General features: G+C 75.0%; 60 protein-coding genes (1 of these 60 only partly in view). 21 read left to right on the plus strand and 39 right to left on the minus strand.

What is annotated here, in order from left to right; all coding sequences use genetic code 11:
• Positions 1-1,483, minus strand: a 1,483-nt coding sequence (locus PATMI_RS37350; RefSeq protein WP_051471245.1) for an Ig-like domain-containing protein, incomplete at its 3' end; no start/stop codon positions are given.
• Between the two features lie 186 nt (positions 1,484-1,669).
• Here PATMI_RS37350 and PATMI_RS28630 point away from each other — a divergent pair.
• Together PATMI_RS28630 and purE are read left to right on the plus strand one after the other, a co-directional pair.
• A complete protein-coding gene (locus tag PATMI_RS28630) occupies positions 1,670-2,842 on the plus strand; it encodes a 5-(carboxyamino)imidazole ribonucleotide synthase (RefSeq protein WP_051471246.1) in 1,173 nt (390 codons plus the stop codon).
• 34 nt (positions 2,843-2,876) lie between these two features.
• Entirely contained in the window at positions 2,877-3,383 is a 507-nt protein-coding gene (gene purE / locus PATMI_RS0108940) for a 5-(carboxyamino)imidazole ribonucleotide mutase (protein ID WP_026910643.1), read from the plus strand.
• 35 nt (positions 3,384-3,418) lie between these two features.
• Here purE and PATMI_RS37355 read toward each other — a convergent pair whose 3' ends face one another.
• The 5 genes from PATMI_RS37355 to PATMI_RS0108965 form a co-directional block, all read right to left on the minus strand.
• On the minus strand, positions 3,419-3,889 hold the full coding sequence (locus tag PATMI_RS37355) for a YidH family protein (RefSeq protein ID WP_051471247.1): 471 nt from the start codon (positions 3,887-3,889) through the stop codon (positions 3,419-3,421).
• A 64-nt stretch (positions 3,890-3,953) separates the two neighbouring features.
• On the minus strand, positions 3,954-4,937 hold the full coding sequence (locus PATMI_RS0108950; RefSeq protein ID WP_026910644.1) for a VWA domain-containing protein: 984 nt from the start codon (positions 4,935-4,937) through the stop codon (positions 3,954-3,956).
• Positions 4,934-5,845, minus strand: coding sequence for a DUF58 domain-containing protein (locus PATMI_RS28640; protein ID WP_051471248.1), 912 nt, complete (start codon positions 5,843-5,845; stop codon positions 4,934-4,936). Before PATMI_RS28640 ends, PATMI_RS0108950 begins: the two co-directional genes overlap by 4 nt.
• Positions 5,846-5,852: 7 nt before the next feature.
• Positions 5,853-6,989, minus strand: coding sequence for an AAA family ATPase (locus tag PATMI_RS35835; RefSeq protein ID WP_245604140.1), 1,137 nt, complete (start codon positions 6,987-6,989; stop codon positions 5,853-5,855).
• Positions 6,990-7,475: 486 nt separating this feature from the next.
• A complete protein-coding gene (locus tag PATMI_RS0108965; RefSeq protein ID WP_026910645.1) occupies positions 7,476-8,972 on the minus strand; it encodes a PP2C family protein-serine/threonine phosphatase in 1,497 nt (498 codons plus the stop codon).
• A gap of 210 nt (positions 8,973-9,182) precedes the next feature.
• On the opposite strand from PATMI_RS0108965, the gene PATMI_RS0108970 reads away from it, so the two are divergent.
• The gene (locus tag PATMI_RS0108970) at positions 9,183-9,575 is read left to right on the plus strand and encodes a Na-translocating system protein MpsC family protein (RefSeq protein ID WP_084269811.1); all 393 of its coding nucleotides are present in this window, start codon (positions 9,183-9,185) and stop codon (positions 9,573-9,575) included.
• Positions 9,576-9,600: 25 nt separating this feature from the next.
• On the opposite strand, the gene PATMI_RS0108975 is transcribed toward PATMI_RS0108970, so the two are convergent.
• From PATMI_RS0108975 to PATMI_RS28650, 5 genes are all read right to left on the minus strand, one after another.
• Entirely contained in the window at positions 9,601-10,665 is a 1,065-nt protein-coding gene (locus PATMI_RS0108975) for a sensor histidine kinase (RefSeq protein WP_169738342.1), read from the minus strand.
• A gap of 5 nt (positions 10,666-10,670) precedes the next feature.
• The gene (locus PATMI_RS0108980; protein WP_026910648.1) at positions 10,671-11,324 is read right to left on the minus strand and encodes a response regulator transcription factor; all 654 of its coding nucleotides are present in this window, start codon (positions 11,322-11,324) and stop codon (positions 10,671-10,673) included.
• 1 nt (position 11,325) lies between these two features.
• Complete coding sequence (locus tag PATMI_RS0108985; protein ID WP_157260687.1) at positions 11,326-11,625, minus strand: hypothetical protein; 300 nt, start codon at positions 11,623-11,625, stop codon at positions 11,326-11,328.
• A 90-nt stretch (positions 11,626-11,715) separates the two neighbouring features.
• The gene (locus tag PATMI_RS0108990; RefSeq protein ID WP_026910650.1) at positions 11,716-12,672 is read right to left on the minus strand and encodes a VWA domain-containing protein; all 957 of its coding nucleotides are present in this window, start codon (positions 12,670-12,672) and stop codon (positions 11,716-11,718) included.
• Positions 12,669-14,027, minus strand: a complete 1,359-nt coding sequence (locus PATMI_RS28650) for a S1C family serine protease (protein WP_051471249.1) — start codon at positions 14,025-14,027, stop codon at positions 12,669-12,671. Before PATMI_RS28650 ends, PATMI_RS0108990 begins: the two co-directional genes overlap by 4 nt.
• 203 nt (positions 14,028-14,230) lie before the next feature.
• Between PATMI_RS28650 and PATMI_RS0109000 the strand changes: the two genes are divergently transcribed.
• Positions 14,231-15,250: an MBL fold metallo-hydrolase gene (locus PATMI_RS0109000; RefSeq protein WP_026910651.1), complete on the plus strand. Its 1,020-nt coding sequence runs from the start codon at positions 14,231-14,233 to the stop codon at positions 15,248-15,250.
• A gap of 24 nt (positions 15,251-15,274) precedes the next feature.
• Here PATMI_RS0109000 and PATMI_RS0109005 read toward each other — a convergent pair whose 3' ends face one another.
• Positions 15,275-15,826, minus strand: coding sequence for a hypothetical protein (locus tag PATMI_RS0109005; RefSeq protein WP_026910652.1), 552 nt, complete (start codon positions 15,824-15,826; stop codon positions 15,275-15,277).
• A gap of 166 nt (positions 15,827-15,992) precedes the next feature.
• On the opposite strand from PATMI_RS0109005, the gene PATMI_RS0109010 reads away from it, so the two are divergent.
• Entirely contained in the window at positions 15,993-17,207 is a 1,215-nt protein-coding gene (locus PATMI_RS0109010; RefSeq protein ID WP_026910653.1) for an acyl-CoA dehydrogenase family protein, read from the plus strand.
• Between the two features lie 46 nt (positions 17,208-17,253).
• Here PATMI_RS0109010 and PATMI_RS0109015 read toward each other — a convergent pair whose 3' ends face one another.
• Positions 17,254-18,075: a crotonase/enoyl-CoA hydratase family protein gene (locus PATMI_RS0109015; protein ID WP_026910654.1), complete on the minus strand. Its 822-nt coding sequence runs from the start codon at positions 18,073-18,075 to the stop codon at positions 17,254-17,256.
• 139 nt (positions 18,076-18,214) lie between these two features.
• Here PATMI_RS0109015 and PATMI_RS0109020 point away from each other — a divergent pair, with 139 nt between their 5' ends.
• Together PATMI_RS0109020 and PATMI_RS0109025 are read left to right on the plus strand one after the other, a co-directional pair.
• Positions 18,215-19,066, plus strand: a complete 852-nt coding sequence (locus tag PATMI_RS0109020; RefSeq protein WP_026910655.1) for a hypothetical protein — start codon at positions 18,215-18,217, stop codon at positions 19,064-19,066.
• A 79-nt stretch (positions 19,067-19,145) separates the two neighbouring features.
• Positions 19,146-19,685, plus strand: a complete 540-nt coding sequence (locus PATMI_RS0109025; RefSeq protein ID WP_026910656.1) for a hypothetical protein — start codon at positions 19,146-19,148, stop codon at positions 19,683-19,685.
• On the opposite strand, the gene PATMI_RS0109030 is transcribed toward PATMI_RS0109025, so the two are convergent.
• Complete coding sequence (locus tag PATMI_RS0109030; protein WP_026910657.1) at positions 19,672-20,151, minus strand: hypothetical protein; 480 nt, start codon at positions 20,149-20,151, stop codon at positions 19,672-19,674. The two genes, PATMI_RS0109025 and PATMI_RS0109030, sit on opposite strands and share 14 nt — an antisense overlap.
• Before the next feature lie 46 nt (positions 20,152-20,197).
• Entirely contained in the window at positions 20,198-20,638 is a 441-nt protein-coding gene (locus tag PATMI_RS28655; protein ID WP_036725561.1) for a hypothetical protein, read from the minus strand.
• 89 nt (positions 20,639-20,727) lie between these two features.
• Here PATMI_RS28655 and PATMI_RS34195 point away from each other — a divergent pair, with 89 nt between their 5' ends.
• Positions 20,728-21,531: a DUF6882 domain-containing protein gene (locus PATMI_RS34195; protein ID WP_157260688.1), complete on the plus strand. Its 804-nt coding sequence runs from the start codon at positions 20,728-20,730 to the stop codon at positions 21,529-21,531.
• A gap of 93 nt (positions 21,532-21,624) precedes the next feature.
• On the opposite strand, the gene PATMI_RS0109045 is transcribed toward PATMI_RS34195, so the two are convergent.
• The 5 genes from PATMI_RS0109045 to PATMI_RS0109070 form a co-directional block, all read right to left on the minus strand.
• The gene (locus PATMI_RS0109045) at positions 21,625-22,755 is read right to left on the minus strand and encodes an acyl-CoA dehydrogenase family protein (RefSeq protein ID WP_026910658.1); all 1,131 of its coding nucleotides are present in this window, start codon (positions 22,753-22,755) and stop codon (positions 21,625-21,627) included.
• A 1-nt stretch (position 22,756) separates the two neighbouring features.
• Entirely contained in the window at positions 22,757-23,971 is a 1,215-nt protein-coding gene (locus PATMI_RS0109050) for an acyl-CoA dehydrogenase family protein (RefSeq protein WP_026910659.1), read from the minus strand.
• A gap of 560 nt (positions 23,972-24,531) precedes the next feature.
• Positions 24,532-25,122 carry a MarR family winged helix-turn-helix transcriptional regulator gene (locus tag PATMI_RS34200; RefSeq protein ID WP_051471251.1) on the minus strand — a complete coding sequence of 197 codons (591 nt, stop codon included), beginning with the start codon at positions 25,120-25,122 and terminating at the stop codon, positions 24,532-24,534.
• On the minus strand, positions 25,119-26,657 hold the full coding sequence (locus tag PATMI_RS28675) for a DHA2 family efflux MFS transporter permease subunit (RefSeq protein WP_084269813.1): 1,539 nt from the start codon (positions 26,655-26,657) through the stop codon (positions 25,119-25,121). The genes PATMI_RS34200 and PATMI_RS28675 overlap by 4 nt, the downstream gene beginning before the upstream one ends.
• An 88-nt stretch (positions 26,658-26,745) precedes the next feature.
• Entirely contained in the window at positions 26,746-27,366 is a 621-nt protein-coding gene (locus tag PATMI_RS0109070; protein ID WP_026910660.1) for a TetR/AcrR family transcriptional regulator, read from the minus strand.
• Positions 27,367-27,514: 148 nt separating this feature from the next.
• Here PATMI_RS0109070 and PATMI_RS28680 point away from each other — a divergent pair, with 148 nt between their 5' ends.
• Positions 27,515-28,084 (plus strand): hypothetical protein, encoded by a 570-nt coding sequence (locus PATMI_RS28680; RefSeq protein ID WP_051471252.1) that lies wholly within the window; start codon positions 27,515-27,517, stop codon positions 28,082-28,084.
• A gap of 30 nt (positions 28,085-28,114) precedes the next feature.
• Here the strand turns inward: PATMI_RS28680 and PATMI_RS0109080 are convergent, their stop codons facing one another.
• Both PATMI_RS0109080 and PATMI_RS36600 read right to left on the minus strand, forming a co-directional pair.
• Positions 28,115-29,902 carry a bifunctional lysylphosphatidylglycerol flippase/synthetase MprF gene (locus PATMI_RS0109080; protein ID WP_026910661.1) on the minus strand — a complete coding sequence of 596 codons (1,788 nt, stop codon included), beginning with the start codon at positions 29,900-29,902 and terminating at the stop codon, positions 28,115-28,117.
• 268 nt (positions 29,903-30,170) lie between these two features.
• On the minus strand, positions 30,171-30,308 hold the full coding sequence (locus tag PATMI_RS36600) for a hypothetical protein (protein WP_157260689.1): 138 nt from the start codon (positions 30,306-30,308) through the stop codon (positions 30,171-30,173).
• 59 nt (positions 30,309-30,367) lie between these two features.
• On the opposite strand from PATMI_RS36600, the gene PATMI_RS0109090 reads away from it, so the two are divergent.
• On the plus strand, positions 30,368-30,706 hold the full coding sequence (locus PATMI_RS0109090; protein ID WP_026910662.1) for a hypothetical protein: 339 nt from the start codon (positions 30,368-30,370) through the stop codon (positions 30,704-30,706).
• 186 nt (positions 30,707-30,892) lie between these two features.
• Here PATMI_RS0109090 and PATMI_RS0109095 read toward each other — a convergent pair whose 3' ends face one another.
• The 4 genes from PATMI_RS0109095 to PATMI_RS34205 all read right to left on the minus strand — a co-directional run bounded on the left by PATMI_RS0109095 (position 30,893) and on the right by PATMI_RS34205 (position 34,565).
• Positions 30,893-31,414, minus strand: a complete 522-nt coding sequence (locus PATMI_RS0109095; protein WP_026910663.1) for an acyl-CoA thioesterase — start codon at positions 31,412-31,414, stop codon at positions 30,893-30,895.
• Positions 31,411-32,433, minus strand: a complete 1,023-nt coding sequence (gene lipA, locus PATMI_RS0109100; protein WP_026910664.1) for a lipoyl synthase — start codon at positions 32,431-32,433, stop codon at positions 31,411-31,413. The genes PATMI_RS0109095 and lipA overlap by 4 nt, the downstream gene beginning before the upstream one ends.
• A 75-nt stretch (positions 32,434-32,508) precedes the next feature.
• Positions 32,509-33,258, minus strand: coding sequence for a lipoyl(octanoyl) transferase LipB (gene lipB, locus PATMI_RS37360; RefSeq protein WP_051471253.1), 750 nt, complete (start codon positions 33,256-33,258; stop codon positions 32,509-32,511).
• Positions 33,255-34,565 (minus strand): polysaccharide deacetylase family protein, encoded by a 1,311-nt coding sequence (locus tag PATMI_RS34205; RefSeq protein WP_051471254.1) that lies wholly within the window; start codon positions 34,563-34,565, stop codon positions 33,255-33,257. Before PATMI_RS34205 ends, lipB begins: the two co-directional genes overlap by 4 nt.
• A 44-nt stretch (positions 34,566-34,609) precedes the next feature.
• On the opposite strand from PATMI_RS34205, the gene PATMI_RS0109115 reads away from it, so the two are divergent.
• Positions 34,610-35,239, plus strand: a complete 630-nt coding sequence (locus PATMI_RS0109115) for a hypothetical protein (RefSeq protein ID WP_026910665.1) — start codon at positions 34,610-34,612, stop codon at positions 35,237-35,239.
• Between the two features lie 15 nt (positions 35,240-35,254).
• Here PATMI_RS0109115 and PATMI_RS0109120 read toward each other — a convergent pair whose 3' ends face one another.
• The 3 genes from PATMI_RS0109120 to PATMI_RS0109130 all read right to left on the minus strand — a co-directional run bounded on the left by PATMI_RS0109120 (position 35,255) and on the right by PATMI_RS0109130 (position 37,846).
• Complete coding sequence (locus PATMI_RS0109120) at positions 35,255-35,986, minus strand: 2-oxo acid dehydrogenase subunit E2 (RefSeq protein WP_026910666.1); 732 nt, start codon at positions 35,984-35,986, stop codon at positions 35,255-35,257.
• Between the two features lie 54 nt (positions 35,987-36,040).
• Positions 36,041-37,201, minus strand: a complete 1,161-nt coding sequence (locus tag PATMI_RS34210; RefSeq protein ID WP_051471255.1) for a dihydrolipoamide acetyltransferase family protein — start codon at positions 37,199-37,201, stop codon at positions 36,041-36,043.
• Between the two features lie 102 nt (positions 37,202-37,303).
• Positions 37,304-37,846 carry a metallophosphoesterase family protein gene (locus tag PATMI_RS0109130; RefSeq protein WP_211241720.1) on the minus strand — a complete coding sequence of 181 codons (543 nt, stop codon included), beginning with the start codon at positions 37,844-37,846 and terminating at the stop codon, positions 37,304-37,306.
• A 191-nt stretch (positions 37,847-38,037) separates the two neighbouring features.
• Between PATMI_RS0109130 and PATMI_RS0109135 the strand changes: the two genes are divergently transcribed.
• The gene (locus PATMI_RS0109135) at positions 38,038-38,295 is read left to right on the plus strand and encodes a hypothetical protein (protein WP_026910668.1); all 258 of its coding nucleotides are present in this window, start codon (positions 38,038-38,040) and stop codon (positions 38,293-38,295) included.
• Between the two features lie 90 nt (positions 38,296-38,385).
• On the opposite strand, the gene PATMI_RS0109140 is transcribed toward PATMI_RS0109135, so the two are convergent.
• The 5 genes from PATMI_RS0109140 to PATMI_RS0109160 form a co-directional block, all read right to left on the minus strand.
• On the minus strand, positions 38,386-39,150 hold the full coding sequence (locus tag PATMI_RS0109140; RefSeq protein ID WP_026910669.1) for a DsbA family protein: 765 nt from the start codon (positions 39,148-39,150) through the stop codon (positions 38,386-38,388).
• A gap of 7 nt (positions 39,151-39,157) precedes the next feature.
• Complete coding sequence (gene lpdA, locus PATMI_RS0109145) at positions 39,158-40,537, minus strand: dihydrolipoyl dehydrogenase (protein ID WP_026910670.1); 1,380 nt, start codon at positions 40,535-40,537, stop codon at positions 39,158-39,160.
• A gap of 127 nt (positions 40,538-40,664) precedes the next feature.
• Positions 40,665-41,288, minus strand: coding sequence for a hypothetical protein (locus PATMI_RS0109150; RefSeq protein ID WP_026910671.1), 624 nt, complete (start codon positions 41,286-41,288; stop codon positions 40,665-40,667).
• A 138-nt stretch (positions 41,289-41,426) separates the two neighbouring features.
• Complete coding sequence (gene thiE, locus PATMI_RS0109155) at positions 41,427-42,095, minus strand: thiamine phosphate synthase (protein ID WP_026910672.1); 669 nt, start codon at positions 42,093-42,095, stop codon at positions 41,427-41,429.
• 111 nt (positions 42,096-42,206) lie between these two features.
• Positions 42,207-42,566, minus strand: coding sequence for a hypothetical protein (locus tag PATMI_RS0109160; protein WP_157260691.1), 360 nt, complete (start codon positions 42,564-42,566; stop codon positions 42,207-42,209).
• Between the two features lie 218 nt (positions 42,567-42,784).
• Between PATMI_RS0109160 and thiO the strand changes: the two genes are divergently transcribed.
• Together thiO and thiS are read left to right on the plus strand one after the other, a co-directional pair.
• Complete coding sequence (gene thiO / locus PATMI_RS28700; protein WP_036725569.1) at positions 42,785-44,083, plus strand: glycine oxidase ThiO; 1,299 nt, start codon at positions 42,785-42,787, stop codon at positions 44,081-44,083.
• Positions 44,076-44,285 (plus strand): sulfur carrier protein ThiS, encoded by a 210-nt coding sequence (gene thiS / locus PATMI_RS0109170; protein ID WP_026910674.1) that lies wholly within the window; start codon positions 44,076-44,078, stop codon positions 44,283-44,285. The genes thiO and thiS overlap by 8 nt, the downstream gene beginning before the upstream one ends.
• A gap of 13 nt (positions 44,286-44,298) precedes the next feature.
• Here thiS and PATMI_RS0109175 read toward each other — a convergent pair whose 3' ends face one another.
• Positions 44,299-45,078, minus strand: coding sequence for a hypothetical protein (locus PATMI_RS0109175; RefSeq protein WP_026910675.1), 780 nt, complete (start codon positions 45,076-45,078; stop codon positions 44,299-44,301).
• A 250-nt stretch (positions 45,079-45,328) separates the two neighbouring features.
• Here PATMI_RS0109175 and PATMI_RS0109180 point away from each other — a divergent pair, with 250 nt between their 5' ends.
• Complete coding sequence (locus PATMI_RS0109180) at positions 45,329-46,201, plus strand: glycoside hydrolase family 113 (protein WP_026910676.1); 873 nt, start codon at positions 45,329-45,331, stop codon at positions 46,199-46,201.
• A gap of 17 nt (positions 46,202-46,218) precedes the next feature.
• Here PATMI_RS0109180 and PATMI_RS28705 read toward each other — a convergent pair whose 3' ends face one another.
• Both PATMI_RS28705 and PATMI_RS28710 read right to left on the minus strand, forming a co-directional pair.
• Positions 46,219-47,229, minus strand: a complete 1,011-nt coding sequence (locus PATMI_RS28705) for a M48 family metallopeptidase (protein WP_051471256.1) — start codon at positions 47,227-47,229, stop codon at positions 46,219-46,221.
• Positions 47,230-47,455: 226 nt separating this feature from the next.
• Complete coding sequence (locus PATMI_RS28710) at positions 47,456-48,961, minus strand: aminotransferase class I/II-fold pyridoxal phosphate-dependent enzyme (RefSeq protein ID WP_036725571.1); 1,506 nt, start codon at positions 48,959-48,961, stop codon at positions 47,456-47,458.
• A 289-nt stretch (positions 48,962-49,250) separates the two neighbouring features.
• On the opposite strand from PATMI_RS28710, the gene PATMI_RS34215 reads away from it, so the two are divergent.
• The 4 genes from PATMI_RS34215 to PATMI_RS0109210 all read left to right on the plus strand — a co-directional run bounded on the left by PATMI_RS34215 (position 49,251) and on the right by PATMI_RS0109210 (position 52,294).
• Positions 49,251-49,904, plus strand: a complete 654-nt coding sequence (locus tag PATMI_RS34215; RefSeq protein WP_051471257.1) for an HAD-IA family hydrolase — start codon at positions 49,251-49,253, stop codon at positions 49,902-49,904.
• A gap of 214 nt (positions 49,905-50,118) precedes the next feature.
• The gene (locus tag PATMI_RS0109200; RefSeq protein ID WP_026910677.1) at positions 50,119-50,949 is read left to right on the plus strand and encodes a thiazole synthase; all 831 of its coding nucleotides are present in this window, start codon (positions 50,119-50,121) and stop codon (positions 50,947-50,949) included.
• A gap of 15 nt (positions 50,950-50,964) precedes the next feature.
• Entirely contained in the window at positions 50,965-51,702 is a 738-nt protein-coding gene (locus PATMI_RS28720) for a trimeric intracellular cation channel family protein (RefSeq protein ID WP_051471258.1), read from the plus strand.
• A 100-nt stretch (positions 51,703-51,802) separates the two neighbouring features.
• On the plus strand, positions 51,803-52,294 hold the full coding sequence (locus tag PATMI_RS0109210) for an ester cyclase (RefSeq protein ID WP_026910678.1): 492 nt from the start codon (positions 51,803-51,805) through the stop codon (positions 52,292-52,294).
• Positions 52,295-52,399: 105 nt separating this feature from the next.
• On the opposite strand, the gene PATMI_RS34220 is transcribed toward PATMI_RS0109210, so the two are convergent.
• Positions 52,400-52,840: a cupredoxin domain-containing protein gene (locus tag PATMI_RS34220; RefSeq protein ID WP_051471259.1), complete on the minus strand. Its 441-nt coding sequence runs from the start codon at positions 52,838-52,840 to the stop codon at positions 52,400-52,402.
• Positions 52,841-52,871: 31 nt separating this feature from the next.
• Positions 52,872-53,708, minus strand: a complete 837-nt coding sequence (locus PATMI_RS0109220) for an endonuclease/exonuclease/phosphatase family protein (protein WP_026910679.1) — start codon at positions 53,706-53,708, stop codon at positions 52,872-52,874.
• Between the two features lie 159 nt (positions 53,709-53,867).
• Between PATMI_RS0109220 and argF the strand changes: the two genes are divergently transcribed.
• Both argF and PATMI_RS0109230 read left to right on the plus strand, forming a co-directional pair.
• Positions 53,868-54,815, plus strand: coding sequence for an ornithine carbamoyltransferase (argF, locus tag PATMI_RS0109225; protein WP_026910680.1), 948 nt, complete (start codon positions 53,868-53,870; stop codon positions 54,813-54,815).
• Positions 54,816-54,865: 50 nt separating this feature from the next.
• A protein-coding gene (locus PATMI_RS0109230) for a hypothetical protein (RefSeq protein ID WP_026910681.1) crosses the window boundary here: on the plus strand, positions 54,866-55,261 show its 5' portion. It continues 147 nt past the right edge of the window; only the first 396 of its 543 coding nucleotides appear in the window; the start codon lies at positions 54,866-54,868; its stop codon lies off the right edge, out of view.

Here is a 55,261-nt window from a genome sequence, read left to right on the forward strand (position 1 = left end):
CGCCGGCCGTGCCGCCCCCGGTTCCCGCGCCGCTGCCGCCGCCCGGACCGGTGCCCGTCCCGCCGGCGCCGGTCCCGTCGGAGGCGCAGGTCGTCCGGCCCGCGTCGGCGGACGCGGTGCCGGTCGTGCCGGACGTCGCCGCGCCGGCCGACGTCGCCGTGGCCGCGGTGCCGCTCGCGCGGGCGAGGACGACGCCCGTCGCGGTCTGCCCGCACGCGTCGGTGACCGTGTAGCCGAAGCTGTCCAGGCCGTAGGCGCCGGAGGGCGCGGTGTAGCGGACCTTCCCGTCCGCGACCCGGGCGGTCCCGCCGGCCTTCGTGGTCGCGTCGACCGCGGTCAGGGTCAGGGCCTGCGCGTTGGCGTCGTGGTCGTTGGCCAGGACGTCGACCGTCGTCGTCGTGCCCGGGGCGACGTCGTCGGCGAGGTCCAGCGCGGCGTACGGCGGCAGGCCGGTGCTCGCCCAGCGGCCGAGGTCGTCGAGCACGTCCACGCGGGCCTTCCGCGACGTCAGCATCGTCTGCAGCTCCGGCCCCGAGAACCGGGCGTACCCGTTGCCGTTCATGATCGTCGCGCCCTCGGCGTTCTCGGACTCGTTGTCGCCGACGTTCCAGTTGTGGCCGATCTCGTGGCGCGTGACGACGTCGAACGGCCCGTCGTCGTCCGAGCCCGACCGGGCGTACGCGTAGTCGGGGCCGAAGGCGACCCTGTACGCCACGCCGCCCCCGCCGGCGTCGACGACCAGCGCCTCGTCGCGGACCGCGTCGGTCTGGTTCGCCCGCCACTCGTCGCGGAACGCGCCGAGGCCGGCGGTCGTCCCGCCGGGCGCGAACGGGTCGCGGGCGGCGACCGCGCGCACCACGACGCGACCGAGCCGCGGCATCGTCTCCGCATCGCGCATGTAGATCGCCCGGACGTTGGAGAGCGAGTACTCGACCTGCTCGAGCGTCTTCGCGGCACTCGATCCGCCGCGACCGGCGTTCAGGTAGTACCCGGAGGTGACGTCCACGCCGAGGTCCCAGGCCCGCATCCGGCCGTCGGCGAGTCCGGGGGAGAGCGTCGTCGTGCTCGGCCACTTCAAGGTCGGCGCGTCGAGGCCGCGGGTCCCGGTGACGGTGGTCCCGTCGGTGAACCACGTCGCGCCGCGGTCGAACGCGATCTGGCCGCGGAGGTCGCCGTCGTCGGCCACGATGCCCGAGGCGACCGCGCCGGGCCGGCCGTCGACCGTCCCGAGGTACGCGCGGTCCGGGCCTGTGGGCGCGTACGCGTCGTAGCCGCCGAGGAGGTTCTGGACCCGCACCTCGAAGTGCGGGCCCCGGAGCGGCACCTTGTGGAGCCGCATCGTGAGGGTCTCGCCGTTCCGCGTGACGGTCTGGACGAGATCGGTGGCGTTCGGGTCCTGCGCCGAGGCGCTCGCGGGGACGGCCAGGAGACCGCAGGCGGCGAGCACGGCGACGCGGACCCGGGGGGACGGGCGCGACGACATGCGCGCGAGCCTCCGCCCAGGTGGAGGCGGACGTCAAGTGCGGTGGCCGGACGTCGGACGGTGCGGCGTCGGCGCGCCCGCTCCCCGGAGGGACCGCCGCGTCGACCGCGCCGGGGCGACCGCCCGCGGCGTGGGCGCGGCACCTCCCGGACCCCGGCGTGGCGCAGGAACTACCCTTGCCCCCGCATGGCCGAGCTCCTGAACCCGCGCCCGACCCCGCCGGACGACGCGCCCCGCCGACCGCGCCTCGGCGTCCTCGGGGCCGGGCAGCTCGCGCGGATGGACCAGCAGGCCGCGATCGCGCTCGACGTCGACCTGCGGCTCCTGGCCGACGGGCCCGGCGACGCGGCGGTCCTCGCGGGGGCCGAGGCCCTCGTCGGCGACCACGGGGACCTCGACGTCCTGCGGGCGTTCGCCTCCGGGGTCGACGTGGTGACGTTCGAGTTCGAGGGCGTCGACAACGCGCTGCTGCAGGCCCTGGTCGACGAGGGCCACCGGCTCGTCCCGGCGCCCACGGCGAAGCTCTTCGCGCAGGACAAGCTCCACCAGCGGCGCGGACTCGGCGACGCCGGGTTCCCGGTGCCGCCGTTCGAGCAGGCGCGCACCCCCGACGAGGTCGCCGCGTTCGCCGCGACCCACGGCTGGCCCGTGGTGCTGAAGGCGCCGCGCGGCGGATACGACGGCCGGGGCGTCGGCGTCGTCGACGACGTCGAGGAGGCCGCGGCCTTCCTCGAGCCGCTCCCCGACGGGGCGCTCGTCGAGCCGAAGGTCGTGATCGAGCGCGAGATCGCCGTGCAGGTCGCGCGGACCTCGGACGGCCGCAGCGTCGCGTACCCGGTGGTCGAGACGGTCCAGCACGAGGCGATGCTCCGCGAGCTCGTCGCGCCGGCGGAGATCCCGGAGGCGCTGGCGCGCGAGGCCGTCGACCTGGCCGTCGCGATCGTCGACCACATCGGCGCGACCGGCCTCGTCGCCGTCGAGCTCTTCGTCACGCCCGACGGGCTGCGGATCAACGAGCTCGCGATGCGCCCGCACAACTCGGGCCACTACTCGATCGAGGGCGCCGTGACGTCGCAGTTCGAGCAGCACCTGCGGGCCGCGCTCGACTGGCCGCTGGGCTCCACGGCGCTCGTCGCCCCGGCCGCCGTGACCGTCAACGTCGTCGGGCCGGAGGACGGCAGCGACCCGCGGTCGCGGCTGCGCGACGCGCTCGCCGTCGTCGGCGCGCACGTCCACCTCTACGGCAAGGGCGCCCGCGCCGGCCGCAAGCTCGGCCACGTGACGGCGCTCGGCCCCGACGTCGCGACCGCGAAGCGGATCGCGTGGCGGGCCGTGGACATCCTCGAGGGGCGCGCGTGACCCGCGTCCAGCACTCCACACCCAGGAGCACCGCATGAGCCAGCCCGTCGTCGGCATCGTCATGGGTAGCGACTCCGACCTGCCGACCATGCTCGGCGCGGCCGAGGCGCTCGGCGAGTTCGGCATCGCGCACGAGGTCCGCGTGGTCTCCGCCCACCGCGCGCCGCGCGACATGATCGCCTACGGCACCGAGGCCCACGAGCGCGGGATCCAGGTGATCATCGCCGGCGCCGGCGGGGCCGCGCACCTGCCGGGCATGCTCGCCTCGACGACGCCGCTGCCGGTGATCGGCGTGCCCGTCCCGCTGCAGCACCTCGACGGGATGGACTCGCTGCTGTCGATCGTGCAGATGCCCGCGGGCGTCCCGGTCGCGACGGTCGGGATCGGCAACGCGCGGAACGCCGGCCTGCTCGCCGCCCGCATCCTCGCCACGGGCGACCCCGAGCGCACCGCGGCGATCCTCCGCGCGCAGGAGGAGCTGCTGGCGTCCTCGCACGAGAAGGACGCGCGGGTCGCGCGGGAGACCGGCCGGGTCGACTGAGCGCCGGCCGCCGCGCGCGGTCCCGCGTCCGCCGCCTACGGGCCGACGACGATCAGCGCCAGCATCCCGACGCCGATCAGGACGCCGAGCCCCGAGAGCACCCCGGTGACGACCGGGCTCATCGGGGGGAACGTCCCGGTCCGCAGTCCGTCCTCGACCGCCTTGCGGCGGCGGTGGCCGTAGGTGATGGCGACGACCCCGGCGATCGCGCAGGCGACCCCGAGCAGCGAGTACGGCCAGCGATGGTCGGCGTCGGCCAGCTCCGGGACCACCCGGGCGGCCGCCAGCGCCGCCGCGAGCGCGGTCAGGCCGGTCCGCCACCACGCCAGGAACGTCCGCTCGTTCGCCAGCAGCGTGCGGCGGCTGTAGTCGCGCGGGTCCAGTGGCCGGTCCGCCCACGCGGCCTCGGCGGCCGCGTCCGGATCGGGGGACGGCGGACGCTCGTCGCCGGACGGGTCCGGCCCGGCCGCCGCGTGGTTCCGGGAGGCGGGATCAGCGGCGGCCACGACCCCACGGTACGCCCCGTCGGCGACCGCCGCGTGAGGAACCGGTGGCCGGCGGCGTCCCGCCCTACGCCACTCGCCCGCGCCAGCGCACGCCGAGGCCCAGCGCCGTCGCGAGGGCGAGGAACGCCGCGAGCGCGAAGATCCAGGTGATCTCCCGCTGCTCGGCCTCGGTCGCCACGCGGGTCCCGAGGCTCTTGTAGATCTCCTCCAGCTGGCCCGCATCGCCCACGCTGAACGACTCGCCGCCGGAGGTCTGGGCGATCTGCTGCATCAGCTGGGGGTCCGGCGGCACCGGCTGGAAACCCCCCTGCCCGTCGGGGACGACCCCGTCCGGGGTGCCGAGGGACACCGTGTAGATCGGCACCCGTTGCGCCTTGGCCGTCGTCGCCACGGCGAGCGGGTCCTCGTCGCCCGGGGACGGCTTGCCGTCGGACAGCAGGATGATCGCTCCCGGCGGACGGACCCCGTCGTTCTTCGCCGGGTCGCCCTCGGCCCGGACCGCGTCGAGGGCGACCGCCAGCGCCGACCCGGTGAACGTGCTGCCGCCAGGGACCAGCGCGTCGACCTGCCGGTTCACGACTCCGCGGTCCGTGGTCGGCTCCTGCACGATGCTCGGGGTCTCGGCGTACCCCACGAGCCCGACCCGGGTCTGCTTCGGAACGCCCTTCAGGAAGCGCCTGGCCGCGTTCTGGACGGCCTCCATGCGCGTGGGCTGCACGTCCTCCGAGCCCATCGACCCGGACGAGTCGATCACGAGCTCGACCGTCGACCGCGACTCCGGCGACGTCTTCGTCACCTCCGGCCGCGTCAGGCCGACCGACATCAGGGCGAGCGCCAGCGCCAGCAGGGCGATCGGGATCCAGCGGCGGTGCGACGGCTGCGCCGCGACGACGGCCTTCAGCGTCGCCGTCGCCGGCATGCGGATCGCGTTCCTGCGTCGCCGTGCCCGCGACGCGTGGATCGCGTAGAGGCCCGCCGGGATCAGCAGCAGGGTGACGAGGAACAGCGGCGCGTCGAGCGCGATCGCCAGGGGCGGGCCGACGCTCATCGCAGCGCCCGTCCCAGGTCGCGGAGCCAGTCGCCTTCCGTGCTGACCTGCAGGTGCTGGACGCGGCTGCGGCGCAGCCGCTCGGCGACGTCGGCGCGGCGCTCGGCCTCGGCGGCCGCGAACGCGTCGCGGACGCGGGCCGACGACGTGTCGACCTCGACGTGGTCGCCGTTCTCCGGGTCGACGACGACGACGATCCCGGCGTCCGGCAGCGCGTGCTCGCGCGGGTCGGAGACCTCGGCGACGAGCACCCGGTGCTGCCGGGCCAGCAGCGACAGCGGGCGGTGCCACCGGGAGTCGTCGCGCAGGTCCGACGCCACGACGATCAGGCCCGGGCGCCGGGCGACGCGGTGCAGGCGCTCGAGCGCGTCGGCGAACGACTCGGTGCGGATCGAGCGGTCGGCGGCGACGCCCTCGGCCAGCGCCCGGTCGATGCCGCCCAGCGCGGCGCGCCCGCCCTTCGGCGGCAGGACGCGGGTGGCCGACGTCGTGGCACCCCAGCGCAGCAGGGCGACGCGGCCGCCGCGACGGACGCCCAGTCGCGAGACGACGCGCACCACGCCCTCGGCGACGTCGGACTTCAGACGCCGCGTGGTCCCGAACGCCATCGAGGCGGAGACGTCGAGCGCGACCCACGTCGTCAGCGTGCGCTCGGGGACGTGGAGCCGCACGTGCGGCTCGCCGGTCCGGGCGCTCGCCGCCGGATCGAGGTGGCGGACGTCGTCGCCCTCCACGTACGGCCGGAGCTGGCTCAGCTCGGTGCCCGACCCGAGGCCGGCGGAGCGGTGCTCGCCCGGCAGGACGCCCGCGCTGCGCTTCGTGATCGCGAGCTCGAGCGCACGGACGGCGTGCCCGCCGATCTGGCCGGGACCCTGCCGGCCGGGCGGGTCGATGAGGAGGTCGCTCACGGGCGGCTCAGGACGACTCGGCGGCCCGGCGGCCGTTGTGGCGCTCCGGCGGGGCCGCCTGCGCCTGCTGCGGCTCGCTCCAGCGGCCGTCCCCGGGGCCGGGGGCGCGGCTCTCGATCAGCGGCGGGGCCTCGCCCCCGTTGGGGTCCACGGCGCGCAGCACGCGGTCGAGGACGTCGTCGGGCGTCAGGCCGTCGGCGTGCGCCTCGTACGACAGGATCAGGCGGTGGCGGAGGACGTCGAGCGCGAGGGCGCGCACGTCGCGGGTCGTCACGTAGTCGCGGCCGCGGAGCACCGCGAGGGCCTGCGCGGCCTGGACGAGCCCGATCGGCCCGCGGGGGCTGGCGCCGACGTCGATCGCGCCGCGGAGCTCGCCGATGCCGTAGCGATCGGGGTGCCGGGTCGCGTCGGCCAGTGCGACGGCGAAGCGCACGACCTGCGGGTCGACGTGGGCGCTGCGCACGGTCTCGCGGTGACGGAGGAGCTTCTCGGGGGTGATGACCTGCCGGACGTCCTCGGCGGCACCGACCGACGCGTGGACGACGGAGGCCTCGTCCTCGATCGTCGGGTAGCCGACGACGACCTTCAGGAGGAAGCGGTCGACCTGGGCCTCCGGCAGCGGATAGGTGCCCTCGGACTCGATCGGGTTCTGCGTCGCGAGCACCAGGAACGGGCTGGGCAGCGGGAACGTGTCGCCGCCGAGGGTGACCTGACGCTCCTGCATGACCTCGAGCAGCGCCGACTGCACCTTGGCGGGGGCGCGGTTGATCTCGTCCGCGAGCAGCAGGTTGCCGAAGACCGGACCGAGCTGGGTCTCGAACGTGCCGGTGTCGGGGCGCCAGATCCGGGTGCCGACGAGGTCGGCCGGCACGAGGTCGGGGGTGAACTGCACGCGGCGGAACTCGCCGCCGAGGACCGTGGAGAGCGTCTTCACCGTCAGCGTCTTCGCCAGGCCCGGGACGCCCTCGAGGAGGACGTGGCCGCCGGACAGGAGCGCGACGAGCACGCGCTCGAGCATCGCGTCCTGGCCGATGACGACCCGCTTGACCTCGTGGAGGACGGCCTCGAGGTCGCGCGCGGCCTCGTCGATCGGCGACGCCGCGGTCTGCTGCTGAGGGTCGGTCGGGGGGATCGGCGTGCTCACGGGTGTGGTCTCCGGCGGTACGGGCGGAACGTCAGGGACCACGGTAGGTCGTCGGTCGTCACCTGGGGATAAGGAGCTCCCGGTGGTGCGGACCGGCGACCGGTGGCCGACGGTGGCGGCGGTCGGGAGGGCGGGGCCCTCCTTCGTGCGTACGCTCCTTCCTACCCGATGGACGCGCCCGGCGTGCCGGGTCCCGGGCGGACCGCCCCGATCGGTCCCGATCACCGGACCGGGAACGGCGGAGGTCGTCGCCGGTCGGGCGCCGACCACGATCGACCGCGCCCCTCGACCCCCGGCCGGCACGGCGTCGCTCGTGGTCGTGGGCCCCACGGGTGTCCCCGCCGTCCGAGCCGGGACCGGACCCGGACGACGGGCGGTCGCTCCCGGTCGGATACCGACCATCCGTGACCCCCGGACCTGTGCCGGACCCCGACCCGACCCGAACCGGCCGGCCCCACCCCCGACCAGGCGCCGGGTCCAGGGCGCTCAGTCCGACGCCCGGGTGGCGTCGACGCCGGTGGGGGAGAGGACGACGAGGGTCGCGTCGTCGGTCAGCGGCTCGCCGGACGCGCCGAGGACGGCCTCCTCGATCGCGTTGACCGTGTTGGCGGCGGTCGGGTTGGGGGCCGTCCGGGCCGCGGCGACGATCCCCGCGACGCCGAAGGTCGAGCCGTCGGCGCGCACGCGATCACGGATGCCGTCGGAGTAGATGATCACGCGGTCGTCCGGCTCGAGCCGGCGGCGGTTGACGGGCGGTCCGGAGCCGTCGGCGTCCTGCGGGCCGACGACGCCCATGATCTCGCCGACGGCGCCCTCCAGCTCCTCCACGCGGCCGTCGGCGGTGATCAGCAGCGGTGCGGGATGCGCGCGATTGATCCAGGTGAACTCCGACGCCAGGGCGTCCCACCGGGCGATCACCGCGGTCGCGACGGCGCCGTCGATCGTGAGGTCGGTCAGCGTGCGGTCCATCAGCCCGACGGTCTCCGGCAGGTCGCGGGCGTTGCGGCGTCCGGCGCGGAACGCCCCGAGCAGCACGGCCGCGAGCCCCGCGGCGCGCGGGCCGGTGCCCTCGCAGTCGGCCAGGCCGATCCAGGCGCCGTCGGAGTTCTCGGCGTAGTCGAACCAGTCGCCCCCGACGTCGTAGGAGGGCAGGACGTTGCCGGCCAGCCCGGCCCCGCCGATGCGGGCGACGCGGGGCGGCAGCAGGTTCTGCTGCATCTCCGACGCGGGCGAGATCCGCTGCCTGCGTGCCGCCTGCGCGTACACGTCGGTGTAGGGGCCGCCCAGTCCGAGGGCGGCGGCACCCTGGCGGGCGAGCTCCTGCAGGGCGTCCTCGCGCGCACCGACGGCGATCAGCGCGCCCGTCGCGCGGCCGCGCAGGTACATCGGGACGACGGCGGCGCCGGGCATCTGCTCTCCGACGACGTGCCGCAGGCTCGCGATCGCGCTGCGCGGCAGCTCGGGACCGACGCCGAGGGACACCGGCAGCTCGGCCGGGAACTCGGCGGGTCCGTGCAGGCGCAGGAGCCGCGAGCCGTCGATGTCGACGACGTAGAGCGCGACCGAGGCGACGCCGCCCAGCCGCTGGGCCTCCGCGACGATCTGCTCGCCGAGCAGGTGGGGTGGGACCTTGTTCAGCACGTCCGCGACGTCGAGCACCGCGGGGGTCGTGCTGCCGAGCTCGCCGGCCGGACGCAGGACGTCGCGCTCGTTGGCCTCGGCGTCGTCGCGTGCCTGCTGCGCGGCGGCGGCGACGAGGTCGCTGCGGCGCGGGAAGTGGCGGTAGGCGGTGGCGCGTCCGACCCGGGCCTCGGCGGCGATCCGCTCCATCCCGGCGTCGGGCTGCTCGCGCAGGATCCGCATCGCCGCGGTGACGAGCCGCGTGTAGTTCAGCGCCGCGTCGCTGCGCTGCTTGCGCGCCCGCACCGATCCCGTGCGCTCCTGCGTGACGGGCTCGGGCGGCGGGTGGGGCTGGGCGGACACGGTGGTGCTCCTGGTCGCTCGTGGACGCCGTCCGGCTCGGTACCGAGACAGCTCGTCCCAGAAGCGCGCCCAAAGCCTATCGGTCGGGCTTCTCGGCGGTGACGATCGGGATGGTGGGGCTAATCTGAGACACCAAGGACGGCGTACCCCGAGGAACCGAGACAGAACGTATCGGTTACGTGCGACGTCCACACTTCCCTCCTTCCCACCATGACGCAGCTCGAATCCCCGAATCCCGGGCAATCGCCCGCGCGCAGCCCGTTGCAGTCGATCGCGGACGCCGTGGCCCGGCACTACAAGGACCAGTTCGGTCGCGGCCCCCACCGGTGTCGCGCGCACTTCGCAGGACGCGACTCGGTCCTCGTCGTCCTCGAGGGGACGATGTCCCCGGCGGAGCGCCGCCTCGCCGAGCTGGGCGAGATCGACCGCGTCCGCGGCGCCCGGGCCGCCCTCCAGAGCGCGGTGCAGGACGACCTCCTCGACGCGGTCCGGGCCGTCGCGGGGCGCGGGGTCGAGTTCGCGGTCCCGGGCATGGACCTCGTGCGGGACGTCGCCACCGAGCTGTTCGTCCTGACGCCCGTCGAGGGCGTCGAGCGCGACTGACCCCGGCGGGGACGTCCGCCACGGGTCAGCGGGCGGGCCCCGGCAGGCTGACGGTGACGTCGAGCCCGCCGGCCTCGGGTGCGTCGATCCGCGTGCTGCCGCCGTGGGCGTCGACGACGGCCCGCACGATGGACAGCCCGAGCCCCGACCCGGTGCCGTGGCGTCCGAGCCGCTCGAACGGCTCGACGATCCGGTCGACGTCCTCGGGCGGGACGCGCGGGCCGCTGTTCTGGACCCGCAGCGTCGCCCACCGCCGGCCGTCCTGCTCGCGCTCCGCGGTCTCGACCCGCACCCAGCCGCCGTCCTCGTTGTAGCGGACGGCGTTGTCGACGAGGTTGAGCGCGACGCGGCCGAGCATCGTGCCGTCGCCCCACGCCCGTGCGGACGACGTCCGCGGGTGGACGGACAGCTTCAGCGTCGGGCAGGAGGGGGCGGCGGCGACGGCCTCCCGGGCGGTCCGCAGCAGGTCGACGTCCTCGTGGCGGTCGACCCCGCGGCGACTGCGCGCGAGCACGAGGAGGCCCTCGAGCAGGTCGTCGAGCTCGTCGGTGCCGGCGAGCACCCGCTCCCCCATCGCCCGGAGCTCGGCGGTCGTCGCGTCGGGGTCCGACAGGGTGACGTCGACCTCGGTGCGGATCGCCGTCAGCGGCGTGCGGAGCTCGTGGCTGGCGTTCTGCACGAAGCGGCGCTGCGCCTGCATCCCGGCCGCGATCCGGTCGAGCATCGCGTCGAACGTGTCGGCCAGCTCGCGGACCTCGTCGTCGGGCCCGTCGAGGCCCAGCCGCTCGTCGAGCCGCTCGTCGGAGACGCGCCGCGCCGTCGCGGTCACCCGGCCGATCGGGCGCAGGGCGCGACGGGCCGCGATCCAGCCGAGGGCGATCGCCAGGAGCGTCGTGCCGACGAGGACGAGGGCGAGCTGCACCGCGACGCGGTCCAGGATCGGGTCGGCGAGGTCGTCCGGCAGCGTGCGGTGCAGGTGCCCGCCGAGCAGGCCGTAGGCGACCGCGAGGACGACGAGCGTGGAGGCCGCGAAGAGGCTCGCGTAGAGCGCCGTCAGCCGGGCGCGGAGCGTCAGGCGCGGCCGGCGCACGGCCCTCACATCCGGTAGCCGGCGCCGCGCACGGTCTGGATCACCGCGGGCTCGCCGACCTTGCGCCGCAGGGTCACGAGGACCATCCGGACGGTGTTGGTGAACGGGTCGACGTTCTCGTCCCAGACCCGCTCGAGCAGCTGCTCGGTGGTGACGACCTGGCCGTCGGCGGCGAGCAGCTCGTGGAGGACGCCGAACTCCTTCGGCGAGAGCTCCAGGTCGCGACCGGCCCGCGTGGCGACGTGGCGCGCGGGGTCGAGCTCGAGGTCGCCGTGGGTCAGGACGCTCGGCCGGACCCGGCCGCTGCGGCGCCCGAGGGCGTCGACGCGGGCCGCCAGCTCCGCGAAGCGGAACGGCTTGGTCATGTAGTCGTCGGCGCCGAGCGCGAGCCCCTCGACCATGTCGTCGAGCGCGCCTGCCGCGGTCAGCATGAGGATCTTCGTGCCGGGCTGCTCGGCGTTCAGCGTGCGACAGACGACGTCGCCGTGGGTGCGCGGCAGGTCGCGGTCGAGGACCACGACGTCGTACGGGTTGACGCGCGCCTTGTAGAGCGCGGCCTCCCCGTCGGCGGCGATGTCGACCGCCAGGCCGCCGCGGCGCAGGCCGCGTGCGACGGCGTCCGCGACCCGCTCGTGGTCCTCGGCGACGAGCACGCGCATCTCAGACCTCGCCCCGGCGGTGGGCCCGGTCCTGCTCCTGCGGGCAGTCGACGTCCTGCAACGTGACGTCCGGTGCCGACCGGGGCGTGGTGCGGTCCGGCGACGGGGCGTCGGGCGTGCTGCGGTCCGGGGCGACCGGCGGGACGGACTGCCGCTCCTGCACCGTCCGCGCGGCGCGCTCGAGCTGCGGTTCCATGCCCGACAGTCCTCCGACGCCGAAGGTGAGCAGCGCGATGCCGCTCGTACCGGTGAGGACCAACGGGACGACGCCGCGCAGCGAGACCATGACGGGAACAGCCAATCGCACGCTGCTGAGCCGGGCGTAAACGTGGGCATCGGGTCGCCGAAGGGTCGCGTGCGCGGGCGGTGCGGCACGCCGCATCGGCCCGGGTCAGACGATCCGGCCGGTGAGCCGGAGCGCGACGCCGGCGCCGGCGACGAGCAGCACGAGGGCGATGCCGACGGGGATCGAGGTCAGCTGGTCCTTGCCGGGGCGCTCGGCGACCTCGGACCCGAGGTCCGCGTAGACCTTCTTGAGGGCGTCGGTCGTCACGGCGTCGGCCGTCGTGCCCCCGGACGCCTCGGCGATCTGGGCCATCGCCCGGCGGTCGGGCGGCACCGTCTCGGTCTTCGTCGTGCCGTCCTTGCGGGTCGACGTCAGCGTGCCGGTGTCGGTGCCCAGCGCGATCGTGAAGACCCGGACGCCGAGTCGTCCGGCCCGGCGGGCCAGGCGGACGGGGTCGCGCCCGCGGACGTTCTTGCCGTCGGACAGCAGGATCACCGCCGCGGGGGTGCGCGGACTCGCGTCCCCCTGCGGCCGGAGGATCGCCAGGGCCGCGGCGAGGGCGTCGCCCGTCGCGGTCGACCCGGCGCCGGTCAGCGTCGCGAGCTGCCGCTTGACGCGGTCGCGGTCGGTCGTGGGGGACGCCAGGAGCTGGGTCCGCTGGTTGAAGGCGATCGCCCCGACCTGGATCTGGGAGGGGACCTGGTCGAGGAACTCGGTCGCGGCCGACTTGACGGCCTCCATGCGGCTGGGGGCGACGTCCTCGGAGCGCATCGACCCGGAGCGGTCGGTCACGAGCATCACGGAGGCCTGCTCGATCTTCTTCTGGACGTCGTGCTGCGGCCGGGCGAGGGCCACGATCAGCGCGACCGCGGCCAGCAGGTAGATCGCGGGCGCCACGTGGCGGTGCCACCCGGTGGTCCCCTTCGTGACCGACGGCATCAGCGCCGCCGACGCCCACGGCTCGGCGCCCCGGGTCCTGCGCCGCTCCCACCAGACGTAGAGCAGGACGGCCGCCGGCACCAGGAGCAGCGCCAGCAGGAACCACGGGGCGACGAAGCTCACGGGATCGAGGGGTTCAGCGGGTTCGAGGGGCTCGACGGCGAGGTCGGCATCGACTGCGTCGGTGCCGTCTGGCTGGACTCGGGGCGGTTCCCGAGCGTCACGTCGACGCTCCGGGTCTTGCCCTTCAGCCGCACCTCGAGCGTGATCCTGTCGCCCGGCTTCTTCTCGTTGACCGTGCTCGTGACGTCGCTGGGCTGGACGACGTCCTTGCCGTCGATCTTCACGATCACGTCGCCGTCGGGCTCGGCCAGCCCGCGCTGGGCGCCGTCGCTGTTGACGCGCAGCCCCGCCCGCGACGCGGGGCTGCCCGCGGTGACGCCGCCCACCATCGCGCCGTCGCCGGACCGGAGCGGACCGACCTGGACGCCGAGGTACGGGTGCGGCACCGCCCTGCCCTGCTCGAGCGTCGGGACGGCGTCGCGGACGGTGTCCGACGGGATGGCGAAGCCGATGCCGATGCTGCCGCCGCTCGTCCCCGTCGTCTGGATCTGCGAGTTGACGCCGACGACCTCGCCCTTCGTGTTCAGGAGCGGGCCACCGGAGTTGCCGCGGTTGATCGGCGCGTCGGTCTGGAGGACCTTCTCGATCTGGAAGTTGTTCTGCGCCGGGATCTCGCGTCCGACGCCCGAGATGATCCCGGCGGTCGTCGTCTGGTCCTGCCCGAGCGGGTAGCCGATCGCGATCACGGGATCGCCGGTCTGCACGTCGTCGGACTCGGCGATCTTCAGCGGCACGAGCTTCGGGGCGTCCTTCGGGTCGACGCGCAGGACCGCGAGGTCCGACGAGATGTCGGTCCCCAGGACCTTCGCGGGGGTGAGCCCGCCGTCGTCCTTGAACCGCACCTGGACCGTGCCGCCCTTGCCGGCGTCGGAGACGACGTGGTTGTTCGTGACGATCGTGCCCTTGTCGTCGTAGACCCAGCCGCTGCCGATCGCGTCGCCGGTCTCGATCCGGACCACGCCCTCGTGCGCGACCTCGTACGCCGCCTTGATCTGGCCGGGGGAGCCACCGTTGCCCGAGACGACGGTGCGCTCGACGGTCTTCGTGTCCGCGAACCGCGTGCCGATCGCGATGCCGCCGACCAGGAGCGCCGCGACGCACAGGGCGACGATCGGCCAGCGCATCGCGCCGACGAAGGTCGCCCAGGCCGAAGGGCCCTCACGTCGCGGCGGCGCGGGCCGGTCGCCGACCGGTAGGGGTGGCGTGCGGTCCTCGGCGCGATGGACCTTCGTGGCGGGCGCGTGGTCCGAGGACAGCGGGCGTCCGGCGGGGGCGGGCTGCTTCTCGGCGTCCAGCCAGCCGTGGTGTTCGTCCTCGGAGGGACCGTCGGACCAGAGGGAGCGGTTGTCGGGCATCAAGGCAGACGTTCGGGGTGTGCGCCGCGGGGGCGGAGTCCGGAGGAGCATCCCGCAGACCGCGTCAGCGGTGCGTAAGGACCCCCGGTGCGCACGCCGTGTCCGCGCGGGTGCCTCGCGGACGACCACGCGCGCCGTCCCGGTCCCCGCGTGGGTCGCGGCACAAACGCCGGGGTGGGGGCCTTGTACCGTCGGTCGCGAGCATGAGCACCGCCGCCGACCAGCCAGCCCCCGCCGTGCAGCTCCCCGACGGGATCGTCACGTTCGAGGTCCCGACGCCCTTCGGCGTCGGCCCGGTGAACGTGTACGTCGTGGAGGGGCCGCTGACCCTCGTCGACACCGGTCCGGCGACCGCCCTGGCGCTGGAGACGCTGGAGCGCGAGCTCGGCGCCCGGGGGCATCGCGTGGAGGACCTCGAGCGGATCGTCCTGACCCACCACCACGTCGACCACTTCGGCCTCGCGGGGCAGCTCGTGCGGCGCTCGGGCGCCGAGGTGCACGCGTTCGGCGGCATCGCCGGCTGGCTCGGCGATTACGCCGCCCGGGCGACCGCGGAGATGCGGTTCATCGAGAAGCGCCTGATCCGCCACGGGCTCCCGCCGGAGGTCGCGCTGGGTGCGCGCGCGGCCGACACGCTCGTCCGCGGGTACGCCGAGTCGGTGGCCGTCGACCACGAGCTCGCGGAGGGCGGCGTCCTGCGGTTCGACGACCGCGAGTGGCAGGTCCACCACCGGCCCGGGCACTCGACGAGCGACACCGTCTTCCACGACCGCGCCGCGCGCACGCTCGTCGCGGGCGACCACCTCCTGGCGCAGGTGTCCTCCAACGCGGTGCTCTCCGAGCCGCTCGGGACGGACGAGGCCGGGGCCGACCCCACGGAGCGCCTGACCCCCCTGCGCGACTATGCGGCGTCGCTCGACCTGACGCACGCTATGGACGTCGACCTCGTCCTCGCCGGGCACGGCCCGCCCGTGACCGACCACCGGGAGCTGATCGAGCGGCGCGTCGCGTCCCGGGAGAAGCGCCTGGACCGGATCGTCGGCGAGGTCGCGGCGGGGCACGCGACGGCGTTCGACGTCGGCCGGGTCATCTGGGGCCGCACCGCGTTCGTGCAGGTCCACCTCGTGATGTCGGAGGTCATCGGGCACCTCGAGCTGCTGGAGGGCGCCGGCCGGATCGTCGGCGAGGAGCAGGACGGCGTCCTGCGCTTCCGGGTCGCCTGAGGGCGCGGGCGACCCGGTCAGCGATCAGTCGCAGACGGGGATCGTCGGGATCCCGAGCTGCCCGACGCGCTTCCCCGACCCCTCCGCGAAGCCGGCGAGGACGTCGTCGCCGCCCTTCGTGACGTGCACGAACGTGCCGCCGAAGGTCTCCGAGGGCTCGAGCTTCGCCTTGAACCCCGCCGCCTTCGACTTCGCGACCATCGCGCTCGTCGTCGTGCCGACCGTCACGCCCGTCGTCGTCCGGACGCCCTTGGTGAAGGTCATGACGTTGAGCTTGCCGCCGACGAACTCGACCGTCCCGCGGAGCCCGGACGGGGCCTTGGAGCCCTTGAGCGCGTAGGTGATCGGGTAGGGCTTGCCGCCGAGCGGGCAGCCCGTCCCGCGGTTCGACAGCCAGCCGGTCTTCACCGCGGCCGAGCGCGACATCCCGAGCTTCAGCGGCCCGACGGCGGTGGTGCCGAGCGTCGTCGGGGTCGCCGCCGCGCCGGCGGGCCCGGCGGGGCTGACGACCGCCCAGCCGGCGACCGCGATCGCGGCGGTGGAGGCGGTGGCGACGAGGCGGCGGGCTGAACGCATGGCGGCACCGTACCGCCGGGGCGTCCCGTCGCCCGCGGCCGGGACCGGTCCGGGACCGCAGAGGAGAAACTTAGAAAATCGGATCAACTTTGTGCTTTTCTGTGTGCGGGGTGGCGGGACGACGCACCTCGCCACCCCGCTCGCCCTTCTCCCGCCGAGGATCGACATGACCCAGACCACCGTCACGCCCGCCGTCCGCCCGGGCTCCCCCGAGCTCGCCGCGCTGCTGGCCCGCATCGCCGAGGGCACGGAGCAGCGCGAGCGCGACCTCACGCGGCCGTTCGAGCAGATCGGCTGGATCAAGGAGGCCGGTCTCGGCCGCCTGCGGCTCCCGGTGGAGAACGGCGGCGCGGGCGCGTCGGTCCGCGAGCTCTTCGAGACCGTGATCGCGCTGGCCGAGGCCGACTCGAACGTCGCGCACGTCCTGCGGGCGCACTTCTGGTTCGTCGAGCAGCAGCTCGCCGTGGCGGACCCGGAGGCCCGGGCCCGCGGTCTCGCGTTCGTGGCGTCCGACGCGCTCGTCGGCAATGGCTTCAGCGAGCAGAGCCGCCACCCGACCGGCCTCTACTTCGACACCGCGTTCACGCCCGACCCTGCCGGCGGCCACCGCCTGAACGGCGAGAAGTACTACTCGACCGGCACGCTCTACGCCGACTACACGCAGATCTGGGCCGCGGCACCCGGGGGCCGGATCGCCGGGGCCGTCGTCCCGATCGACCGCGACGGCGTGACGATCGAGGACGACTGGGACGGCTTCGGCCAGCGCCTGACCGGGACGGGCACGACGCGCCTCACGGACGTCCACGTCGCCGACGACGAGTATTTCGACATCGGCGAGCCCGACGGCCCGCTGCCCCCGAGCTACCACGGCGCGTTCCTCCAGCTCTACCTCCAGGCCGTGACCGCCGGGGTGCTGCGCAGCGTGCGCAACGACGCGGCCCTGCTGACCCGGAACCGGAAGCGCAACTTCAGCCACGCGACCACGCCGCAGGCCGCGAGCGACGACCGTCAGGTGCTGCAGGTGGTCGGCGAGATCTCGGCCGACGTCTTCGCGACCGAGGCGATCGTCCTCGCGGCGGCCGACCGGATCCAGGGCGCCTACGACTCGATCGTCGACGGCGCCCCGACGGAGGAGGCCGCCGAGGCCGCGCAGCTCGCCGCGGCCGAGGCGAAGATCGCCGTCGACCGCTTCGCCCCGTCGACCGCGGCGAAGCTCTTCGACGTCGGCGGCGCGTCGGCCACGCAGGCGGTCCGCAACCTCGACCGCCACTGGCGCAACGTCCGCACGATCTCGACGCACAACCCGACGTTCCTCAAGGCGTCGGCGGTCGGCGACAACGTCGTCAACGGCGCGGCGTTCCCCGCGAACGCCTACTTCTGATCGCCGCCCGGGCGGCGGCGCCGGCGCCGCCGCCGGCGTTCGCGCGTCAGGCGCCCTCGGGCACCGGCAGCAGCGGGCCGTACTCGCCGGGCTGCTGCGTCATCGCGGCGGTCGACGCGGCGATCTGGTTGGGCGAGCCGATCAGCGGGCGCTGGAGCTTCGACTCCAGCAGCAGCCGCGTGGCGTCGTCGCCCTCCCAGGCGTCCTGCAGCAGGCGCTTGCCGAAGCGGATGGCGTCGGGCGACTTGCCGGCGATCTCCGCGGCCAGGGCCTTCGCGGCGGCGAGCGGGTCGGCGTCGGTGCGCGTGACGACGCCGTAGCCGACGGCCTCCTCGCCGCTGAAGATCCGCCCGGTGAACGTCAGCTCCTTGACGACGTCCTGGCGGGCCAGCGGCGGTAGCGTGACCATGAGGCCCATGTCGGGCACGAGGCCCCACTTGATCTCCATGATCGAGAGCTTCGACTCCGGCGTCGCGATCCGGATGTCGGCGCCCAGGGCGATCTGGAGCCCGCCGCCGAAGCAGTTGCCGTGGATCGCGCAGATCACGGGCACCGGCACGGTCCGCCAGGAGTACGCGACCGACTGGTAGATGTTCGACAGCTCGCCGTCGAGGCGCTCCTCGAGCTTCGCGGCGTTGGCGATCGCCCCGTTCTGGACGGCGTCCTGCACGTCGAGGCCGGCGCAGAAGCTCTTCCCCTCGCCGGACAGCACGACGGCGCGCACGTCGTCCTCGCCGCGCAGGCGGACCGCCGCCTCGTGCAGGCCCTGGAACATGGCCACGTCGAGGCCGTTGTGCTTGTCGGCGCGGTTCAGGCGCACGTCGGCGACGTGGTCCTCGATCGTCACGGTCACCCGGTCGTTGCTCATGCCGTGCATCGTCGCGCTTCCGCGCGCGTCGTGCCATCGCGGTGACGGGACCGTCAGGTTCGGGGGTCACCGGCTCGTGACATCGACGTGCGCGTACGCCCCTACCGTCGGCGGCCGTTCCCCTCGACCGAGAGCCCCGATGCCCCGCACCACCACCCTCCTGTCCGCCACCGTCACCGCGGCGGTCTCCGCGATCGCCCTGCTCCCCGCGGGCGCCGGCGCCGCCGCGAACATGACCCCGGACTACGAGGTCAAGCTGCTGATGAACCCCGCGACGACGCTCGGCAGCGACAACAAGCCGACGCCCGCGGTGCTGTCCGCGTTCGGCGCGCCGTCGACCGTGACGAAGATGAACGTGCAGTTCCTCGACACCTCCGCGAAGGACATCTACGACGCCGGCTGGAGCCCGCGGATCCGGAAGACCGAGGGCGAGAGCGGCTTCGAGCTGACGTACAAGAAGCGCTACCCGGTCGGGGCGGGCGGCATCGACGGGGCGCTGTCCGACGCCAACGCCGACGGCCTCGACGCGAACGACACGACCTACGACGCGCAGATCGAGTGGGGGTACCAGAAGCAGACCCTCTCGATCAGCCGCAAGAAGTCCGCGACGAGGTCCGGCTACAGCGGCATGGACCTGCCGAACCAGAGCGACTCGCGCAGCATGCTGATCTCGAACGCGCCGGACCAGTTCGACGACTGGCTCGGCAACGGCTGGGGCACCGGCGAGCTCGCCTCGTCGCGGATCTTCGGCCCCGTCCTCGCGAAGCGCTCGGTCGGCACGTGGAAGGGCCGCGAGCTCGACATCGAGGTCTGGCCGATCAAGGCCGCCTCGGGCACCGGCACCGAGTACCTCGTCGAAGCGTCGTTCAAGACGACCAGCCGCGCGACCGCCTCGGCCGACCACGACGCCCTCCAGGCCTACCTCCAGTCGAAGGGCTGGTTCCTGGCGCAGGACTCGCTGAAGACGCAGCAGATCATGGACCGCTACTAGGCGGGTGGAATCCACCCGCGGGCGGCGGGTCATGATGGGGCCATGACCGCCGCGTGTCGGGCCATGATCTCGTGCGTCTGTGCGGCCACGGTCGTCGGCGGCGTCGCGCGCCCGGGCCGCGCGCGGCCCGGCGCTGCTCGCGCCGCCGCTGGTCGTCGGGAGCGTCGACGGCGGCGAGCTCGACCTCCGGATGCGCCTCCGGTTCGGGCGCCGCATCCCCATCGGGCACACCACCTCCGGGCTGGACCGCGGCGGACACCTGGGCCACACGCGGGGGCGGGTCGTCCTCGCGGGGTTCCGCCCGGCGTCCGGTGCTGCGCTGCACCGGCTCGCCGCGTTCGACGTGGGGGACGACCACGGGTTCACGCCGAACGGCCGTTCGCCGCTCGACGGCTGGTGCTACGGCACCGAGGTGCTGCTCCGGCTGCGCGGCGTCCCCGAGGCCCGGTCGCTCGCCGCCCTCCCGAGCGGCGCGCCGCGCACGGTCCGGGTCGCGGTCATGGCGAAGGGCGGCGGCATGACGACGTACGACGTGCCGAACTACAACGACCGGGACCGCCGAACGTCACGGGCCGCTCGGGCGACGGGCTGCGACGCGCCGTACGTCAGCGGTCCCTGACGGGAGGACCGGCCGGGGAGTCGGAGGGTGGGTCCGACGGGTCGTCGTCCCGCTCACCCGTGGCCGCCGTCCGCAGGAACGCGCCGGCGATCGCTCCCAGCCCGACGAGGCCGATCAGGCCGAAGGCGAGCAGCAGGCCGCCGTAGATGAGGAGCGACAGCAGCTCGTCGGCGAGGTGGTCGAACGAGGTGTCGCCCTGCAGGTCGTCGTCGCGCGCGGCGATGAACCACGTGATCGCGAAGCCGACGGCCGCGACCGCGGTCACCGTCCCGCCGAAGATCTGCCGGCGAGCGATCCAGCCGAACAGCACGCCGAGCAGGAGCGGGGCGCCGATCCACAGCGCGACCGCGGCCCAGTCGGTCTCGACGAGGTAGCTCTTGTTCTCCTCGGTGCCGCCGACGGCCCGCTCGGCGAGGACGACGCCGTGCGTGAGCGTCGGGTCGAGGGCGATCGGGACGGTCAACACCGACGTGCACCGTACACGCGGAGGCCCTCCGTGTCGCGCGCGTCGCTCAGCCGCCGACGCGGTGGCCGTGGATCCCGGCCTGGAGGAGGATGAGCTCCAGCGAACGGACGGGGTCGGCCGGGCGGACCAGGACCTCGAAGCCGCCCGAGCGGGAGCGGTGGAACAGGCCGGCGTCGGCCACGATCAGGAGACCGCGACCATCGGCCGTGATCGTCAGCGACGCCATGCGCGGGTCGGCCCACGGGACGTTGACGAGCGGGCCGCGCCGGCCGTGGACGGCCAGCCGCCCGCGGGTGACGACGAGCACGGCGCGGATCCAGTCGCGACGCCAGGTCGCGCGCTCGCCGGGTGCGCGCCAGTGGCGCCGCGTCACGTGCCCGCGGAGGCCCTCCTCGAGCAGGAGGATCCCCTCGCCCTGCAGGGCCGTCCGGGCGTCGGGCCGGAGCGTGCCCGATCCGAGGAGCAGCCTGGCGACGGGGTGCACCACGGTGCGGACGCTAGCCGCCGGCGCGGTCGCCACGTGACGGTCCGGTGAAGGGCGTTCGCGGCCGCGCGCGGGACGGGTACCGGCGCGGCATGGACGTCCGCGAGCTCGTCGACCACCACGCGCTCGCCGCGATCGAGCGCCAGATGGTCTTCGCCGACATCCTCGGCGACCAGCGCTACGCGGTCGACCTCCAGGCCGGGACGGTCGTGATCGGGGACGACCTCGAGCTGCAGGTCGGTCTCCTCGGGTCGGCGGCGCCCGGACCGGGCACGTGGCTCTGGGGCTGGGCGAACCCGGGCGGCTACCCGGCGGCGGTGCTCGCCACGGCGGAGCGCGTCCGGGCGTTCGGCGGCGAGCACGAGATCGCGGAGCTCGCGGACCCGGAGGTCCCGCTCGACGCGGACCGGGACGCGACGCGCGCCGGCGTCGCGGCCGTCGGTGCCACGGGCCTGCAGGCGTGGCTGCCGGTCGAGGCCGACGGCGGCACCCAGGTGATGCTCGGCATCGAGAGCGACCTCCCGACGGCACCGCCGACCGTCGAGCCGACGCGGCTCGGGCCCGTCCTGAACCAGGCGCTGACCTCGGGCCTCGTCAGCGACTGGCGGCGGGCGCTCGCGGCGTACGCACGACATCGCGGCGGCGGTCTGCGGGACGAGGGCGACACGCTCGTCCTCGAGCCGGCCGGGGGAGATCGCGGGGCGACCGTCGGGCTCGACGACGTCGGCCGGATCACGTCGCTGGCCCTGACCCGCAGCGCGGAGCCCTACGACCCCGGGGCGTCCGACGGTCCCGGCGACGCGGGCGGGCCGGTGGGGCCGGGCACGCCGCCCGCGACGGACACGCAGCCGCCGGCGGAGCCCCGCAGGCGCGGGCTGCTCCGTCGGCGACGCTGACCGCGCGGCAGGGTCGATCGGGCTGCCGCGGACGGCGCGCCGTCCGTCCCCGGTCGACGTCCGTGGGACGTCGCCGGGGGACGGCCGTGACCCTCAGGCCGGGACGACTCCGGCCATCAGCTCGCCGGCGACGCGGTCGGTCGCGCCGCTCGCCCCGCCCAGCAGGCGTCGCGAGAGCTGCGCCCGGCGGAAGTACAGCGGGGCGTCGTGCTCCCACGTCGCGCCGATGCCGCCGTGCACCGAGATCTGGACCCGGGTGGCGACGTCGAGCGCGTGCTCGGCGCCGGAGCGCGCGGCGGCGGTGGCCAGCGCGAGCTCGCCCGGAGCGTTCTCGAACGCCCACGCCGCGTAGATCAGGAGCGACTTCGCGTTCTCGAGGAGGCGCAGGACCTCGACGAGCTGGTGCTTGACCGCCTGGTACGAGCCGATGGCGCGCCCGAACGTGTGGCGCTCCTTCGCGTAGGCGATCGCGATCGGCAGCAGCGCGTCGACCGTGCCGACGGCCTCGGCGGCCAGGAGGCCCTGGGCGACCTGCCAGGCGCGGCGGATGGCGGTCTCGTCGGCCTGGACCACGCGGCCCTGGACGTCCTTCAGCGTCACGTGGCCGAGCGGGCGCGTGGCGTCGTAGCGCCAGAGGCCCTCGACGGTCACGCCGGTGGCGGTCGCGTCGACGAGCACGGCGACCGGGCCCTCGGGGCCGCTCGCGGTGACGAGCAGCTGCTCGGCCTGCGCGGCGTCGGGGACCCAGTGGACGGTGCCGTTCAGCGTGGCGGCATCGCCGTCGAGCTCCGCCGTCGGCAGGTCGGCCCGCAGGACGCCGCGGTGCGGGTCGCTCGTCCAGCGCGGCTCCTGGTCGGTCGGCGGCGCGGCGGGCAACCACGCGATGCGGGTCTCGCCGCCGGCGACGACCTCGGCGGCCTGGTCGTCGGCCGCGTCGAGGATCGTCGCGGCGGGCAGCGTCGAGACGAGCGGCACGGGGGCCAGCACGCGGCCGGCCTCCTGCGCCACGAGCATCGCGTCGTACAGGCCGAGGCCGGCACCGCCCTGGTCCTCGCTCGTCAACAGGCCGGTCCAGCCGGCCTCGACGATCGTCTTCCACAGGTCGGGGCGCTTGCTCTCGTCCTCGAGCGCCTCGCGGGCGGCGGCGACGGTGTCGACGCGCTTCAGCGCACCGCGGGCGGCCTCGCGCAGGAACTCCTGCTCGTCGGTCAGCGACAGGTCCATCTCAGGCCACCTTCTCGTTCTCGCGGGCCTTCAGTTCGCTGAAGGGGACGCCCTTGTCGGACCGGGGCTCGGGCGGGAGGCCCAGCACGCGCTCGCCGATGGTGTTGCGGAGGATCTCCTCGGTGCCGCCGGCCGACTTCAGGCCCGGCAGGAACGAGATCATGTAACCCCACTCGGAGCCCTCGTCCAGCGCATCGGGACCGAGGACGTCGGCGATCAGGTCCCCCGCGTCGATCGCGGACTTCACGACCGTGACCTTGCCCAGGCCGAACTCCGGCCCGGGCAGCTGGCCGCCGGCCAGGTCGGACAGCAGGCGATGGCCCGCGAAGCGCGAGGCGATCATCTCGGTGCCGATGTGGCCGAGGCGCTGGCGGACCTCGGGGTCCTCCTGCGCGCCGGGGGCGGACTTCACGCCGGCGGCGAAGCGCTCGGCGGAGTAGCCGATCGACGTCGTGCCGATCGAGAGCCGCTCGAACATCAGGACGGTCAGGGCGGTGCCCCAGCCGTTCCCGACCTGGCCGAGGACCGTGTCCGCGGGGACGTGGACGTCGTCGAGGAAGACCTCGTTGAACTCGGCCTCGCCGGAGATCTGCCGCAGGCCGCGGATCGTGATGCCCGGCGCGTCCATCGGGACGATGAACATCGTCAGGCCCTTGTGCTTGGGCACGTCCGCGTCGGTGCGGGCGAGCAGCACGCCGAAGGCGGAGAACTGCGCGTTGGTGGTCCAGACCTTCTGGCCGGAGATCTTGAACGAGCCGTCCTCCTGCTCGACCGCGCGGGCGGTGACGCCGGCCAGGTCGGAGCCCGCGGCGGGCTCGGAGAACAGCTGGCAGCAGACCTCGTCGCCGTGGAGCATCGGGCCGAGGTAGCGGCGCTTCTGCTCCTCGGTGCCGTGGACGATGATCGCCGGGCCCATCATGCCCAGGCCGATGAAGTCCAGGGCGCCCGGGACCTTCGCGCGGGCGAGCTCCTGGTTGACGATGACCTGCTCGATCGGGCCCTTGCCGGCGCCGCCGAACTCCTCGGGCCACGTGACGCCGCAGAGGCCGCCCTCGGCCAGCTTGCGCTGCCAGCCGCGCCACGCCTCGATGCGCTCGTGCTCGTCCTCGATCTGGCCCTCGCCGAGCACGATCGGCGCCTCGGCCTTGTGCTCGTCCAGCCATCCGCGCACCTGCGCGCGGAACGCCGCCTGCTGCGGGTCGTCGTTCAGATCCACCGTGTGCTCCTTCGCGTCCGCGGGGGACGCTCGCCGGGTTCTCGACTGGCCGACCAGCCAGTCAACGCAAGGGTAGCGCGCGAAGCGAGAAGTGGCACCTCTTGCTTTCTGTGCGGTGCGTCCGGCCCGGTGGGGCTGGGGCCCACCGGATCTCGGGTGGCCGGAACCCGGGTGCAGTGCGGTCGGGCGCGCGGTCCTCCACGGTCGGCGTGCCGACCGAGGACGACCTCCGGTCGGACGGGACACCGGACCCGTGACCCGGGAAGCGGAGGGTTCGGGGTTGCGGCGGTCGATCGTGGTCGGTATCCGACCACTGGTGACCGTCGGTCGGACGGTCCCACCGTCGCGGGTCACGGATGGTCGGTATCCGACCACTGGTGACCTCCGGTCGGACGGTCCCACCGTCGCGGGTCACGGATGGTCGGCATCCGACCACTGGTGGCCTCCGGTCGGACGGTCCCACCGTCGCGGGTCACGGATGGTCGGCATCCGACCACTGGTGACCTCCGGCCGGCGTGAGCCGCGAGCCCGAGTCGCGCCGGCTCGGCGGCCGCCCCGCGTCAGCGCGCGTCGAGGTGCGCGGCGATCGCCGCCAGGGTGCGGGCCGTGGCCGCCAGGTCCTCGGCCGGCAGCTCCGCGAGGTCCTCGGCCCACTCCGCCTGCCATGCGGCGACGCGTCGGGCGACGGTCTCGCGGCCCTCCGGGGTCAGGGCGACGCGGACGACGCGGCGGTCGTCGGTGTCGCGGACGCGGGTCGCCAGGCCGTCGGCCTCGAGGCGGTCGACCGTCGCCGACGTCGACGCCGGGTTCAGGCCGGCGGAGCGTCCGAGCTCGCCGATCGAGACGGGCGTGCTCGCGCCGTCGGCCCCGCAGAACGTGCCGAGCTGCCCCAGGACGCGGAGCTCGCCCGTCCCGAGGCCCTCGCCGGTGTGCGCGCGGCGGGACTTCAGGCGCCGGATCGCGCCGAGGAGCGACCAGACGGCGTCGGCGACGTCGGCCGCGGCGGTGTCGGCGCGGGCATCGCCGGCCGGAGAGGCACCGATCGCGTCGGGCCCCGCGTCGTCCGGGCCCGTCGCGACGGCGCCCGTCGCCGCTCCGGCTCCACCCGCCGCCGCTCCGACCCCGGACGGCGCCGCGCTCGTCGTGCTCACGCGAGCGCCTCCAGGGCCTCCGCGGCACGGTCTCCGGACCGCGGGTCGTCGTCGCCCGACCCGGGTGCGGCGGGGCCTCCGGGGCCGTCGCCCGCGGCGTCGGCCTCGCGCTTGCGCCGACGCTCGACCGTCATGAGGATGAACGCGGGGATCAGCGCGACGATCGTCACGCCGATGACCCACCAGTAGACGTCGCCGAACGCCCCCGCCAGCGCCGCCTTGTCGGCGGCCCGGCTGCCGAGGTCCTCGGTGTTGCGCTGCAGGACGACCGTCAGGACCGCGACGCCGATCGAGCCGCCGACGCGCTGGAGCGTGTTCAGCTGCGGGGACGCGTGGTTGATCTCCGACGGCTTCAGGACCGAGAAGGCCGCGGTCATCGCGGGCATCATCGAGAGGCCGACGCCGAGCCCGCGGACGACCATCGCGGCGCTCGTCAGGCCGTACGACGTGTTCTCGGTCAGCAGCATGAACGGGACCGTCGCCAGCGCCGTGATCGAGACGCCGATCACGGTCAGGCGGCCCGCGCCGAAGCGCTCCGTGAGGCGACCGGAGAGGCCCATCGCGACCATCGCGCCGACGCCCTGGGGGCCGACGAGGAGGCCCGTCGAGATCGCGCCCTGGCCGCGCACCTGCTGGAAGTACAGCGGGATGATCACCATCGCGCCGAACAGCGCGGCGCCGAGCGCGAACGTCGTCAGCGACGCCGCGGCGAACGCGCGGTTGCCGTAGAGCCGGACGTTCAGGAGCGGGTTGGGGATCCGCAGCGCCCGCGCGACGAACAGCGCGACGAGGACGAGCCCGAGGACGATCGGCAGCACGACGTGGACCGAGCCGAGGTCCTTCGTGGCGGTCTCCGCCAGGCCGTAGGTGACGGCGGTGACGCCGACCGCGACGAGGCCGAGGCCGATCGCGTCGAGCTTGCCGGCGGCCTCCGGGGCCGCCTCGTCCTTCGGCAGGAGGCGCATCGTCGCGAACACGGCGAGGACGCCGATCGGGACGTTGACGAGGAAGATCGACTCCCAGCTCACGTGCTCGAGCAGCAGTCCGCCGATGGTCGGCCCGAAGACCGGCGCCAGGACGATCGGCACGCCGATGAAGCTCATGATCCGCGCGAGGTTCTGCGGTCCGGCGGCACGGACGAGGATCATCTGGCCGACCGGCATGATCATGCCGCCGCCGATGCCCTGGAGCACGCGGAACGCGATCAGCGACCCGCTCGACCACGCGAGCCCGCAGAGCGCCGAGCCCACGGTGAAGATGATCAGCGAGACGACGTAGAGGCGCCTGGCACCGAACCGCGTCGACGCCCAGCCGGTGATCGGGATCACCGCCGCCAGCGAGAGCAGGTAGCCCGTGGCCACCCACTGGATGTCGCTCAGCGGCGAGTTCAGGTCCCGCGACAGCGTGTCGAGCGCGACGTTGACGATCGTCGTGTCGAGCACGGACATGATCGCGCCGAGCACGATCACGACGGCGATCTTCTTGACGTGGGGCTCGATCGGCGCGGGGCGCGCCTTCGCGGCGGTGGTGGACATCGGTGCTCCTGATCCTTCGGTGCCGAAACTTCGTTCCCGAAAGATTAGCAAGCAAATGACTTGGCGCGTAGACGCTCGCCGCGACGCGTCAGGCGTCGTCGTCCTCCCGCGGGTCCGCGGGCTCGAGGTCGACGGAGCGCAGGAGGCCCTCGACGCCCCGGTCGAACGTCCGGCGAGCGAGGTCCGGATCGTCGAGGGAGCCGGCGGTCATCGCGCCGTCGCGGAGCATCACGAAGTGCCGGGCGGCGTTGCCCGGGAGTCGGTGGCCGGCCTGCTCGAAGCCCCGCCGCACGAGGTCGAGGTACCAGCGGCGGTGCTCGGCGACGACGCGTCGCACCGGGCTCCCGGGGTCCTCGAACTCGGATGCCGCGTTCACGAACGCGCAGCCGCGGAAGCCGGGTCGGGCGGTCTGGGCGGTGACGTCCCGGCCGAGGGCGCGGACCAGCTCGCGGCCCCAGTGATCGTCCTCCAGGGTCGCGGCGCCCGCGGCGATCGCGTCGTGCACGCCGTCGAGGTAGGCGACGACGAGGTCCTCCTTCGTCGGGAAGTGGCGGTAGAAGGTCGCGAGGGTCACCCGGCCGGCGGTGACGATCCGGTTGACGCCGACGCTGCCGATCCCCTCGGCGTAGAAGAGCCCCGATGCCGCGGCCAGCAGACGCTCGCGGGCCTCGGAGCGCTTCGCAGGGCGGGGCTCGGGCGGGGTGGACATGACGCCATCCTACCCGCAAGAGAGAGCGATCGCTCTTGACACGATCGTCGAGGCGTGGTTGGCTTCCGTCCACAAGAGAGAGAGCGATCGTTCTCTTTCCTCCTGGGACGCGATCTTCGCGCCCCGCATCCGACCACGAGAGCCACGCATGTCCATCCCCGTCACCGCCGGCCGTCCGGCGCCCGCCCTGTCCTCGCCCCGCCGGATCGCCGTCGGACGAGCCGTCCTCGCCCTCCTGTGGGCCGCCGCCGTGGTGCTCGCCGTCGGCGGCGAGGCGCCGCGCACCGACTCCGACGTCCCGGTGGCGGCCGCGGTCCTCCTCGCGACCTACCCGCTGATCGACGTCGTCGCGTCGCTCCTGAGCGCCGGCGCAGGGGCGGGGGACCGCGTCCTGCGCCTCAACGCCGCGATCAGCGCGGTGGCGGTGGTGGCCGTCGGCGTCGCGGCCCTGGGGTCCGACGCCGGGGCGACCCTGGCGGCGTTCGGTGCGTGGGCGGCGGTCTCGGGTGCGCTGCAGCTCGGCGTCGCGGTCCGCGACCGTGCCCGCGGACGGCAGCTGCCGATGATGGTCAGCGGCGGCGTGTCGACCGTGGCCGGGCTGATGTTCGTCGCGGCGTCGTCGCGCACCGATGCCGACCTCGCCACGCTCGGCGGCTACATGGCCGCCGGGGCGGTCCTCTACCTCGTCTGGACCGCCCGCGGCACGTCGGCGCGGTAGGCCCGGATCAGCTGCGCGACGGCCCGCCGGTCAGCCGCGCGGCGCCCGCGCCGGCCCGATCGCCCGGCGCGCGGGCCGCAGCGACAGGGCGCGCGGGAACGGGACGCTGGGCAGGCGGATCTGGCCCTCGACGAGCATCGCCGCCCACATCGTGCGGAGCTGCGCGGTGCGGCCGTCGTAGAGCATGTAGCGCGGGACCCAGGCCGGGTCGAACTTCTTGTTGAAGCGGTACAGGCGCTCGATCTGGAAGTAGCGGTCGAGGAACTTCACGACCGGGCCCATCGTGCGCTCCCAGCGGGTGCGGGGCTCGTGGATCCACTGTCGGTAGGCGGCGAAGTTCAGCGAGACGCGCTCCATGCCCCGCGCCTTCGCCTCCTCGATCATCTTCACGACGAGGAAGTCGACGACGCCGTTGGGCAGGCCGCGCTCGTGCGGCGTGGAGGACAGCGACCAGTTGCCGCCGGCGGGGCTCGGGACGACGTGGATCAGCGCCCGGACGCGACCGTCGGCGTCCCGCGCGAGCACGGCGAGGGAGTCGGCGGAGGCGGCGTCGGCGAGCGGCATCTCCATGCAGAAGCCGTGGGCCTCCTTCTCGCCCCAGGCGGTGATCACGGCGGCGACGTCGGCGCGCGTGGCGGTGTCCATGTCGCCGATCCGCACGACCTCCGACGTGTAGCCCTCCCGCTCGACGCGCCCGACGGCCTGGCGGACCTTCTTCAGCGGGCGGCCCTTCGTCGTGAAGCTCGCGACGTCGATCATCGCCTCGTCGCCGATGTACATCGCCTTCATGCGGGTGCGGCCGCAGACGCGGTCGGCGAGCTCCTGCCCGGCGCAGAGGACGGCCATCCGGACGTCGTGGTGGTCGGCGATCCCGCGGAGCTCGTCGAGGAGCTCGTCGACGGCGTCGTCGGGACCGCTCGGGGCGCCGCCGACGAAGAGCACGCCGGCGCGGATCGAGAACGTGCCGGCCGCGCGGCCGTCGGCGGTCACGTGCGGGATCACGTCGGTCCGGCGCGCGAAGCCGCTGAGGGTGTCGGTGCCGTGGCGGGCGATGACCGCGCCGGCGCGCTCGCGGGCGCCGTAGTCGGCGTCGACCGGCGGGCGGCGGAAGAGCAGGACCAACGCGAGGAGGAGCGTCATCAGGCCGGTGACGCCGATGGCGCCCGGCAGCCAGCCCATGTGGTGGGGCATCGGCAACGTCGTGTCGCGGGCCAGCGTCAGGAGCGCGAGGGACTCGTGGACGATCGTGCCGAAGGACGCGTCGCCGCCGTCGCGCCAGGTGACCAGGGCGAGCGCCGCGACGGTGGCGGCGAGCACGCCGACGGCCATCCGGGCGATCGTGCCGATCGTCGACGTCCATCGCTCCTGGAGCGGCTCGACGTCGAACGCCCCGCGCGCGCCCCAGAGCACGAGGGCGACGCCGCCGGTCGCGATGCCGGTGGCGACGTCGAGGCCCTTCACGACGTTCAGGACGGCGAGGATCGCGAGCGAGCCGACGGCGACGTCGAGCGCGCGGCGGTGGCGCCGGGCGAGGTAGCGGCCAGCCAGCAGCAGCGTGATCCCGACCGGGACCGCGAGCGCGCGGGCCATGTCGGGGACGCCGGCGCCGACGGTCTCCCGCAGCAGCTCGAGCCGGCCGTCGTCCGACGGGTTCAGCGTCGACGCGAGGTTGGCGAACCCCGACGCCGCGACGGCGACCCCGGCGACGAGCGGCACGTGCACGCTGCGTCGCCGCGAGAGGTGCGCCAGGACGGCGAGCACCACGACGATGAGCAGCAGGCCGAGACCGGCGGTGAGCAGATGGGACTGCGACGGCACGCGCGGCATGGTGGCAGGGCCGCATGAACGGAGGCTGAGAGCGTCTGGACGCCAGTGGACGGCGTCCTCCGCGGGCGGCGATGTGTGCCGTTCCTCCTGCTCAGCGGCGGTTTCCTGCACACGACGCCGTGGTCGTGGCGCGTCGGCGGTTGGACGGATGGCGGGGCGCCGCGGCGGGCGGGGTCGGACGCGGCGCGGCGCCGCACCGCCCCCGCGTCGTCGTCGGCCCCCGGGCACCGCGTCGTCGCGGGCCCGGTCCCGCGGAGGCTCAGGGCTTGAACGCCACGCCGCTGAGGCCGATCTGGGCGGTGCCGTCGGGGCCGGGCCCCGCGGTGAGCAGGCGTCCCGAGGCGGGATCCAGCGCGGCGAACGACGGCGAGGTCTCGTAGTCGCTGCCGAGCAGCACCTGCTGCTTCTTCGCGCCCTTCGCCTGCGGCGTCCTGGTCGGCGAGCACGTCGAACCAGATGTCGCCGCGCCTGGACGTCCGGACCTTCTTCGCCTTGCCCAGCGTCGTGCCCCGCATCGGGGCCTGCCACAGGGCCGCGGTCGAGCACGACGTCGGGTTCTTCCGGTACAGCGTGAACCAGGCGGTGCCGTGGTCCAGCGCGAAGCCGCCGACGAGCAGGCCGTCCCGGGTGGTGGGGAGCTGCGACGTCTTCCCGGTCCGCAGGTCCATGGCGGTGGTGCGGTCCGGAGGCATGTCGTTCTTGCCGGAGGTCCGGATCAGCGCGACCGGGGTGCCGGCGGCGTTCTTGCCGACCTCGAGCGTCGACGGGGCGGAGATCCCGGACTGCTCGTTGTAGAAGCCGGTGTCGGGGATCGAGCCCGCCTTCACCGGCGCCCCGTCGGTGCGCCACCAGACGTCGATCGTCAGCTTCTTCGCGCCGGGCTCCAGGTGCTTCGTCGTCCGCGCCTGGACGCCCTCGCCGGTGGCGACTGCGGCGACGTCGCCGGCGGGCTGCAGCGGCTGCTCGGGTCGACCCGTGGGGTCAGGTGGGGGCGGACCCGGGCCCGCCGAGCCCGAGGTACCGCTCGCGCATCCAGCGGGGGAACGCGACGGACCGGCCTTCGCCCACGTGCGCGCAGACGTACGTGGTGCGGGCCTGCGCGCGGAGCTCGCCGTCGTCCCGGCCGAGGGCGCGGTAGCGGAGCGTCACCGACGAGCGACCGAGGCGCTCGAGGTCGAGCACGACGACGAGCTCCTCCTCGGCGCGCGCCGACTTCGCGAAGTCGACCTCGGTCTTCACCACGAGGGTCTCGATGCCGCCGCGCATCATGGCCGCGAACCCGCCCAGGCGGGTCGTGTTCAGCCGCATGTACGTGTCGTCGAAGAGGTCGAGGTACCGCGGGTGCGCGAGCACGCCCTGCGGGTCGCACTCGAGGAACCGCACCCGGACGGGCAGCTCGATCGGGCCCGACGCGACGTCGGCGGCCGGCGGCGCCCACGGCGGCGGGGCGTCGGTCAGCGCCGTCGGGAACGCGCCGCCCGGGCCCGCGACGGTGTCGCTCACGCGGCGCCGGTGGTGGCCAGCGGCCCGATGCCGGGCCGGTCCTGGTCGATGTGCTCGTCCGCGTGGTAGCTGGAGCGCACCAGCGGACCGGCGGCGACGTGGGAGAAGCCGAGCTCCTCCATGCCGATGCGGGCGAGCTCGTCGAACTCCGACGGCTGCCAGTACCGGACGATCGGCAGGTGGTTCTCCGTCGGTCGCAGGTACTGCCCGATCGTGAGGATGTCGACGTCGACCGCGCGCAGCATCTTCATCGTCTCGACGACCTCCGCGAACGTCTCGCCGAGTCCGACCATCAGCCCGGACTTCGTCTTCATCCCCGGCCGGCCCATCCCGGACGCGTTCATCTCCGACGCGTTCTTCAGGACGCGGCAGGAGCGGATGAACGTCGAGCCGCGGCGCGCGACCTGGTAGAGCCGCGGGACGACCTCGACGTTGTGGTTGAAGACGTCCGGACCCGCAGCGATCACCGTCGCCAGCGGCATCTCCTCACCGCGGAAGTCCGGCGTCAGGGTCTCGATCTTCGTGTCCGGCGACTGGCGGCGGATCTGCTGGATCGTCGCCGCCCAGATGCGGGAGCCGTAGTCGGGGAGGTCGTCGCGGTCCACCGAGGTGACGACCGCGTGGCGAAGGCCCATCATCGAGATCGACCGGGCCACGCGGGCGGGCTCCAGCGGGTCGTCCCACGTCGGGGTGCCGGTCATCACGTGGCAGAAGCCGCACCGGCGGGTGCACGTGTCGCCGAGGATCATGAACGTCGCGGTGCCGCGCTCCCAGCACTCCCCGATGTTCGGGCACGCGGCCTCCTGGCAGACCGTGTTGAGGTTGTTCTCCTTGATCGTGTCGCGCAGCTCGCGGTACTTCGGCGACCCCGGGGCGGGGACCTTGAACCACGACGGCTTGCGCTCGCGATAGCCGACGGTCTGGTTGCCCAGCACCTTCGTGACGTCCATCCCGCCCGGCTTCGCCCGCGAACGGGTCTGACGGACGGGGAGCTGTGCGCTGGACGGAGCCTCGGACACGCCTTCCAGCGTAGCGCGATGCCCCTGCCGGTCCGGTGGGCACGGTCACGGCTCCCGGACGGTGGTCGGCGGCGCTCAGCCCGCGGCGGTCGCGCGCGCCGCCGCCGCGGCCCGCACCTCGTCGGCGTCCGCGGGGGCGACGTCGACGCCGAGCTCGGCGCCGAGGGCCACGGCGAACCGCTCGCCGGCCGCGCGCACGGCGGCGGGGCCGTCCAGGGCCGGGTCCTGCTCGAGGTCGGGCGCACCCGTCTCGCGGGCCAGCGAGGTCATCGGCGCCGTCAGGCCGCACGGGACGACCCACGAGAACGGCGTCAGGTCCGTCACCACGTTCAGGCCGACCCCGTGGGTGGTCACGCCGCGGGAGAGGTGGAGGCCGATCGAGCCGAGCTTGCGGTCCTCCACCCACACGCCGGTGTACTCGATGCCCTCGTCGTTGCGCCCGCGGGCGTCGACCCCGTCCTCGCGCGCGAGCACGACCATCGCGCGCTCGAGCGCCCGGACGACGCCGATGACGTCGGCGGTCCCGGCCACGAGGTACCCGACGAGCTGCCCGGGACCGTGGAAGGTGACCTTCCCGCCGCGGCGGACGTCGACGATCTCGATGCCCCGCTCCGCGTACCAGTCGGCGCCCAGCGGCAGCTCGTCCGGCGTGGCGCGGCGGCCCCGCGTGTAGACGGCCGGGTGCTCGAGCAGCAGCAGCAGGTCGCCGACCTCGCCGGCGACCCGGGCCTCGCGCAGGCGCTCCTGCAGGTCCAGGGCCTCCGCGTACGGGACGCTGCCGAGCCACGCCACGCCGAGCGTGCCGTCGCCGGTGAGGAGGCTCACGACGACGCCTTGCCCGGCGTGAGGTCGACGTCGCAGCCGTCGTAGCCCTTGCGCAGCTGGGCCTCCGACGGACCGTCGCTCGCCAGCATGCGCGAGATCGTCACCGGCTTCAGGTTCCGCTCCTTCAGCGCGGCGATGATCCGGGGCATCGCGGTCAGCGTGTTCGGCTTGACCTCGTGCATGAGGATGATCGAGCCGGGCTTCATGCCCTTCTTGGCCGTCTCGACGATCTGGTCGACCGAGGTGCCGCCGAGCGAGTCCTGCGTGTCGACGTTCCAGAGGACCTCGACGTCGCCGCGCTCCTTGACGATCCGGTCGGTCTGGGCGTTGTGGGACTCGTACGGCGGCCGGAACAGCTGCGGCGGCCGGCCGAGGACCCGCTGGCTGGCGAAGATCCCCTTGACGATCTCGTCGCGCTGGTCCTTCGGGCTGAGCGACGCGAGCGGCGGGTGGGTCTGGGTGTGCGACCCGGAGTCCCAGCCGAGGTTGCGCTGGACCCGCACGTACTCCTCGTTCCCGGGGATGTTCCGGCCGATCCTGAACAGCGTCATCGGGACGCCCTCCTTGGCCATCAGCGAGATCCACTTCGGGGACAGCTCCGGGCTCGGGCCGTCGTCGAACGTGAGGGCCACCCAGGGCTTCTTCCCGGCGCCGCAGTAGATCGGCAGGCCGATCCGCGCGTACTTCTCGACCGCGGCCGACCGCTCGAGCATGTCGGAGCTCGCCCGGGCCGCGACGCCGGTGAGGTTCTGCAGCTGCCCGCCGTCGGCCTTCGGTGCCTGCGGGTCGTCGTCGCCCCCGCCGCCGGCGATGGCGGTCGCGCCGAGCACGACCAGGAGGAGCGCCACGACACCGCCGCCGACGGCCGTCGCGCGGCGCCGGCGCACGACGGTGCTGCTGAGCGTGGCGGGACGCGTGCGCGGGGCGTCGAGCGCCGGGTGCGGCGCGGCGTCGTCGGGGTCGAGGTCGCCGGTCGCCGCCGCGCCGGACCGGCGGGACCGGTGGTCGGCGTCGCGGTCGTCGGGACGGTCGCCGCGGGGCCCGTGACCGTCGGCGTCGCGCCCGTCCGAGGACCGGCCGCGGCCGGTCCGGCCACCGCGGCCGGAAGCGCGGTCGGCCTGTCCGCCCCTGCGGTCCTGCGGGCCCGCCGCGGAGTCCCCGCGCGCCGCGCGCTGCCGGTCGGTCCCGAGGGCGTCGTCGCCGGCCGGGTCGTCCCAGTCGCCGCCCCAGTCCCAGTCCGAGACCTCCCGGCTGCGCGGGTCGTCGGGACGGTCGGGCGGGTCGGAGGGCGGTCCGGCGGGAGCCACACGACCACGGTAGACCACGGGCCATCCGTGCATAGACTCCACCGATGCGCCGGCCCCGATCCGCCCGCCGGGCGGAGCCCCCGTTCTGGCTCGCGCGCCTGCGGTGGAAGGTCCGTGGGCAGAGCGCCCGGATCGCCTACGTCGCGGCGGTCGCCGCGGGCGTCCTGATCCTCGCGGTGCTCCCGCCGACGGGCGATCCGGGCGTCACCGGACGCGGGATCCTCCTGTTGCTGGGCCTGGTGGCGGTCCTCTCGGCGGTCGGGGGCATCGTCATCGCGCGGGTCCTGCGTCGTCGCGACCCGTCGCTGCCCCGGATCGTCGCCCGCGACCGCGCGGCGTCCGTGGCGGTCGGCCTCGGCGTGCTCGGGCTGTGCGTGGGCGGGATCCTGCACCGCCCGGCCGTCGTCGAGAAGCAGCAGCGCTTCGACGCCCAGGTCGCCGAGGCCCGCCGCCTGGCGGAGCGCCGAGCCCCCGCCTACGCGATCCAGCGCCTCGACGAGGCGAACGTCCGACGCCTCTCGGTCGACGTCCTCCGCGTCTGCTTCCCGGTCGGGCGCCCCGACCGCGCGTGGTGCGCGATCGTCGGCGAGGACCGCGGCGTCCCGCGGGCGAGGGCCGACAGCGACCCCCGCTCCAACGCGGTCGCCGCCCGGGAGGCCGACGACGGGTCGTGAGGGGTCGGGGCGCCGTCAGCCCTCGAGCACCCGGCGCGGGTCCTCGAGGAGGTCGGCCACGGTGCGCAGGAACGCGCCGCCGTGCGACGGGTAGATCGCGCGGTGGTCGGCGGTCAGGGTCAGCGTCACGACGTGCCGGGGCTCGATCGCCCGGCCGATCACCCACGGCCGCAGCCGCGGCGAGCCGACCGCCAGCGCCGCCCCGACCCCCGGCGGCATGATCGCGTCGAAGCGGTCCGGGCCGTGGTCCCCGCCGTCGATCAGCGCGAACGTCGGACCCGCGCTGTCCGGCGCGCGGAGCGACCCGTCGCGCGCCTTCAGCTGCAGCTCGGCACGACGGGCGGCGATCCCGCCGAGCGACTGCCCACCGGCGTCCTGGATCGTCGGCAGCACGATCGACTCGCCGTCCAGGTCGACCGCCAGCGCCACGTTCGCCTGCGTCCAGCTCTCGAGCTTCCCGTCCCGCCACGCCCCGTTGACCCGCGGGTGCTCGACCAGCGCCAGGCCGGCCGCGCGGATCACGGCGTCGACGAGCCGCACCTCGCCCGACAGCGCGACCGTGAGCTCCTCGACGTCGGCGTCGACGGACGCGGTCCAGGTCGGCACCGTCGCCCGGACCTCGGCCATCCGCCGCGCGATGGCGGTCTGCACCTTCGAGGGGATCTTCGACGTCGACGTGCCGCGCTTGGTGCCCTCCACGACCGAGACGTCGGCGGTCGGGGTGACGAGGTCGGTGGGCTCGCTCATGCTCCTCCGAGCATGGCACGTCGGGTCCGTCGTCCCCCGGCCCGGCCCGCGGGGTCAGAAGGCGAGGGCGCCGGGGTGCTCGAGGATCGTGCGGAGACGGTCGAGGAACGCGGCGGCGTGGGCACCGTAGATGACGCGGTGGTCGCTGCTCAGCGTGACCGTGCAGACCGGGCGGAGGACGGGGGCGCCGTCGACCGGGACGAAGCGGTCGACCGCGGCGCCGATCGCGAGGATCGCGCCCTGACCGGGACCGATGATCGCGGTGAAGTGCGTGACGCCCATCGCCCCGAGGTTGCTGATCGAGAACGTGGCGCCGGCCATCTCGGCCGGCGTGATCCGGCCCTTCCGCGCGCGGCCCGTGAGGTCGCGGGTCTCGGCCGCCAGCGACGCGAGCCCCAGGCGGTCGGCGCCGCGGACGACCGGGACGACGAGCCCGCCGTCGTCGGTGGCGACGGCCACGCCGACGTCGATCCGCTCGTGCTGCAGCACGCCCTCGTCGGTCCAGGCGCTCCGGACGCGGGGATGGTCGACGAGCGCGAGCGCGCACGCCTTGACGAAGAGGTCGTTGACCGACGGGGTGCGGCCGCCACCGCCGGGCGCGCCGACGGTCTTCAGGTCGCTCCGCAGCCGCAGCGCCGCGGCGAGGTCGATGTCCACCGAGGCGGTGAACTCCGGGATCTCCGTGCGGCTCTGCACCATCCGCTCCGAGACGAGACGCTCGATGCGGGTGGGCTCGCGGAGCGTCGGGGCGCCGGGGGCCGCGTCGTCGTCGGCGCCGTCGGTGGGCCTTGCCTTCGCCGCCGCGCCGTCGCCGGGCGCGCCGTCGCCCGGCGACACGCCCTTGGCCGTGACGCCGTCGGCGGCCGGGCCCTGCGTGGCCGTCTGGTCGGTGGCCTCGGCGCCGTTGGTCGCTGCGCCGTCGGTGGTCGCCTTGCCGTTGCCCGTCGCGCCGTTCGTCCCGGCGCCGGTGGTCCCGCCCGCCGGCCCGTCGCCGATCCGGGCGATCGCCGTGCCGGGGCACACGGTGCGGCCCGCGGGGATCGCGATCGACAGGACGCCCTCGTGGTCGGCCGGCCACGCGGTGGTGGCCTTGTCGGTCTCGATCTCGACGACCTCGTCGCCGACGCGCACGAGGGTGCCGTCCGGGACGAGCCAGGCGACGATCGTGGCTTCCGCGGTGGCGTCGGAGAGCCGGGGCATGAGGACCTCGGGCATGACCACCAAAGGTAGGCGCGCTCTCCGCGCGCGCGGCGGCGGGCCGCCCGAGGACCAGACGACCGTGGGGGAGGCGGACGGGGGGTCGGGCGTCGCGGGGCGTCAGTCGGGCAGGTCGAGGAGCCCGAAGGCCGCGACGCCGTCCCGGACCACGAGCTCGCCCATCGTGTGCACCGGCCAGCGCCCGCGATGGTCGGTGGCGCTGCCGGGGTTCACGATCTGGAAGCCGTCCTCGGCCTCTTCGTGCAGCGGGATGTGGCTGTGGCCGAAGACGACCACGTCGTGGTCCGGGAAGCGTCGGCGCAGCCGTCGGAGGCGTCCGGACCGGGGGCCCGCGTCGTGGACGACGCCGATGCGGACGCCCGCGATCACGGCGGTGAGCTGCTCCGGGAGTCGCCCGCGCAGGGCCGCGTCGTTGTTCCCGAGGACCGCGTGGACAGGCGGGCCGACGGCCTCGAGCTCCTCCAGCGCCGGCCCGTCGCAGAAGTCGCCGGCGTGGATGATCGCCGTGGCGTCGTGCAGTCGCGCGACGACCGCGTCGCAGAGCGTCCGCCCGCGCTGGGGGAAGTGGGTGTCGCTCAGGATGGCGATCCGCGCGTCGGGTGACGCGACCTGACCGTCGGCGGAGGAGGGCACCGCGCTCACGGTGGCGAAGTATCGACGGCGTGAGGTTGTTGTTCTGTGAACAATCGCGTGCGATCGGGTCGGACCGGACCGCACGCTCGCACGTCCGTGGGCGCCCGCCGGCCGGACCGGTCGAACCCCACCCGCCCGCGTCCGGCCGCCGGCGGGGTTCGGACTGCCGCTGCGTCCGGTCGACCGTCTAGCCTCGCCGCGTGCGTCGGGCGCCCATCGAGACGGGGGACATCGTCGAGGTCGACAAGAAGGGTCGCCGGTTCATGGCGCTCGTCCTCGGCGTCGATCCCGGCGGGGACCTGCGGGTCGAGCCCGTGTGCCGCGGCGTCTCGTGGCGGGCGGCGACGTCGCGCGAGATCGTCCGGCACTGGAAGAAGGCGGCCCGCCGGCGTCGACAGGCCGACCCGGACGAGCACGAGGAGCAGCTCGACCTCGGCCTGGACCTCGACGAGGGCTGAGCCCGGGGGCCGCCGCGACGCCCGGACCGGCGGAGGCGACGGGACGACGTCGGACCGGTCGCGCCGCAGGCGGGGCACTGAGCGGCGACGTCAGGACGCGGCGGCACGGGCCGCGAAGAACGCCGCGGCCTCGTCGACGCCGGCGTCGCCGTGGAAGACGCGGTCGCCCGTCCAGATCGCCGGGGTCGAGCGGACGCCGCGCTCGATCGCCCGGTCCGTCGCCGCGGCCAGGGCGTCGATCACCGGTGCTCGTCCGAGGGACTGGAGGACCGCTCGGGGGTGCATCTCGGCCGCGGACGCGGAGATCAGGACGAACGCCTCGGTCGAGAGGTCGTGCCCGCCGGCGTACGCCTGGCGGAACGCCGGGAGGCTGAGCGAGACGACGCGCCCGAGGCCCTTGGCGTACCAGGCGGCCCGCAGCGCGAGGGTGCTGTCGAACGGCAGCTCGGCCGGCCAGCGGAGGGGCTGCATGCCGCGCTCGGCGGCGATCCGCTCGACGCGCTCACGGGCGGCAGCGGCGTCGCTCTCGCACCGGAAGCCGTCCCACACATGCGGCCCGGGCAGCCGCGTCGAGTCGATCGGCACCCAGGGCGCGGGCACGCCGATCGTGCGCATCACGCGCTCGGCGGCGAGGTACGACTCGGGGTCGCGGAAGTCGAAGTAGAAGGCCGGCGGGCCCTCCGGATCGGGGACGCCGTCGTCGGCGCCACCGGCCCCGTGGTCGTCGCCGACGTGCCCCTCGCCGTGGTCGTGGCCGCCCGGGGGGTGGAGGGGCTCGTCGGCGGCCGGCGCACCGGGCGACCACTGCGACAGCGGCAGCGCCGCGTCGCCCGGGCCCGGTGCGTCGGTGCTCACGCGCTGCTCAGCCGTGGATGAGCCAGCCGTCGGCGGCGCGGGCGGCCTCGAGGACGGCCTCGCTGAGCGTCGGGTGGCCGTGGACCGAGCGGGCGACCTCGGCGTAACCGCCCTCGAGCGCCTTGACGTTGACGAGCTCCTGGATCATCTCGGTCGCCTTCGCGCCGACGATGTGGCCGCCCAAGAGCTCGCCGTACTTCTTGTCGCCGATGATCTTGATCGTGCCGGACTCGCCGTAGACGGTGCCGCCGCCGACCGAGCCGTACGGGACCTTGCCGACGGTGACGTCGTAGCCCTGCTCCTTGGCCTGCGCCTCGGTCAGCCCGAACGACGCGACGTTCGGCTTGCAGAACGTCGCGCGCGGGATGTCGACGTGCGAGATCGGGTGCGTCTTCTCCCCGGCGATGTCCTCGGCGGCGATGACGCCCTCGTCGGACGCCTTGTGCGCGAGCGCGGGGCCGGGGACGAGGTCGCCGATCGCCCAGATGCCCTTCACCGAGGTCCGCAGGCGCCCGTCGACGTCGATCAGGCCACGGTCGTTGAGCTTCACGCCGGCGGCGTCGAGGCCGAGCGCCTCGACGTCGGGGCCGCGGCCTGTCGCGATGATCAGCCAGTCGGCCTGGCCCTGCTGCTTCTCGTTCTCGCCCTTCTGGAACGTGAACGACACGCCGCTGTCGGACGTCTGGACGTCGGCGACCTTCGTCGAGACGTGGACGTCGATGTCCTGCTTCTTGAACTCGCGGTTCGCGACACGGGAGATGTCGACGTCCTCGGACGGCAGCACGCGGTCGAGGAACTCGAACAGCTGCACCTTCGACCCCAGGCGCGCGTACGCGGAGGCGATCTCGGTCCCCGACGCGCCGGCGCCGACGACCGCGATCGATCCGGGGAGCTCGGTGAACGCCCAGGCCTCCTCGGTGCCGATCACGCGGCCGCCGTACTCGACCCCCGGGATCGAGCGACGGACGGAACCCGTCGCCAGCAGGACGCCCTTGGAGGCGGTGTGGGTCTCGCCGTTCACCGTCACGCCGCCGTCGGCGTTGAGGGAGGCTTCGCCCTCGAGGTACTCGATGTCGTTCTTCTTCAGGAGCTGCGCGACACCACCGGTGAGCTGGCCGATGACCTTGTCGCGACGCTCCGCGATGCCGGCGAAGTCGACCTCGATGCCGGAGATCTTCAGCCCGAACTCGCCGGCGTCACGCGCCTCGGTGAGGATGTCCGCCGACCGCAGGACGACCTTCGCCGGGATGCACGCGACGGTCGGGCAGCGCCCGCCGACGACGGCCTTCTCGATGACGAGGGTCTTCAGCCCCAGCTGCGCCGCACGGATCGCGGCGACGTAGCCACCCGGTCCGGAACCGATGACGATCGTGTCGTACTGCGCCATGTGTGGGGCCTCTCTCCTGCGGTGAAGCGTCGTTTGCAGACTCTTCCCTCGACCCTACCGATCCGCCCCGGATCGCCCGTCCCGCCTAGGGATTCCGGTCCGGGCGACCACCCGTCCGGTGGGTGGCTCAGGTGCCGGGCGCGGTCTCGTCGAGCTCGCCGCGGCGGATGAGCTCCATCTTCTGGACGCGCGCCATGACGTTGATCATCCGGTAGAAGATCCATCCCGTGATCAGGCCCGAGACGGCGAGGCCGATCGACAGCAGGACCTTGTCGCTGAAGACGGCGGCGAGGATCGTGAAGACGAACGCCAGGGCGAACAGCGTCTGGGTACCGAGGATCGCCCAGGGCCGCAGGCGGAACGTGCCCCAGACCGCGACGAGGACGACGGCGAGCATCAGGGCGTTGCCGAAGCGCTGGCCGAGCGCGCCCTTGCCGTCGGCGGTGATGATCGAGACGACGAGGCTGACGCACGCCAGGAGCAGCCAGGCGCAGGCGATCAGGACGATCCGCGGGCGGTTCTCCGCGCTGATCGGCTCGAGCGCCTTGCGGGCCTCGATGTTCTTCAGCTCGGCCTTGGCGTAGCCGCGCTTCATCGCGTCGTTCCCGCCTCCGCGGGCGGGACGCGCGGCGCCCTGACCGGTCGACCGGGCGGCGGGCGACGGGGCGGTCCGGGTCGCGGTCTGGGTCGGCTTCTTCGCGGGTCCCTGCGCGCCCGCGTGACGCTTGCGCTTGCGCTTGCGATCGGCCATCACCCTCCATCATGCCGGGAGGCGGCCGGCGGCGGGGCCGCGCCCCGTCCGCCCGGTCCGCCGCCGTGCCGGCGGGGACCTCGGTGGCCTGCGTCGATCGCGTCGCGCGGCGGCGGCCCCGCCGCGCCGGGCGCGAGCTCAGCGGCGGGCGTCGATGGCGCCGCGCAGCAGGGCCGCGGCGGCGCGCGGGTCGTCCGCGTCGGCGATCGCACGGACGACCGCGACGCGGGGCGCGCCGGCCCGCAGCACCGCCCCGATCGTCGTCGCGTCGATGCCGCCGATCGCGACGAAGGGCAGGTCGCCGGCGGCGGCGTGGCCGATCAGCCCGGTCCCGATCGGCGCGGTGCCCTCCTTGGTGGGGGTCGCGTGGATCGGGCCGACGCCGATGTGGTCGGGCGTCGCGCGCGGGTCGCCGTCCGGGCCCCCGGCGTTCGCCAGGTCGATCTGCTCGGCGCTGTGCGTCGAGAGGCCGACGAGGAGGTCGTCGCCGACGATGGCGCGGGCGTCGGCGACGGCCAGATCGTCCTGGCCGACGTGGACCGCGTCGGCACCGCCCGCCGCGGCCAGGTCGGGGCGGTCGTTCAGCACCAGCAGCGTGCCCGTGATGTCGCAGAGCTGCCGCAGGCCGCGGAGCGCCACGACGATCTCCTCGTCGGTCGCGGTCTTGTCCCGCAGCTGGAGCGCGTCGACCCCGCCGGCGATCGCGTGGGTGGCGACGTCGAGGAGGGTGCGGCCGTTCGGCGCGAGCGGGGCCACCAGGTACAGGTGCACGGCGGCAAAGCGCGCCCGGCGCTCCTCGGGGGTCATGGCGCGGAGTCTGCCACCCCGGCCGCCCGGGGAGACCGGGCGTCGACGGGTGGCCGGTGCGGCTCGGGCGCGCGGGGTGCCGGGCTTCCCGTCCCGCCGGTCGGACGACGCTCAGGCCGGCGGATCGTCCCGTGGGTCGCCGTGCCGGCCGGCCGGGCGGTCCCGTTCGCGGCGCTCGAGCTCCTCCGGGGTCAGGCGTCCGTCGTCCCGGTCCTTCGGGTCGATCCACGGCTCCGGCTCGTCGTGCGGGTTCGCGCCGGGCATCTGGAAGAAGCGGTCGGGCAGCGCCGCCCAGATCCACGCGGTCCAGCCGACGAGGATCACGAACTCGAGCAGCAGCGCGGTGCCGCCGGAGATGTCGATGATGCGGACGGCGAGCTGCGCCAGGAGGACGCCGACGAACAGCCCGAGCCCCGCGATGACGGCGGCGCCGAGGTGCGTCGGCATGCGCGTGGCCCGGCGCTGGGTCACGGGGCGATGGCGGGTCGGGCATCACGCACGGCCGCAGCCTCGCACGGACGGTCCGCGATGTGCGGCGGGTGCCGCGGCGGTCGGGCCGGCCGAGCCGCTCGGGCAACTCCGCCGAGCTACCATCGGGCCGAGCCATCCGTGACGGGAGCCCGACCGGGCTGAGAGGGGGAAGGTCCCCGACCGCCGAGCCGCCCGGTCATGCGGGCGCGCGACACGCCATGCCCGCCCGCCCGTCGACCGACCGCCCCACCGACGTCCTCGTCGTCGGCGCCGGGCTCGCCGGGCTGCCGGTCGCCTGGGAGCTCGCCCGGCGCGGGGCGTCCGTCCGCGTCGTCGACCGCGGGGCCCCCGGGGGCGCGACGAGCCGCGTCGCGGCCGGCATGCTCGCCCCCGTCACCGAGACCGAGCCGGACGATCCGGGGCACCTGGCCGTCGGGCGCGCCGGCCTGGAGCGCTGGCCCGCGTTCGCGGCGGCGCTCCACGCGGCGTCCGGGATCGAGGTGCCCCTGCACGCGGCGGGGACGCTGGCGCTGGCCCGCGACCGCGACGAGGCCGAGGCGCTCGGGCGCTTCGCGGACGTCTGCGCGCGCTTCGCCCTGCCCGTCGAGCGCCTGCTGCCGAGCGCCGTGCGACGCCTGGAGCCCGCGCTGGCCCCGACGCTCCGCGGCGCGCTCGCGATCCCGGGCGACGCCGCCGTCGATCCGCGCGTGGTCGTCCGGGCGCTCACGGGCGCGCTCGCCGGGCACGGCGTCGAGGTCGTGCGGGCGGGCGTCGAGCGGCTGCTGGTCGACGGACGCGGCACCTCCCGCGCGTCCCCGGCCGATGAGCAGCGCGCCGGCGCGCGCCGGGCGCCGCGCGCGACCGGGGTCGCCCTCGACGACGGGCGCGTCCTGCGCGCCGGGGCGGTCGTGCTGGCGACCGGCGCGTGGAGCGTCGACGGCGTCCCCGACACCGCGCGCGTGCCCGTCCGCCCGGTCAAGGGGCAGCTCCTGGTGCTGCGGGACCCGTCCGGGCCCGGGCTGCTCGAGCGCGTCCTGCGGTTCGGGACGGGCTACGTCGTCCCGCGGGGCGACGGCCGCTACGTCCTCGGCGCGACCACCGAGGAGCGCGGGTTCGACCTCGCGACGACGGCGTGGGCGCTGCACGACCTGCTCCGCGACGGGTACGAGCTCGTGCCCGGACTGCTCGACCTGGAGGTCGAGGAGACGCTCGCCGGCCTTCGGCCCACGACGCCCGACGCGCTGCCGGCGATCGGCCCGGCGGCGGGGGTCGACGCGCTCTGGTGGGCGACGGGACACCACCGCAACGGGGTGCTGCTGGCCCCGCTCACCGGGGCGGTGCTGGCGGAGCAGATCGCCGGTGCGGGGTCGTCCGGCGAGCCGATCCTCGACGGGGCCCGGGTCGCGGGCCTGGTCGCGCCCGCGCGGTTCGCCGTCGCACCGGACGATCCGACACCCGCGGTTCCACCTGCACCACCCACCCCACGCCCGACCGTCCCGGAGGACGCCCGTGCCTGAGACCGTCCACGTCAACGGCGAGCCCCGCGAGGCCGCGGGCCGCTCCGTCACCGACCTCGTGGTCTCGATGGGGCTGCCGGCCGACGGCCGCGGCGTCGCGGTCGCGATCGGCGGCGAGGTCGTGGCCCGCGGCACCTGGGCGACCCGGGCGCTGGTCGCGGGCGAGCACGTCGAGGTGCTCGTCGCGATGCAGGGCGGCTGACCGCGGACGCCGGTCAGTTGCAGCCGGGGGCCGGCGTGGCCTCCGCCTCGTAGTAGCCGAAGTACTCGCCGGGCACGCCCTCGACCGGCGGGATGACGAGCCGCTGCGAGATCGTGCCGCCGCACTCGTCGGTCTCGCTGTCGTCGAGGAACCGGAGCCCGTCCACCAACCCGGGGGCGAGCGCCGCGCCCACGTCGCGCAGGCCGTAGATCGCGCCCACGTGGAAGGCCTGCGATCCGTCGGATCGGGCCGGGACCTTGTTCGGGAACGGGACGCGGAGCGCCACGCGACCGCGGGACGTGACCCAGGCGATCGCCTGCCCGTCGGTCCGCAGCGTCAGGACCGTGTCGGCGGCCGCCGGGGTCGTGGGGCTCGTCGCGACGGCGGCCTTCGTCACGGTCAGGACCCGCCGGCCGCTGCTCGTCTCGATGGCACGGACGACGTCGGCCGCGGTCCCGTCCGGCGCCGTGGTCCGTGCCGTCCAGACGAGCAGCCCGTACTGGGCTGCCACCTGCGTCTCGGCGGTCCATGGGCCGAGCACGCGGATGCGCCGGGCCTTCCCGGCCTGGCGGGTGCACGCGCGCAGCTCGTCGCCGACGCGGTAGACCCGGAGCCCGATCGGTGCGTACTTCGACGCGCGGTAGAGCGTCGTCCCGTTCGTCGGGCAGGGCGCGTGGCGCTTCTTGGCCGCGGCCGGGGCGGCCGTCGGGACGGCGAGCGCCGCGGCGGCCACGGCGGCGGCGAGGAACGGGGCGGGCGCCGCGAGCCGGGCGGCGGGACGACGTGGGCGCATCAGGACCTCTCTCGGATGGGGTGGCGCACGGCGGTGCACGGAAGGAGTGGCCGCGAGCGGCCGGCGTCGGCGCAGCGTACGCCGCGCATTCGCGGGACGGAAGGGCGCGCGGTCCCGATGCGGTCCCGTCCCCTGGTACACCTCGGGGATCCCGACATCCAGCGACCTCCCCGACCGGCGCCGGGGTCCCCTGTCGTTCCTCCGCCGACGTGCAGCGCCCGCCGAGTCCGCGGCCCCACCCGAGCTCGGCGTGAACCTCGTGGCGTTCACGCCCGACGACTTCGCGCGCGCCGAGGCGACGGGGGCGATCGACCGGCTCCGCCACGGGCTGCGGGCCGACCGCGCCGTCCTGGTACCGACCTTCTACACCGACGACGCCGCGGGGGAGCGCGTGGTCGCGCACCCGCAGAAGACGTCGACGCTCGCGGCGCTGGAGGACGCCGTGCGGGCGGCGGGCGCCCGTGGGCTCCGGGTCGCGCTGAAGCCGCACGTCGACCGGGTCGACGAGGGCTTCCGGGGGGAGATCGCGCCGTCCGGCGCGGCGCGGGAGCGCTTCTTCGCCGACTACCGGGCCCGCGTCCTGGAGCCCCTCGCCGCCGTCGCGGCGCGGCACCCCGGCGTCGTCGACCGGTTCGTCGTCGCCACCGAGCTCTGCGCCCTGGCCGGGGCCGACCGCGAGTGGCGGGCGTGCGTCGACGTGGTCCGACGCGGCGCGCCCGGGGTCCGGGTCGGCGTGGCGTGCAACTACGACGCGCTCGTCCCCGGCGACCGGCGTCCCGCGCCGACCGGGTGGCTCGACGCGCTGGACTTCGTCGGGGTGGACTGGTTCCCCGGCGAGTCCGACCGGGACCGTCCGCCGGGCCGGCTCGCCCGCGACCTCGACGCGGTCCGTCGCCGCAGCGGGCTGCCGGTCTGCTTCACCGAGCTCGGCAGCCGGGCCGACCTGCCGGGCGGGGACGACGCGCAGCGGGACCGCGTGGCCGCCACGATCGAGGACTTCAGAGGGCGGGTCGACGGGTTCTGGCTCTACAACCGGTTCGCCGACGACCCCGGGTCCGACGTCGAGCGCTACACCCTGGCGCAGCCGCTGATGCTGCACCTGCTCGAGCGGTTCCCGCGCTGATCGCGCGGTGCGCCGGCTCAGTTCTTGTCGCCGAGGTTCTTGTTCAGCCAGTCGCCGATCGACTTCGCGGCGCCCTCGGCCTGCCCGGCGACGTCCTTGAACGCGCCCTGGAACTTCTCGCGGTAGTGGTCGGCGGCGGCCTTCGCCTCCTCGCGGACGTTCGGGTCCTCCTGGCCGCGCTTCGGGTACACGCCGTCGCGGATGCGCTCGTAGTCGCCGCTCTTGACCCAGTCCATCAGCTCGTGCGCGCGCTGCACCGACAGCGGGTGCGTGCCGCCGAGCTGGAGGTTGATCTTCGTCCACGTGCCCGGCAGGCCCCGGCTGCGCTTGCCGAAGTCGTCCGCCTGGGCGAGGAACGCGCCGAGGTCGAGGCGGTCGCTGGCGGTGCCGGCGGCCAGCGACATCAGGGTCTTGCAGACGAGCAGCGGGTCGCGGACGGCGAGCGCCGCGATCCGGTCGCACGTCAGCTCCGCGGCGCGGGACCACTCGAGCAGCGCGTTCTGGATCGCGATGAACGGCAGCGCGGTCGGCAGCGACTTGCTCAGCAGGCCACCGCTCAGGCGCAGGACGATCTGCAGCACCGTGCCGTAGAGGACGTGGTCGCACATCACGTGCGCGGCCTCGTGGGCGAACACGACCCGCTGCTGCTGCGCGTCGAGGCCCTCCACGAGCCGCGAGTGGACGAGCACGAGCGGCTCCTGCGAACCGACCGTCATCGCGTTCGACCTCGGGTGCTCGGCGAGGTACAGCTCGGGCGTGGTCCTCAGGTCGAGCGTCGTGTACGCGCTGCGGTGCCGGTCGTAGACGTCCGGGAGCTGCTGCAGCGACAGCCGCACCGACGACGCGAGGAGCTGCTGGCGGAGCGCCCGCTCGTACCCGAGCTCGATCAGCATCCGGACGATCCTGTTGACCCCGGGGATCGTGGAGAGCGCGGCGGTCGCGGCCTTGTCGGCCGGATGGCGGAGGACGTTCGGATCCAGCTCCTTCAGGACGTAGCCGGGGACCGGGAGGTCGTCGTCGCCGCTCATGCGGCGAGGCTACTGGCCGGTGAGCGCCTGCACGCCACCGCGGGGTGAAGGCGGGCGATTCGGCGGACGACCGGGGAATGCGCAGGTTCCGGTGGATTCCCGGCCGGCCCGCCTGATCGTCGGTGCGCGCCGGCCAGGCGCGGGCGGCCTGCGCCGGAGGGCGGCCGCGAGGCGCGGCCGGCCTGCCTGGAGGGCGCCGGCGACGAACTGGCGCGGTGCCCGTCCTTCAGGCGACCGGCGGGTCCTGGCCGTATCCCGCCGGCAGCACCCGGATCGTGCGCAGCGCCGGGTCGGCCGCGCCGTGGAGCCGGGCGCCCGCCTCGACCAGCCGCCGCAGGTAGCCGACGATCTCCGGCGTGACGCGCTCGCCGGGGAGCAGCGCGGGGATCCCCGGTGGGTAGCCGGCGATCGACTCGCACGAGATCCGGCCCTCGTCGGCCGCGCGGTCGGCGTCGATCGTCTCGCCGGGGCCGAGGAAGGCCTCGCGCGGCGGCAGGACCGCGACGGCGGCGGGGGCCCGCGGTGCGGGGACGGTCGTGCCGTCGCCCGGCCGGCGCAGGCGCCGCGCGATCTCGTCGAGGTCGCCGCCGACGCGGTGCAGCGCGACCGGGTCCTCGCCGATCCCGAGCAGCAGCACGACGACCGCGTGGGTGGCGAGCTCGACGTTGACGTCGTAGCGCTCCCGGAGGGCGTCGGCGACCTCGTAGCCGGTGCGGCCGATCCCGCGGACGTCGACGACGACGCGGAGCGGGTCCCAGCCGCCGACGCCGGGACGGGTGCGGAGCCGGTCGTCGAGGACGTCCAGGCCGGGCGTCCGGCGGATCTTCGCGTGGAGCGTCGCGACGGACGCGATCGTCTCGTGCAGCAGGGCCTCGCCGTGCACCGCGATCTGGCGGCGGGACGCGTCGAGCGAGCCCATCAGCAGCGACGACGGCGACGTCGACCGCAGCAGCCGCAGCGACCGGGCGACCGCCTCGATCGACACGCGCTCGGTGTCGGCGACGTGGAGCATCGCGCTCTGCGTCAGCGACCCCGCGATCTTGTGGGTGCTCGTCAGGACGGCGTCGGCGCCCAGCCGCAGCGCGCTCTCGGGCACCCCGGGGTGGAAGCCGAAGTGCGGCCCCCACGACTGGTCGACGATCAGCGGGACGTCGTGCCGGTGCGCGACCGCGGCCAGCGACGAGATGTCGGCGGCGATGCCGTAGTAGGTGGGGGAGACGACGAAGATCGCGCGGGGTGGGGCGTGCCCGGCGAGCACCGCGCGCAGGGCCTCCGCGTCGACCCCGAGCGCCATGCCGAGGTCGTCGTCGTACTCGGGCGCCACGAACGTCGGGGTCCCGCCCGACAGGACGAGCCCGTCGACGATCGACGCGTGCGAGTTGCGCTGGACCACGACGCGGGCGCCCTGCGGTGCCAGGGCGAGGGTCAGCGCGTGGTTGCCCTGGGTCGCGCCGTTGGTCAGGAAGAACGTCCGCGCCGCGCCGTGCGCCTCGGCGGCCAGCGCCTCCGCCCGCTCGTACGGCGTGGGGGAGGACCCGGCGTCGATCCCGTGGATGTCCTGCGGGATGTCGAGGCCCAGCGCGTTGTCCCCGATCGCGTGCCGCAACCCGGGATCGGCGCTCCGGCCGCCCTTGTGCCCGGGTACGTGGAACCGCGACGCCCCGCGCAGCCCGTAGGCGACGAGCGCGTCGAAGTACGGGGCGGTCGGCTGCGGGTCGGACGGGGCGGGCACGTTCCCACGGACGCTACGGGGACGGGCGGAGCCCGCGAGGTCGACGGACCGCGGTGGATCCGGCGCGGTGGGTCGGCAGAGCGTCGCGGCGAGGCGAGGCGGGACCTCGCGGCCTCCTGGCCTTCCGGAGGGGAGGGCCCCCGGGTCCGGCCGGCGGGGCGCTGCGGCTCGTTGCCGCTGGACGGCAGGAATCCGCGGCACCCGGGTCCGGCCGGCGGGGCGCTGCGGCTCGTTGCCGCTCGACAGCAGGAATCCGCAGCGGCCGCCGTCGATCGCGAAGATCCTCGGCATGCCGACGCTGCCCGACGGTCGAGAGGTCCGTGGTCTGACGATCGACGCGATGGGGTGCCTCGTGACGCTCGAGGATCCGGTCCCCGCGCTCGGCCGGCTGGTCGCGGGGCGGGGCGAGCCGCGCGAGCCGGCAGACCTGAAACGGGCCCTGAAGGCCGAGATCGCGCACTACCGGGCGCACCACGCGCTGGCGCGGGACGCCGACGCGATGCGGGACCTCCAGCGCGAGTGCGCCGCGCTGATCGCCCGCGAGCTGCACCTCGCGGGCTCCGTCGACGAGGCCTTCGTCGACGGGTTCCTGGCCTGCCTCGAGTTCACCGTGCTGCCCGGCGTCGTCCCGGCGCTCGAGCGCGTCCGGGCGGCGGGGGTCCCGATGGTCGTCGTGTCGAACTGGGACTGGGGCCTGCCGGAGCACCTCGAGCGGCTCGGCCTCGCGCCGTACTTCGCGGGCGTCGTCACGTCGGGCCGCGAGGGCGTCGCGAAGCCGGACCCTCGGATCTTCACGCCTGCCCTGCGCCTCCTGGACCTCCCGCCCGACGCCGTGGCCCACCTCGGCGACGAGGACCTCGACCGCGACGGCGCCGCCGCGGCCGACCTCGCGTTCCTCGAGCCGCCCGTCGCGACGCTGCCCGACCGCCTCGGGATCGCGTAGGGCGCCGACGGCCCGCCCGCCGCCCCGGTTGTCGCCCGCTGCCCCGGCTGTCGCCCGCCGCCCCGGCTGTCGCCCGTCGGCCAGGCGTCGCCCGTCGGCCAGGCGTCGTCCGTCGGCCAGGCGTCGTCCGTCGGCCCGGCCCGTCCGCCCTGCGGCACCGGACGCCGGCCGGTCGTCCCGGTCGCTCGCGCCGCCCCCGCCGTACCCTTGGTCGATGGCCGCAGAGCCCACCCCCGCCGCCGTCCCGACGGACCCGCTGACCCCGGCCGCCGACCCGCTCACGATCGCGGACCGGACGTTCTCGTCGCGCCTGCTGCTCGGCACCGGCGGGTTCAGCCGGATGCGGACGCTGGAGCGGGCCGTCGCCGAGTCCGGGACCGAGCTCGTGACGCTCGCGCTGCGCCGGGCGGGGTCGGGCGGCACCGACATCGAGGGGTCGCTCGTGGATGCGCTGACCGCCGCGGGCGTCGCGCTGCTGCCGAACACCGCGGGCTGCTTCACGGCCCGGGACGCGGTGCTGACCGCGAAGCTCGCCCGCGAGGCGTTCGCCACCGACTGGGTCAAGCTCGAGGTGATCGGCGACGACCGCACGCTGCTGCCCGACGCGGTCGAGCTGCTCGCCGCGGCGGAGGAGCTCGTGGCGGACGGGTTCGTCGTCCTGCCGTACACGACCGACGACCCCGTCCTGGCCCGCCGCCTCGAGGACGTCGGGTGCGCCGCGGTCATGCCGCTCGGGTCGCCGATCGGCTCGGGCCTCGGGATCCGCAACCCGCACAACATCGAGCTGATCGTCGAGCGCGCGGGCGTCCCCGTCGTGCTCGACGCGGGGATCGGGACGGCGTCGGAGGCCGCGTTCGCCCTCGAGCTCGGCTGCGACGCGGTGCTGTGCGCGACCGCGATCAGCCGTGCCGAGGACCCCGTCCGGATGGCCCGCGCGATCCGCCTGGCGGTCGAGTCCGGGCGCCTCGCGCGCGGCTCGGGGCGGATCCCGCGGCGCACCCACGCGCTCCCCTCGACCCCGGTCACCGGGACGCCCGACCTGTAGGGCCACCGCCCACCCGTGCCGACCCCCGACGTCCTCCCGCTCGCCGCCGCGACCGTCACCGTCCCGCTCGGGCTCGACCTCGCCGCGGTCGCCGTCGGCGCGGTCTTCGGGGCGCTGGTCGCGGTCCGCCGGGACCTCGACCTGACCGGGACGATCGGGCTGGCCGTGCTCGGCGGCCTGGGCGGCGGCGTGGTCCGCGACCTGCTGCTGAACCAGATGCCGGTCGCGCTGACGAGCGACTCGTACCTGCCGGTTGCCCTCGGCGTCGGCGTCGTGATGCTCGTGCTGCACCCGCACGCGGGACGCCTGGACGACCTGCTCGACCTCTTCGACGCGTTCGCCCTCGGCCTGTTCGCGATCGTCGGCGCGTCGAAGGCCCTGGACGCCGGGCTCGGCCCCGTGTCGTCGGCGGCGGTCGGGGTGGTCGCGGCGACGGCCGGCGGGGTGCTCTGCGACGTCCTCAGCGGGCAGCGGCCGTACATCTTCGGTCCCGGGCCGATCTACGGGCTGGCGGCCGCGGCGGGCAGCGCGACGTACGTGGCGGTCGACCGGCTCGCCGACAGCGTGGCGGCCGGCATCGCCGTCTCGATGGTCGTGACCGTCGGCCTGCGGCTCCTCGCCGTCCACCGCGGCCTGAGCACCCGCACCGCGGCGGAGGTCCGGCTCGGGCGGGGACGCCGGGGTGCGCCGGGGTCGGGTTCTCCGTCGGGGGGCGGCCCGGCGCCGGAGGACGCCCCGCCCGCCGATCACTGACCCCGACGCGCCCCCCCCGGCCGGCGCCTCCCGCCCGCCGGTCGCCGCCCCGGAACACGTCCGGACCGACGCGTCCCGCCCGACCCGCCATGATCCGTCCATGAAGGAGATCGACGGCGAGGCCCTGCAGGGGCGCGTGATCCGCACGCTCGGCAGCCGCGACCGCCAGGCCGTCGCGGCGCTCGTCACCCACGACGTGCACTACGAGGACGCGTTCGCGTCCGCCCCGCTCCTCGGTCCCGAGCGCGTGGCCGACCACCTGGCGCTGATCTGGGCGGCGTTCCCGGACGCGTCCTTCGAGGCCACCGGCCCGGTCCTGCACGACGGCGACCGGATCGTCGCGCTGCCGATGCGCCTGGTCGGCAACCACACCGAGGCGCTCCTGGGCGTCCCGGCGACGAACCGCTTCGTGCACGTCCACGGGATGCTCGTCCTCGAGCTCGACGCGACCGCCCACAAGGTCCACCGGGCCCGGCTGTTCGCCGACCGCTACGCCGCGTCGGTCCAGCTCGGCGTGCTGCCGCAGTCCGGCACCGTCGGCGACCGTGCGGTGCGGGCGATCCAGGGGTTCGGGCTGCTCTGGGGGAAGTGACCCCGGGCCGCGCCGACGTCCTGCGGGCCCGCCTCCGGGTGCCGACGCCGTCGGTCCCGCGGCGCGGACCGGACCGGACCGGACCGGGCCCGGCCCGGACCGGCCTCAGGCCTCGACGACCTTCAGCTTCCCCGTCATCCCCGGGTGCACCGAGCAGTCGTACGAGATCGTCCCGGCCTTCTTCGGCGTGAACGAGAACGAGCCGCCCTCACCGAAGAGCTCGGAGTGGAACGTCGCGCCCTTCAGGGCCCGCACGTCGTGCTGGACGCCCTCGCGGTTCGTCCACACGACCCGCTGACCGACCTTCACCGTCGCGACCTTCGGCTGGAACTCGATGTCCTTCATCGAGATGTCGACGACGGCCTCCTGCGGCTCGTCCGTCGTCGGGACCGGAGCGTTCGCGGTCGTCCCGGGCGCCTGCTCCTCGCCGCCGGTCGCCACCGGGTCGTCGTCGTCCCCGCACCCGGCGACGGTCAGCCCGAGGACCCCGATCGCCGCGATTCCGAGGAACGAGCGGCGGTGGAAGCGGTCCGTCGAAGCGGTCATGCGGGCATCCTAGCCGCGGCGTACGCGGTTCTCAGGTCGGTGGTGGCGCACGAGCGACGACCCGCAGCGACAGCGGCGGGTGGTCGGACAGCAGCCCCCCGTCGGCGAGCGTGCGGTCGGGGAACGACGCCGCGCCCACGGCCTGCGCGCCCCGCGCGGTGAGGTGGTCGACGTCCCGCGACGCCAGGCGCGACCAGCCCGCCGGGAGCGCGCCGTCGAGCTCGCCGGGCCGCAGGTTGAAGTCGCCCCCGAGCAGCACGGGTCGGCCGTCGTCGGGGCCCGTCCACCGGGCGAGGGCGTCGAACGCGACAGGGGCGTCCGCCGGGACGCCAGGCCCGTCCGGTCCGTCGTGGGTCGCGGCCGACGGCCCCTGGGCGTGCAGGTTCCCGACCCAGCAACCGGCGAACGCCCCGGACGACCCCGGGTCGGGGGACGTCGGATCCGCCGGTCGTCCGTCGAGCACCGACGGTCCGCCCGCGTGCCCGGACGCCGGCACCGCCAGCCGCACCGCGTGCACGATGCGCCGCTCGGGCCACGCCCGCAGGCGCCGCGCGGCGTGGGCGTCGATCCGCAGGCCGCCCCGGACGAGGATCGCGTCGGCGCCCCCGCCGTTCGCCTTCAGCAGGTCCGGTCGGCGGGACGCCACGGCACGTCGGGCCGGCAGGAGGGCGTTCCGCGACGTCCGGACGGCCCGATGGTCGGCACCCGCCGCCCGCGCGAGGAGCGGCGGCCACCACGGCGGGACCTCCTGCAGCAGCGCGACGTCCCACGGCCACGCGGCCAGCGTCGTGGCGAACTCGTGCAGCAGCGGTCGGCCGGCGGACGGCACCGCGCGGCCGTGGAAGAGGTTCCAGGTGAGGACGCGCACGTCGGGCATCCTCGCGGACGCCGGGACGCCGGGACGCCGGGACGCCGGGACGCCGGGACGCCGGGACGCCGGGACGCCGCCGGGCCCGAACCCCGGAACGGCCGTTGCAGCCCGCCGCCCGCGACTCCTGTGGCCGCCGGGATCATCTAGCCTCGGCGGGTGACCACCACGCGCCACCTGCTGACCGGGACCGAGCTCTCCCGCGACGACCTGCTGGCGGTCCTGCGACGCGCCCACGAGCTGAAGGCCGCGGGGGTCGGGCCGGGCGCGACCGCGCCGAGCCACCCGGCGAGCCTCGCCGGCCTCTCCGTCGGCCTGATCTTCCAGAAGCCGTCGACGCGCACGCGGATCTCGATGGAGGTCGGGGTCCACGAGCTCGGCGCCCATCCGCTCCTGCTGCGGCCCGACGAGATGCAGCTCTCGCGCGGCGAGTCCGTCAAGGACACCGCCCGGATCCTGTCCCGGCACGTCCACGCCGTCGGCATCCGCACGAACAAGGACAGCCTGCTCGAGGAGCTCGCCGCCGAGGGAACGATCCCCGTCGTCAACCTCCTGACCGACGGCCACCACCCCTGCCAGGTCGTCGCCGACCTCCTGACGCTGCAGGAGGCCTTCCCCGAGCGGCTCTCCGACGACGGCGGGCTCGACGACCTCCACCTCGCGTACGTCGGCGACGGCAACAACGTCGCCCGCTCGATCGCGCTGGTCGGCGCGATCGCGGGGCTGCGGGTCACGGTCGTGGCGCCCGACGGGTACCAGCTCGACCCGGCCGAGACGACGGCGACGCTGAGCGACGACCCGCGGACCGGCGTCGCCGGTGCCGACTGCCTCTACGCCGACGTGTGGGTCTCGATGGGCGACACCGACAGCGACGAGCGCCGCGCGGCGCTGCGGGCCTACGGGCTCGACGACGCGCTGCTCGACGCCGCCGCACCGGGCGCGATCGCGCTGCACTGCCTGCCCGCGCACCCGGGCGAGGAGATCTCCGCGGAGGTCCTCTACGGCGACCGCCAGCGGATCTGGGACCAGGCCGAGAACCGCCGGCACGCCCAGAAGGCCCTGCTCGAGTGGGTGCTCCGGGCCGGGCCGTTCTCCGACGCCGCCTGAGACGTGGGATAGGCTCGCCCCATTCTCTGGATCACGGACGTGGTGACGCGATGAACGACGGCCCCCCGAAGGACCCCACGGCCGGCGGCTCCACGTCCGGGCCGGGCGACGTCGACCCGGACGTCCGCGACGACCCCTTCCTCGCCCAGCTCGCGAACCTCCGCCGGTCCCTCGCCCAGAGCGTCATCGAGACGGGCGAGCGCGTGCAGGAGACGATCGAGGACGCCGTCCGTCGCGGGCGCATGACCCGCCGCGACGCCCACGAGCTCGCCGCGGCGATCGTCGCCGCCAGCAAGCGGCAGAGCGACGAGATCCGTCAGGAGCTCGAGGCCCTGCTCGAACGCGGCCGCCGTCTCGGGCGCCGGGTCGACGAGGACATCGCCGTCACCGAGCCCGTCGTGATCCCGATCGAGCGCGGGACCGACGCGCCGCGCACGCTCCCGATC

Origin of the sequence: Patulibacter minatonensis DSM 18081, assembly GCF_000519325.1 — a bacterium.
Taxonomy (GTDB): Bacteria; Actinomycetota; Thermoleophilia; order Solirubrobacterales; family Solirubrobacteraceae; genus Patulibacter; species Patulibacter minatonensis.

Coding starts and splice junctions, on each gene's coding strand:
- PATMI_RS28630 (WP_051471246.1), top strand. CDS start 1,670: ATGGCCGAGCTCCTGAACCCGCGCCCGACCCCGCCGGACGACGCGCCC.
- purE (WP_026910643.1), top strand. CDS start 2,877: ATGAGCCAGCCCGTCGTCGGCATCGTCATGGGTAGCGACTCCGACCTG.
- PATMI_RS0108950 (WP_026910644.1), bottom strand. CDS start 4,937: ATGAGCGTCGGCCCGCCCCTGGCGATCGCGCTCGACGCGCCGCTGTTC.
- PATMI_RS0108970 (WP_084269811.1), top strand. CDS start 9,183: ATGACGCAGCTCGAATCCCCGAATCCCGGGCAATCGCCCGCGCGCAGC.
- PATMI_RS0108980 (WP_026910648.1), bottom strand. CDS start 11,324: ATGCGCGTGCTCGTCGCCGAGGACCACGAGCGGGTCGCGGACGCCGTC.
- PATMI_RS28650 (WP_051471249.1), bottom strand. CDS start 14,027: ATGCCCGACAACCGCTCCCTCTGGTCCGACGGTCCCTCCGAGGACGAA.
- PATMI_RS0109000 (WP_026910651.1), top strand. CDS start 14,231: ATGAGCACCGCCGCCGACCAGCCAGCCCCCGCCGTGCAGCTCCCCGAC.
- PATMI_RS0109005 (WP_026910652.1), bottom strand. CDS start 15,826: ATGCGTTCAGCCCGCCGCCTCGTCGCCACCGCCTCCACCGCCGCGATC.
- PATMI_RS0109010 (WP_026910653.1), top strand. CDS start 15,993: ATGACCCAGACCACCGTCACGCCCGCCGTCCGCCCGGGCTCCCCCGAG.
- PATMI_RS0109015 (WP_026910654.1), bottom strand. CDS start 18,075: ATGAGCAACGACCGGGTGACCGTGACGATCGAGGACCACGTCGCCGAC.
- PATMI_RS0109020 (WP_026910655.1), top strand. CDS start 18,215: ATGCCCCGCACCACCACCCTCCTGTCCGCCACCGTCACCGCGGCGGTC.
- PATMI_RS34195 (WP_157260688.1), top strand. CDS start 20,728: ATGGACGTCCGCGAGCTCGTCGACCACCACGCGCTCGCCGCGATCGAG.
- PATMI_RS0109045 (WP_026910658.1), bottom strand. CDS start 22,755: ATGGACCTGTCGCTGACCGACGAGCAGGAGTTCCTGCGCGAGGCCGCC.
- PATMI_RS28675 (WP_084269813.1), bottom strand. CDS start 26,657: ATGTCCACCACCGCCGCGAAGGCGCGCCCCGCGCCGATCGAGCCCCAC.
- PATMI_RS0109070 (WP_026910660.1), bottom strand. CDS start 27,366: ATGTCCACCCCGCCCGAGCCCCGCCCTGCGAAGCGCTCCGAGGCCCGC.
- PATMI_RS28680 (WP_051471252.1), top strand. CDS start 27,515: ATGTCCATCCCCGTCACCGCCGGCCGTCCGGCGCCCGCCCTGTCCTCG.
- PATMI_RS0109090 (WP_026910662.1), top strand. CDS start 30,368: ATGTCGCCGCGCCTGGACGTCCGGACCTTCTTCGCCTTGCCCAGCGTC.
- PATMI_RS0109115 (WP_026910665.1), top strand. CDS start 34,610: ATGCGCCGGCCCCGATCCGCCCGCCGGGCGGAGCCCCCGTTCTGGCTC.
- PATMI_RS0109120 (WP_026910666.1), bottom strand. CDS start 35,986: ATGAGCGAGCCCACCGACCTCGTCACCCCGACCGCCGACGTCTCGGTC.
- PATMI_RS34210 (WP_051471255.1), bottom strand. CDS start 37,201: ATGCCCGAGGTCCTCATGCCCCGGCTCTCCGACGCCACCGCGGAAGCC.
- lpdA (WP_026910670.1), bottom strand. CDS start 40,537: ATGGCGCAGTACGACACGATCGTCATCGGTTCCGGACCGGGTGGCTAC.
- PATMI_RS0109150 (WP_026910671.1), bottom strand. CDS start 41,288: ATGGCCGATCGCAAGCGCAAGCGCAAGCGTCACGCGGGCGCGCAGGGA.
- thiE (WP_026910672.1), bottom strand. CDS start 42,095: ATGACCCCCGAGGAGCGCCGGGCGCGCTTTGCCGCCGTGCACCTGTAC.
- thiO (WP_036725569.1), top strand. CDS start 42,785: ATGCCCGCCCGCCCGTCGACCGACCGCCCCACCGACGTCCTCGTCGTC.
- PATMI_RS0109175 (WP_026910675.1), bottom strand. CDS start 45,078: ATGCGCCCACGTCGTCCCGCCGCCCGGCTCGCGGCGCCCGCCCCGTTC.
- PATMI_RS28705 (WP_051471256.1), bottom strand. CDS start 47,229: ATGAGCGGCGACGACGACCTCCCGGTCCCCGGCTACGTCCTGAAGGAG.
- PATMI_RS34215 (WP_051471257.1), top strand. CDS start 49,251: ATGCCGACGCTGCCCGACGGTCGAGAGGTCCGTGGTCTGACGATCGAC.
- PATMI_RS0109200 (WP_026910677.1), top strand. CDS start 50,119: ATGGCCGCAGAGCCCACCCCCGCCGCCGTCCCGACGGACCCGCTGACC.
- PATMI_RS0109210 (WP_026910678.1), top strand. CDS start 51,803: ATGAAGGAGATCGACGGCGAGGCCCTGCAGGGGCGCGTGATCCGCACG.
- PATMI_RS34220 (WP_051471259.1), bottom strand. CDS start 52,840: ATGACCGCTTCGACGGACCGCTTCCACCGCCGCTCGTTCCTCGGAATC.